Origin of the sequence: Shewanella fodinae (assembly GCF_014651955.1) — a bacterium.
In the GTDB taxonomy this organism is placed as follows: Bacteria; Pseudomonadota; Gammaproteobacteria; order Enterobacterales; family Shewanellaceae; genus Shewanella; species Shewanella fodinae.
Map to the genome: position 1 here is coordinate 1 of NZ_BMXW01000025.1, position 44768 is coordinate 44768.

Annotated in this window: 40 protein-coding genes and 1 pseudogene; 31 read left to right on the plus strand and 10 right to left on the minus strand. The window is 47.3% G+C overall.

Annotation, left to right across the window (positions count from 1 at the left end):
- Positions 1–90 precede the first annotated feature (90 nt).
- Positions 91–1248, minus strand: a complete 1158-nt coding sequence (locus tag IE064_RS16405; protein WP_189618790.1) for an anti-phage protein Upx-like protein — start codon at positions 1246–1248, stop codon at positions 91–93.
- Between the two features lie 333 nt (positions 1249–1581).
- Here IE064_RS16405 and IE064_RS18320 point away from each other — a divergent pair, with 333 nt between their 5' ends.
- From IE064_RS18320 to IE064_RS16415, 3 genes are read left to right on the plus strand one after another with little or no spacing between them, the layout of a single operon-like run.
- On the plus strand, positions 1582–1884 hold the full coding sequence (locus tag IE064_RS18320; protein WP_249254935.1) for a cyclic-phosphate processing receiver domain-containing protein: 303 nt from the start codon (positions 1582–1584) through the stop codon (positions 1882–1884).
- Positions 1881–2300, plus strand: a complete 420-nt coding sequence (locus IE064_RS16410) for a hypothetical protein (protein ID WP_189618791.1) — start codon at positions 1881–1883, stop codon at positions 2298–2300. Before IE064_RS18320 ends, IE064_RS16410 begins: the two co-directional genes overlap by 4 nt.
- A 2-nt stretch (positions 2301–2302) precedes the next feature.
- Complete coding sequence (locus IE064_RS16415; RefSeq protein ID WP_189618792.1) at positions 2303–2902, plus strand: metallophosphoesterase family protein; 600 nt, start codon at positions 2303–2305, stop codon at positions 2900–2902.
- Here the strand turns inward: IE064_RS16415 and IE064_RS16420 are convergent.
- Complete coding sequence (locus IE064_RS16420) at positions 2895–3248, minus strand: hypothetical protein (RefSeq protein WP_189618793.1); 354 nt, start codon at positions 3246–3248, stop codon at positions 2895–2897. The two genes, IE064_RS16415 and IE064_RS16420, sit on opposite strands and share 8 nt — an antisense overlap.
- A gap of 162 nt (positions 3249–3410) precedes the next feature.
- Here IE064_RS16420 and IE064_RS16425 point away from each other — a divergent pair, with 162 nt between their 5' ends.
- The 4 genes from IE064_RS16425 (at position 3411) to IE064_RS16440 (ending at position 8065) form a co-directional block, all read left to right on the plus strand.
- Entirely contained in the window at positions 3411–4451 is a 1041-nt protein-coding gene (locus IE064_RS16425) for a helix-turn-helix transcriptional regulator (RefSeq protein ID WP_189618794.1), read from the plus strand.
- Between the two features lie 64 nt (positions 4452–4515).
- The gene (locus IE064_RS16430; RefSeq protein ID WP_189618795.1) at positions 4516–5235 is read left to right on the plus strand and encodes a hypothetical protein; all 720 of its coding nucleotides are present in this window, start codon (positions 4516–4518) and stop codon (positions 5233–5235) included.
- A gap of 385 nt (positions 5236–5620) precedes the next feature.
- Positions 5621–6817 (plus strand): RDD family protein, encoded by a 1197-nt coding sequence (locus IE064_RS16435; RefSeq protein ID WP_229800115.1) that lies wholly within the window; start codon positions 5621–5623, stop codon positions 6815–6817.
- A 528-nt stretch (positions 6818–7345) separates the two neighbouring features.
- Positions 7346–8065 carry a BUD32 family EKC/KEOPS complex subunit gene (locus IE064_RS16440; protein WP_133040443.1) on the plus strand — a complete coding sequence of 240 codons (720 nt, stop codon included), beginning with the start codon at positions 7346–7348 and terminating at the stop codon, positions 8063–8065.
- 242 nt (positions 8066–8307) lie between these two features.
- On the opposite strand, the gene IE064_RS16445 is transcribed toward IE064_RS16440, so the two are convergent.
- The 5 genes from IE064_RS16445 to IE064_RS16465 form a co-directional block, all read right to left on the minus strand.
- Complete coding sequence (locus IE064_RS16445) at positions 8308–9204, minus strand: MBL fold metallo-hydrolase (RefSeq protein WP_189618796.1); 897 nt, start codon at positions 9202–9204, stop codon at positions 8308–8310.
- Between the two features lie 103 nt (positions 9205–9307).
- Positions 9308–12349, minus strand: coding sequence for an efflux RND transporter permease subunit (locus IE064_RS16450; RefSeq protein ID WP_189618797.1), 3042 nt, complete (start codon positions 12347–12349; stop codon positions 9308–9310).
- Positions 12346–15609: an efflux RND transporter permease subunit gene (locus IE064_RS16455; RefSeq protein ID WP_189618798.1), complete on the minus strand. Its 3264-nt coding sequence runs from the start codon at positions 15607–15609 to the stop codon at positions 12346–12348. The genes IE064_RS16450 and IE064_RS16455 overlap by 4 nt, the downstream gene beginning before the upstream one ends.
- Positions 15610–15627: 18 nt before the next feature.
- Entirely contained in the window at positions 15628–16689 is a 1062-nt protein-coding gene (locus IE064_RS16460; protein ID WP_189618799.1) for an efflux RND transporter periplasmic adaptor subunit, read from the minus strand.
- Between the two features lie 288 nt (positions 16690–16977).
- On the minus strand, positions 16978–18264 hold the full coding sequence (locus tag IE064_RS16465) for a citrate synthase (RefSeq protein WP_133040438.1): 1287 nt from the start codon (positions 18262–18264) through the stop codon (positions 16978–16980).
- A gap of 408 nt (positions 18265–18672) precedes the next feature.
- On the opposite strand from IE064_RS16465, the gene sdhC reads away from it, so the two are divergent.
- The 8 genes from sdhC (at position 18673) to sucD (ending at position 28266) form a co-directional block, all read left to right on the plus strand.
- Positions 18673–19068, plus strand: a complete 396-nt coding sequence (gene sdhC, locus IE064_RS16470; protein WP_133040437.1) for a succinate dehydrogenase cytochrome b556 subunit — start codon at positions 18673–18675, stop codon at positions 19066–19068.
- Positions 19062–19409 (plus strand): succinate dehydrogenase, hydrophobic membrane anchor protein, encoded by a 348-nt coding sequence (gene sdhD / locus IE064_RS16475; RefSeq protein ID WP_133040436.1) that lies wholly within the window; start codon positions 19062–19064, stop codon positions 19407–19409. Before sdhC ends, sdhD begins: the two co-directional genes overlap by 7 nt.
- Positions 19410–21179 (plus strand): succinate dehydrogenase flavoprotein subunit, encoded by a 1770-nt coding sequence (gene sdhA, locus IE064_RS16480; RefSeq protein ID WP_133040435.1) that lies wholly within the window; start codon positions 19410–19412, stop codon positions 21177–21179.
- Between the two features lie 12 nt (positions 21180–21191).
- Positions 21192–21899, plus strand: a complete 708-nt coding sequence (locus IE064_RS16485) for a succinate dehydrogenase iron-sulfur subunit (protein WP_133040434.1) — start codon at positions 21192–21194, stop codon at positions 21897–21899.
- 189 nt (positions 21900–22088) lie between these two features.
- On the plus strand, positions 22089–24911 hold the full coding sequence (gene sucA / locus IE064_RS16490) for a 2-oxoglutarate dehydrogenase E1 component (protein ID WP_189618800.1): 2823 nt from the start codon (positions 22089–22091) through the stop codon (positions 24909–24911).
- Positions 24912–24936: 25 nt separating this feature from the next.
- On the plus strand, positions 24937–26148 hold the full coding sequence (odhB, locus tag IE064_RS16495) for a 2-oxoglutarate dehydrogenase complex dihydrolipoyllysine-residue succinyltransferase (RefSeq protein WP_189618801.1): 1212 nt from the start codon (positions 24937–24939) through the stop codon (positions 26146–26148).
- A gap of 79 nt (positions 26149–26227) precedes the next feature.
- Entirely contained in the window at positions 26228–27394 is a 1167-nt protein-coding gene (sucC, locus tag IE064_RS16500; protein WP_133040431.1) for an ADP-forming succinate--CoA ligase subunit beta, read from the plus strand.
- Positions 27394–28266 (plus strand): succinate--CoA ligase subunit alpha, encoded by an 873-nt coding sequence (gene sucD, locus IE064_RS16505; protein ID WP_133040430.1) that lies wholly within the window; start codon positions 27394–27396, stop codon positions 28264–28266. Before sucC ends, sucD begins: the two co-directional genes overlap by 1 nt.
- Before the next feature lie 114 nt (positions 28267–28380).
- Here the strand turns inward: sucD and fur are convergent, their stop codons facing one another.
- Entirely contained in the window at positions 28381–28815 is a 435-nt protein-coding gene (gene fur / locus IE064_RS16510; protein ID WP_189618802.1) for a ferric iron uptake transcriptional regulator, read from the minus strand.
- Positions 28816–29062: 247 nt separating this feature from the next.
- On the opposite strand from fur, the gene cobB reads away from it, so the two are divergent.
- Positions 29063–29782, plus strand: coding sequence for a Sir2 family NAD+-dependent deacetylase (cobB, locus tag IE064_RS16515; protein WP_133040640.1), 720 nt, complete (start codon positions 29063–29065; stop codon positions 29780–29782).
- 168 nt (positions 29783–29950) lie between these two features.
- Here cobB and bioA read toward each other — a convergent pair whose 3' ends face one another.
- Complete coding sequence (gene bioA, locus IE064_RS16520) at positions 29951–31303, minus strand: adenosylmethionine--8-amino-7-oxononanoate transaminase (protein ID WP_189618803.1); 1353 nt, start codon at positions 31301–31303, stop codon at positions 29951–29953.
- 134 nt (positions 31304–31437) lie between these two features.
- On the opposite strand from bioA, the gene bioB reads away from it, so the two are divergent.
- The 4 genes from bioB to bioD are packed head-to-tail and all read left to right on the plus strand — an operon-like array spanning position 31438 to position 35082.
- Entirely contained in the window at positions 31438–32502 is a 1065-nt protein-coding gene (bioB, locus tag IE064_RS16525) for a biotin synthase BioB (protein ID WP_189618804.1), read from the plus strand.
- Between the two features lie 3 nt (positions 32503–32505).
- Positions 32506–33648 (plus strand): aminotransferase class I/II-fold pyridoxal phosphate-dependent enzyme, encoded by a 1143-nt coding sequence (locus IE064_RS16530; protein ID WP_189618805.1) that lies wholly within the window; start codon positions 32506–32508, stop codon positions 33646–33648.
- Positions 33638–34366 (plus strand): methyltransferase domain-containing protein, encoded by a 729-nt coding sequence (locus IE064_RS16535; protein WP_189618806.1) that lies wholly within the window; start codon positions 33638–33640, stop codon positions 34364–34366. The genes IE064_RS16530 and IE064_RS16535 overlap by 11 nt, the downstream gene beginning before the upstream one ends.
- Positions 34367–34398: 32 nt before the next feature.
- The gene (gene bioD, locus IE064_RS16540; protein ID WP_189618817.1) at positions 34399–35082 is read left to right on the plus strand and encodes a dethiobiotin synthase; all 684 of its coding nucleotides are present in this window, start codon (positions 34399–34401) and stop codon (positions 35080–35082) included.
- A gap of 68 nt (positions 35083–35150) precedes the next feature.
- Here the strand turns inward: bioD and pepE are convergent, their stop codons facing one another.
- Positions 35151–35870 (minus strand): dipeptidase PepE, encoded by a 720-nt coding sequence (gene pepE / locus IE064_RS16545; protein WP_189618807.1) that lies wholly within the window; start codon positions 35868–35870, stop codon positions 35151–35153.
- Positions 35871–36149: 279 nt separating this feature from the next.
- Between pepE and htpX the strand changes: the two genes are divergently transcribed.
- The 11 genes and pseudogenes from htpX (at position 36150) to IE064_RS16600 (ending at position 44674) form a co-directional block, all read left to right on the plus strand.
- Positions 36150–37016, plus strand: coding sequence for a protease HtpX (gene htpX, locus IE064_RS16550; protein ID WP_133040646.1), 867 nt, complete (start codon positions 36150–36152; stop codon positions 37014–37016).
- 316 nt (positions 37017–37332) lie between these two features.
- The gene (gene cctA / locus IE064_RS16555; protein ID WP_133040647.1) at positions 37333–37689 is read left to right on the plus strand and encodes a tetraheme c-type cytochrome CctA; all 357 of its coding nucleotides are present in this window, start codon (positions 37333–37335) and stop codon (positions 37687–37689) included.
- A gap of 475 nt (positions 37690–38164) precedes the next feature.
- Positions 38165–38707 (plus strand): flavin reductase family protein, encoded by a 543-nt coding sequence (locus tag IE064_RS16560; protein WP_189618808.1) that lies wholly within the window; start codon positions 38165–38167, stop codon positions 38705–38707.
- Positions 38708–39080: 373 nt separating this feature from the next.
- On the plus strand, positions 39081–39509 hold the full coding sequence (locus IE064_RS16565) for a MarR family winged helix-turn-helix transcriptional regulator (RefSeq protein WP_189618809.1): 429 nt from the start codon (positions 39081–39083) through the stop codon (positions 39507–39509).
- 4 nt (positions 39510–39513) lie between these two features.
- Positions 39514–40362, plus strand: a complete 849-nt coding sequence (locus IE064_RS16570; RefSeq protein ID WP_189618810.1) for an alpha/beta fold hydrolase — start codon at positions 39514–39516, stop codon at positions 40360–40362.
- Positions 40363–40460: 98 nt separating this feature from the next.
- Positions 40461–40613, plus strand: a pseudogene (locus tag IE064_RS16575) (SDR family oxidoreductase); the annotation flags it as partial.
- A 93-nt stretch (positions 40614–40706) separates the two neighbouring features.
- Positions 40707–41096, plus strand: coding sequence for a VOC family protein (locus IE064_RS16580; RefSeq protein WP_189618811.1), 390 nt, complete (start codon positions 40707–40709; stop codon positions 41094–41096).
- Between the two features lie 294 nt (positions 41097–41390).
- Positions 41391–41942, plus strand: coding sequence for a class IV adenylate cyclase (locus IE064_RS16585; protein WP_189618812.1), 552 nt, complete (start codon positions 41391–41393; stop codon positions 41940–41942).
- Positions 41943–42073: 131 nt separating this feature from the next.
- Entirely contained in the window at positions 42074–42847 is a 774-nt protein-coding gene (locus tag IE064_RS16590) for a class I SAM-dependent methyltransferase (protein ID WP_189618813.1), read from the plus strand.
- Between the two features lie 409 nt (positions 42848–43256).
- Positions 43257–43595 (plus strand): hypothetical protein, encoded by a 339-nt coding sequence (locus tag IE064_RS16595; RefSeq protein ID WP_189618814.1) that lies wholly within the window; start codon positions 43257–43259, stop codon positions 43593–43595.
- 128 nt (positions 43596–43723) lie between these two features.
- Positions 43724–44674, plus strand: a complete 951-nt coding sequence (locus IE064_RS16600; protein ID WP_189618815.1) for a Cdc6/Cdc18 family protein — start codon at positions 43724–43726, stop codon at positions 44672–44674.
- The last annotated feature ends 94 nt before the right edge of the window (positions 44675–44768 follow it).

Genomic DNA, 44768 nt, shown 5'->3' on the forward strand with positions numbered 1-44768 from the left:
CTCTGTTATATTCCGGCCAATTGGTGATTTGGTGCTTGGATTTGCCCACTGCTATCCATTCCTGTCTGCTATTTACAGGATCTGATCGCATCAGAGGCAGAAGGTTCCACATTTAGGCAACAACGCCTGTAAAGGAGTGCACCACCATGAGCATTGATTCCCTTCAATCAACCCTAACAATTGACCATTTTCAAGGTTATCTACCGAGCCATAAATTGGTTTAAAACGATCTTCTTTGAAGTAGCTACTTGTATTTAACCTTCTGACAGAAATTACCTCACCAGACGGGTTTAAAACTTTATGTATATCGTCCTCATTTTGAACTTCCCAACGAACATCTAACAGAGCATTCTGTGTGATCATCATAAATATTGATGATAATTTACAAACGTCTTCATCAAATGCTGAATGAGGGATAATGTTAAAATCGTTATCTTTAGCCCAGCTATATAGATTGAGTAAGCCGTTTACATTTTGAGTGTGGACTCCAACATCAAGTACTCTGTGTTTAGCTTCAATCAAACGCCAGAAAGTAAATGGATTCATACTAGTGATTCGATTGAATGTATCTAAATCAGGCGCAGGAACAGATTCTAAAAGCCAGTTGCGAGACTCCGATTCACCTTCAAGTGATATCATAACTGAACGTCCCCAACCGCAACCAACAAGAACGCTAAGGCCACTCTTAAACCCATCTATTTTTGACGAGTAGCCATACGCTTTCTTAATTCTTTCCGCAATAGCACTTTCTAAGTCAGAGTTCGAAGTCGATGCACCGTTAACAAGTCCATTTTGATAGTCGCAAAAGTCATCAAAAAACAGTAAGAAATGTACGTACCTATGCTTATCAATACCAACGAGAGCGTCTGCACCGACAATACTTCCGTTTGAGTCCCTAAATGGTGAAAACGGTACATTACTTATTTTGCCCAGTAGCCGCGAGTCTTCAGAAAAGAATCTAGCATATCTGACTTGCATGGCATGTTGTAACCGATCTAATAAACCAAACCTATTAGCTTGTTCGATCACAAACAGACGAATTGCGACACTTATTGCTGTTGGTAAAGCTAAGATGTAAGTGCCATTTTGTGCCCTGTAAATGGGCTTACGTTCTAATGAGGAGCTTCCAAAAGCTTCATTAGTAAGCGAAATGAGATCGGGGTTCTCAAAAATAAATGGCTTAAGGTCCTTCTCTGAAACTCCCAATTGAGTTAGGTCATCCAAGGAAAAACTGACTTGAATAGCCACTGATTTCCTAGACACCTTTTAGTTAGATAAACTAGCTAAACAATACCAATCCGTTAAATTTGAACAGGTTCACGAAGCGTGGCGATTCAGAAGACATTCAACGAACTAATTCAATCACATGGAGTGTCGGTTCCGTTGCATTCATTTGGGCTGAGTCGACAAAATACACTTTCTATGCGACAGCTAATGACATCTGACATGCTCAGGCCCTACTCCATCCTTCGCATAGAAAATATTGGCAATAATTCTGTCCTCACCTGATTTGAATGCGACATTAGTTGACGCATGAGTTTCTATACTCTGCTAATTAATGAGTAAAATTGCTGAGCAGAAATGAAAATATTCCTTGATGATGAACGGGTAGCGCCTGATGGATGGGTACAAGTTCGATGGCCAGATGAAGCCATCACATTTTTGTCGAAAGGACATGTTACTGAGATTAGCCTTGATCACGATTTGGGTGATGATGACAGGGGCACTGGTTACGACGTTCTTGTATGGATAGAACATGCCATTTTTAAGGAAAATTTTCGTCCTCCTCAGATCAGTGTGCATACAAGTAATCCACCGGCTCGGCTCAGAATGCTTGCCGCCGTTTCTCAAGTTTCCCTTCTATCTAGGATGAACTACAAGTGAGCTTGCCTGTAATTGGTCCTGTAGCGGCATTGCCAGATGACCCGCTTCAATTAACCGAGAATCTGACATCGTTCAATAGTTTGAAACTGATTTGTCAGTTTAAGCGAATATTGTCATCCCAGCTAGCTAGAACTGTGTCAGCAACAGCGAGTAATCCCGTCATTTCGCCTACTTATGAATTGCGAATGATTGCTGAGGCAGATAACTGGTTTGAGAATTTTGATGTTGAAATATTTCTGACTTTTGGACGTGAACGAGACGCTTGGCTTGAGTATCAGCAGCGTGTGAACATTCTCATTCAGTCTGGTCTTGCAGTGTTTGTAACGGCAGAGGTCTTTAGCCATATAGAGGGGACAATATGCCTGTATAACCCAGAGCTCACACCAACCAATATGCCATTTATTCAAGAGGACTGACGATGAAGGCGCTCCATGTTACCGATCTGCATTTTAACCAAGTGCAGATGAAATGGATTACAGCAAACTCATCTAAGGCAGACATTATCTGTGTTACGGGTGACTTTATTAATAGTCGCTATGACTGTCCAACGCCTATCAGCGACCAAGTAACTGCCATCTCAGACTGGCTAATAGGTCTAAGGCGACCAGTGTTCATCTGCTCTGGCAATCATGATGAATTAGGGAACGAGTTAGATTCTAGCTGGCTCAAGCAGATTGAAGGCGTATACGCAGATAGTTCAATAGTGACAATTCAAGGCGTAACGATTGGTTGTGCAGCTTACGGAACAACTGATTTCAATCGATTCGCTTGTTGTATGTTATTGCTACACCATGAGCCGCCAGCGGGTCTTAGCGTAGCAATTCAATCTAAACGCGATTTTGGGTCAAAACATCTTACCGCAGCAATAAAGGACGGAACATTATCGCCAACTTGGATACTTTGTGGGCACGTACATCAACCAGAGAAAAATGGCTTAAGATTCAGAGGGTGTGGGATATCTAATCCAGGTGCTAATTTGAAGAATGATGTCCCAAACCATCACTGGATCACTATTTAGTTTTTTTCGGCACTTTCTTTTCTTCCAATTCAGCTAGCATGGTTTCAACGATGTCACTCGATGCCCATTTAAAGGTTATGTTAGGCGGTTCAATTTGAAAGATGCCATGAGGTCTACCGACTGAGAGTGGCCAACGGTCGATTAAGTCTGTGATGACCCTGTCGATTGCAAATGTCGCTTCGTCTGATAATGCAACTTTCTCCCCAACTAAACGCCAGCTCTGAAAGCATGCCCTCGAGTATGGCGCCTCATCTTCTAGTGAACCAATAAAAATATAGCCTTTTCTGAACGCAAGGGATGGGTATGCATTAAGTAACTCATTGATAAATAAATATTCAAAGTCCATTGTTATCTCCTGATAGTTTCATTTTTATAATGCTATCTATGGCAGCGACAACTAGTGACGTTATGAGATGCGGCGAGGACGACATTACATGACGTAGGTCAGGATAAGGTGGCTAACGTTAGTTAATAATCTTGATATATTCCGTCGAGGTCATTGGATTTCATGCCACAAGCAAACGAAAAAAAAGAGCTACGCCGCAAAGGTGCCATTTTCAGAAACCTTTATATGTTAGATAGCCTGCCAGTGTTCCCTGCACGAGGTTTAACAACGTCTGAGATCCACAAACATCTTGACGACGAAGGGTTCGATATAACCCTTAGAACGGTTCAACGTGATCTCGAAATGTTGTATGACTGGGCAAATGCAAACCTCGACCATGAAGATGATGACCTAGGGGTTAGGCGTTGGTTTAGAAAATTTAAGTCGCAAAAACTGCTTGATATTCTCCCGACATCTGAGGCGTTTATGTTGGTTCTATCTGAGCAATTGCTGCGCAAAGTACTGCCTTCCACTCTTGGTGGAAAACTAGAATCGTGGGTGAGTCTGGCCAATGCATCGCTATCTTCCAAAACGCTTTATGCAAATTGGATGAAAAAGGTCAGAGTCGTTTCAGACAACTATCCGGTGATTTACGATGAGCGCCATATTGATGAGCGATATCGGAAAATTATCTACGAGTGTGTGCTTAACGAAAAAATGCTCTCAATAAGCTATCAGAAAGGCAAGGATTCGGAGCTTCGTTCTTACATGCTTAATCCTCTCGGGTTGATAATTCGAGAGCAAAGTCATTATCTGGTCGCGACCAAGCAAGAAACTCCCGAGGTGCCCCAGCTATTTCTTTTTCATAAGATTGCCTCTGCCCAAAAGGAATATTTGGATATCACTGCACCTAAGAGCTTTACGCTGGAAGAATATTGCGCGAAGAATCCTACCGGTTGGTTATTAAAAGATACCTTAGTCACTGTTGAGCTCAAGATAAAAGATCATGCGTTGGACGTTGTTCGACATAACCAATTAGCCGATGACCAGCAGCTAGCACAAATTGATGATACATGGTGGAGCGTCACGTTTAGGTGTTACCCAACCTACGATCTCATCGGTTGGATCCTTAAATTTGGGCAGGATGTGATATGCGAATCCCCCCAGAAAATTCGCGAGCAGGTTGTAAACAGACTAAGTTCCGCGCTTGATAACTACAAATAATAATATTTTGATTTTATTAACTTTATTCTTAATGGCAATATAATGTTGTAAGGAGTTAGTCATTTTGCCAAACGATACAGAAGTCGTTGCCCAGTTGGGAGCTGCATACTTAGACATACTGTCTAAGACTGATTTTTCGAAAATTTATACTTCACCCGACCTGTCTGGCATTTTCTTAGCTTGTCCGGATAAAAGCTACTTTGAAGCGAAGCGTAAAGTGTTATTTATCGGGCAAGAGCCAAAAACATGGAGAACGAATTGTGCGTTAAAACATGGTGGAGAGATCACGCAACAGCTTATTCAACAAGCAATGTCTGACACCTTACATCAAAGTAAAAAGCCAGCTGGGAAGCACAAGCTGCTTAATTTTTACCAAAAATGCTCCCTAGCGCTGTCTGAAGGGCAACCGGAACTTGGGCATAGTGCGGTTTATTCCAATCAGTTCTGCATGAGCTTCCAAAGAGGAAGTCCTGAACGTTGTCCAGCATTTAAAATGATCGAAGAGCTTTCTAACTCTCTGCTAGAAGCACAATTTACTATTCTAAAACCTGATGTCGCTATATTTACAACAGGTTCAAATCGTGACAAATACATTAAAAATGCATTGAATTATTCGACAGTTGAGGTAGTGGTACCTAGGAGACTCTGGCATTTTCAAGTAAATGAAACCCACTGTTTTCGTATTAATCATCCTAGTGCTCGGCAGTCACGTAAGCTAAAGCTTAGCGACTATCAAGATGGCGCAATTGAACGCGCAAAATTGTATGTCCCCATTCGTTATTGAATGGTACGGCCTGATATCTTTAGACACTCTGTAGGATTACTAAAATTTGGTCACTGGCTGGACGTTGACTTTGTTAGCTGAGTACATTCGAAACACATCTTGGGGCAGAATTAAATTAGAGCAATTTGTCAGATATGGTGACGCCAAGAAAGCAAAACTGACAGATTGGATTCAGGCCAATTCCACTTAGGTGTTTACCTTTATTTCTCTATTGCTCAGTTGGTTTCTTCCATTTCCACTGTGTTCTGAGAACTTCCGCTCTTGCCTTTATAAATACACAAAATTCTTTTACAAAAATATTATTTATTGTTAACGGCGCTGCGGTATGATTTTTCACCTATCGCCGATTGACGATGTAACTACCTATCGTATAAGGAATCTGTGCGTGGACGCTCAGGACAAACACTATCAATCTGCACTTGCTGCATGGCGTGCAGGTAAAGAAACCCGCGCCATTGTGACGCCATTTGCTTTTAAGCTCGCACCTGAACTAATCGGTATGCCGTTAGCTCGACCTTGGCGGCGGGGCGTGGCCATAATGCTAGATCTGGTGTTGGTATCCTTGCTAAGTAGTGTCTCAAGTATGTGGATTGCCTTGCTGGCCGCTATTGCTACATGGGTGTTGAGCAAGCGACATGAGCAAGTGGTGTCAGCTTGGGCTCGGCGCTGGTTGCGGATAGTGAGCAGTTTGGTGATATTTGTGGTCGTTCTCAAATTTATCGGGCCCTATCTCGATGTCGATAACCACGGTGACACCAATAGCACTATCGGTCAGTTGCAGCAAGTTTCCCACTCGGCCGCCATGGCTATCATCGCTGGTAAACTCGATAATTGTAGCGATAATTCTTGTGTTGAAGAGCTACTGCCGTCAATGAAAGAACAACTAGATGCTTTGTTGGCAGATAAGCCTGCAGAGCGGCAGGAGTTAGTCGCATCGCTCTTTAATGACCTCACGTTTCTTTCGCCTGCGGACAAACAGCAATATGTCGAGCAACTGATGGCAGGGGTTAAGCTTGTGCCTGCCGATGCTCCAGCCACCACTGAAGAAACTCCCGATTCAGATCCAACGAATGCGCAAGAGCCTAAGTCCAGCAATGCAATCATTACGTTCTCTGGTCGTGCGGTTGGTTCTAGCTCCACCGCAGGAGACGCAGAGTTGCAGAGCAAGAATGACAAGGCGACTACCTCAGAGAAGCACTCTCTCATTGATTGGGCTAAAGGTATTATTGCCGATCTGGGGTTAGGGTTAAGTTGGGGCGCGTTGTATTTCACTTTGTTTACTGCCTTGCTACGTGGTCAAACGCCCGCCAAAAAACTGTTGGGCATACGGGTGGTGCGGCTTAATGGTGAGCCGCTAACTTTGTGGGGGGCTTTCGGTCGCTACGGTGGCTATGGTGCTGGTGTGACTACCGGGTTGCTGGGTTTTTTGCAAATCTATTGGGACAGCAACCGTCAGTGTATTCAAGACAAAATTGGTGAAACTGTGGTGGTGATGAATGCGGAACTGACTCACCATGCCGCTGGTGCGGTGAACGAAAACGATGCTGTACAGCAGCCAGCGGCGACGCACTCGCCAAGCTAGAGGCGGTAGACATCAAAATAGTTCCGATGAGCAACCTCTGAATGCTGACAGAATCCTAGCGCTAACGTTAGGATTTTGAGTTAAGGGGGCAGGGGATTTGAAGGCTAACACTTTATACTCCTCCTCCATTACCACATATCCGTTATCAAGGTTCATGCTCCAGCAAAGACTATTCGGTGGGTAATGTTGACCTTGTCTGTGCCGGGTGGAACTCCCGTTCTACAAAAATAGCAGTTGTCTTTGCCTTGCCTGCAATTGTTTTAAATGATGGTGTTGGTTTACTGTTGGCGTGCTTAGTGTGCCGCATTTGATGCAAGGAGACCTTCATGTGGCATGTTTGAGATAAAGTGCATTTTGCTATTGTTTCAGCTTAGTTATCTCTAATGTTAATAATGAACTACAATACTGTTTCGAATTTGTATCATATTCTATTTATTAACAAAATCTCAGGATTATATCCTGGCATTTAATTGATTCGACCTTTTCCGAGAGAGATAATTAGCCCAGTTATCGGAATGGAGTCCTGTCATGGTTCAGAATTTCAATGACCGGGTGCAACAGGTGTTGCAGTCTCATCCCGGACAGCGGGTTTGCCGCTTTGACTATCAAGGGCAGTATTATTGGTTAAAGCAAGCAGAGGTGTTGCATGGCACCATGCGTATGCTAAAGCCCAATCCACAACTGGCGATTGAAAATGAAAAACAAACATTGCAGGCGTTGGAGCTAAAAGCTGCACCCGTACCGCGTGTTGTTAGCGAGGGGCCGGGCTATTTTGTGGTTGAAGATGCTGGAAGTACGCTTAAAGACTGGTTGAATACGCCAGGCGTAGATTGCGAAACCTTGCAACAGATCTTTGAAGACAGTGCTACCGCCTTGGCCCACTTGCACACTATGGGATTAGCCCATGGTCGGCCAGCGTTGCGAGATATTAGTTGGCAGCAAGGGCAGGTGACATTCATTGATTTTGAAGCGAACCAGCCCAAGAGGAGCATGCTGTTTCAGCATATTCGAGATCTGGTGGTATATATCCACAGTCTGTACCGCTATCTGGGGCCTTTGAATGAAAATATCGGTAGTATCATTGCCTGCTACCGCAACGCCGGTGGCGAACAGATCTGGCAGGAGACCAAGCGTTTCCTCGCCAGTTGGCAGTGGCTGTACTACCTGTTACGTCCGTTACGCGATCTTGGTGGCCGCGATGTAAGGCCAATTTACTGGTTATTATGGCATTTTCGTCACGCCTCATAATGGTTACTGCTAGATAAAAATGGCCGTGAAAACATGAACATTGCCCATTTTAGAGCGGCAGTTTTCGTCTGCTGTTCCCTTTAAAACATCTTGTTATTCGACCACTAAAAGCCAACTGAGTGTTGCTGGAAAAAACCTGCCGGTACGCACTGCTAACATTTATGGCGGTTTTGCCATAGGTACTGCGGTTTCTCGTCATTTTGCTGCAGGGCTCAACGAGAATATCACCGTTGTCTTGGCGTTTAATGGGCGGGGACTCCGTCATAGAGGGTACGGATCCAGCGTTCCTTCGGAATAAAACTCCAGCCCCAGTCCTGCCAGCGTTTCGGTAAAGGCGTCGCCAACATTTCAGCCAGTGTTTTATTGGCGGCTTTGCCGTCTTGCATCCAGTTGATACAGTCGTCCAGCATATGTTTAAAGCGCAGCAGATCAGCGCGGGAGGCCAGTGTGCCGTGGCCCGGAATGATTTTGGTGTCGTCTACAGTCAGTTCCAGCATTTTGGCGACCGCGTCACGATAACCCAACACTGAGCCACCATGTTCGAGATCAATAAACGGGAAGCGATCTTTAAAGAATAGATCGCCTGTATGTAGCACTTTGCCATCTTGCCAGAGGACGATAGCGTCTCCGTCGGTATGTGCCGGTCCCAGATGCAACAAGCGCATGTTCTGGCCGTTGAAATGAATGGCAAGCTCTTGATCAAAGGTCAATATCGGTAAGGCCTTTGCCGGAACTTGCTGTTCTACCAGCCGGGTTCGTACATTGGTTTGTGCAACGATAGCCGCACCATGTTCGGCAAAAAAAAGATTACCGCCAGTGTGATCAGCATGGAAATGGCTATTGATCACACAACTAGGTGCTCCTGCCCGTAGTGGCTGCAACGCCGCCATAATCTTGTCAGCCATCGGGGCGTATTGATCGTCAATCAGTAGTATGCCATCTTGACCAACACTCACGCCTACGTTGCCGCCAGCACCTTCAAGCATGTAGCGACCCGGAGTCAACTCGATGACTTTGATGGTGGCGTTGGCAAATGCGTCTTTTGAGTCGGCAGCAAAGGTGGCGGGCATTAGGAGAAGTGTTGCTAAAAACACATAGCCTAGGAATTGCACTACGCTTGTGGGCTGTCTGGATGTCATGGCCTTTTCCTTAAGTTGCCATATTGATAAAGAATACAGTACTGTTATCTGTTGGAAACGCCAATAAAAAAGCTGCCTCAGCAGCTTTTTCACTGACATAAAATCAAGTCCAAGGTAACAGTCTTCGACTCAGTTGCAATGAGTGTCCAAAGTACATCGCACTTGCATAACGCATGCGGTAAAACGCCTGATAACACAGTGGCACCAAGTACAAGCTGGTCAGGGTGGAAAAACTGAGCCCACCAATAATGGCTATCGCCATTGGTGCATAGGCTGGGCCACCGGCACCAATTTGTGTTTGACCTACCGCCAACGGCACCAGGCCAAGAATGGTGGTGCCAACGGTCATCAATACCGGCCGTAAACGGGTGATACACACATCAGATATCACTTGCGACAGTTGATCCAGCGCCGGGGTCATCTGATTGATTTGGTCAACTAACACGATGCCATTGTTAACGACAATCCCCATCAATACCAAGATACCGATCATTGCCATGATAGACATCGGGGTATGAGTTAACAGCAGTGCCCAGAAAACCCCGGTGATCGAGAACAAAATACTGGTGATGATGGCGCTGGGCAGCAATAGTGACTCAAATAGGGCTGCCATCACTATGTAGATCATCGCGACGGCTAACACCATATTTACCAGCATTACCGACTGTTCTTCATCCTGTTTTTCAAAGCCGCCGGTTAACGAAAAACGGTAACCATCAGGAAAATTCACATGTTGCATGACCAGTGCGATTTCTTTCTGTGCTTGCTCCATGCTGATGCCTTCGAGGTTCGCGCCTATCGACAGTGCTGTTTCGCGGTTGTAGTGACGAATAACGTCGAATCTCGGCACAATCTCGATAGCGGCAATACTACTGAGCGTAAACACTTTATCGCCTATTTTGGCAACTGGCAGTTGCTTCAGGGTTTCCAACGATTGCTGCCATTGTTTCTCATACAACAGCTCAATACGTAGCTCGCCACTGGGATCATGACGAAATGAGCGGAGTTGACTGCCACGCAAGGCGGTGCCGATGGTGCTGGCAATATCGTTCAGCTTTAATCCGATACGTGCGGCTAATTCGCGGTCAATGTGGATCACCACCTCCTGCTGTGAGCCGTTTAGTTCAGAACGAACGTCTTGCAATCCTTTGATATGTGATAGCAAAGGAATCACCTGCTGGCTGAGATGGATAAGTTCGCTGGTGGAACGTCCCGTCAGTGTTACACGCACCCCGGAAGTATCGTCACCCCAGCCAAACTGCGGTTTAGCAAAGGCATATTTGGGAAAACCCTCGCGGATCTGCTTTTTCAGCGCATTAATTTCTATGGGCAAATCAGGTTGCAACAAAATAACGGTACTGGCCTCATCGGTGGCGTAGTAGCTATATACCGCATCAATATGAAACTTCTCTTTATTGGCATACAGATAATGTTCCATCTGATTAACCATCGCTTCGGTCACCTGCAGGCTGTGGCGACCTTCCACCTGATAGTTAATGTACATGCGTTCGGTACTGTCACTGTCTTCATTGTCTTTTTGCACTAGTTGCAGCGGTATGGCAGTGGACAGCAAAATCAGTACAGCTATCAAGGTAGAAGTTTTGGGGTGTAACAATACCCAGTTAAGGCTGCGCTGATAATGCCGCTGCATTTTCGGAGGTGCAGCATCGACAATATCCTTTTTCAGCTTGATATGCGCCAGTAACAGCGGAATTAACGTCTTGGCAACCAATAGCGAAGCGGCCAGTGAGATACAGATGGCTACCGCGACATGTTCCAGCATCACAGTAAGTTGGACTTTGACACCGAAGATATTAGGCAAAAACACAATGGCGGTGGTGAGCGTTCCCGCCAGTACGGCCAGCGACACCTTATCGACTCCAGCAATGATTCCCTGTATGCCACCATGGTGGTGCTGCTGTTCCTGCAGCACACTTTCAGAGACCACCACCGCGTTATCGATCAGCATACCGATGGCTAACAGTAGTCCCATCATCGACAACACGTTCAGGCTGTAGCCAAGGAAGTACATGCCCGCTAGCGTCATCCCGATAGAGATGGGGACGGACGACACAACAATAAGTGTCATCGGCAGGTTGCGCAAAAACAGATACAGCACCACAAATGACAGCAACGCACCAATTAATCCAGACATCAATAATTCGTGCAGTGAGGATTCAACTTCTAACCCCTGATTATCCATAATGAACAGCTTGATGCCGCGGAATTGTTGATCCTGTTTAACCGCATCAATCACCTTGATGACTTTATTGGAGACATCCACCAGATTGGCACCGGACTCCTTAAAGATGTCCAGACCAACCGCGTATTTCTGATCCAGATGTCGGCCTTGGGTACGTTCTGGTAATGCGAAACGTATATCCGCTACATCTCCTAGATGCAGTCCTGGTGCAATGGTGAGCGCTGCAATTTCGTCGAGATTACGGAATTCACCTTTGGGCGATACCTGGTACAGCACACCATTGTCGCGTAAGTGACCGCCACTGATAATGAAGTTTTCGCGGAGCAACTGCTTACGCAGTTGTGGCAGTTCAAGACCACTGGCGGCTAGTCGCCGTGCATCTATCCGCACTTCAATCTGTTTCTGCTCAACACCGTAGAGGGTGACTTTGGATACGCCGTCCACTCGTTCCAGCGGCCTACGTAACTGTTTATCCAATAGATCGAATGCAGCCGAAAGTTCACGGTCACTGGAGATGCGAACCGTCAGGACCGGCATATCGGCGGTAGAAAATTGCTGGATCAACACCCGCTCTACGTCATCAGGTAGTAGATGTCGTACGGAGTCGATTTTCTCACGAGCTTCCAGACTGCGGGTAGCAACGTTCTCACCCCACTTCATTTTGATTTCGATCTCACTGCCGTCTTGACTGGATTTCGATTTCAGCTCATCAACGCCACCCATGGTGGCTAATGATTCTTCCAGCACGTTGGTGATATCGCGCTCAACTTCGGCCGGTGACGAACCTTTGTAGGGCACCTGTACATCAATTTCTGGAATATCAATACCGGGTAACATCTCCAAAGGGAGCAGGCGTGCGGCAGCCAAACCAAACAGCAGAATCGCTACAAAAAACATGCTGGTGGTAACCGGGCGCTTTAATGCCAATGCAGTCAGATTCATACTTGTGCTCCTGTGGCGTTGCTAGCTGGAGCGGCGGTTATCTCATAAGTCTTACGGTCAAACAGCGCATACAGTACGGGGATTACCACTAATGTCAGTAGGGTCGAGAGGCTCAGACCAAAGATCACGGTAATAGCCATAGGCGCACGTACTTCAGCACCATCGCCCAAGCCAATCGCCATCGGCAATAACCCGAGTGTGGTCGTCAGAGTCGTCATCAAAATTGGCCGTAGTCGCGAGGCTGCGGCTTCACGGATGGCGGCCAGTTTTTCAACCCCAGCTGCACGTTGTTGGTTGATGCGATCAACCAACACAATGGCGTTATTCACCACTATTCCCGCCAACATGATAAGACCGATAAATACGATCACCGACAGCTTGCTGCCGGTTAGCCACAGACCATAGATACTGCCACTGAGCGCCATTGGCACTGCCATCAGGATTAATAACGGATGCAGCAAAGACTCGAACTGGCTGGCCATAACGATATACACCAGAAATACCGCCAATAGTAGGGCGATTTTTAATGAGGTGAAGGAATTCTCCATCTCTTCATTCTGGCCGCCAATACGGGTTTGCACTGAAGCTGACATCGGCACTTGTGCCAGCAACTGACGGGCGCTGGCGACCGCTTGATTCAGATCGCCATAAGCCAGATTGGCCGAGACAATCGCGACTCGTTGCTGACTGACTCGGTTTATCGCAGAGGGACCGAGCGCCAGTTCTACATCGGCGACGGCACTTAACGGTAACGGATGGGCGCTGTCAGGATTGATCAGCATGGCCCCAATATCACTTATCTGCCGCCGCTCATCTGCGGCACTGCGTACCAGAATATCAATTTTGCGCTCGCGCAGCGTGTATTTACTGGCGACTGTGCCCCCTACACGTTGAGCAATCCGTTCGGCAATGGTTGGTGCGTCCATCCCTAAAGCCGCAATGCGGGCATGGTCGAAGCGAATACTGATCTCCGGTTGACCATCACGCAGCGTGCTGTTGATATCGGTAAAGCGTGGGTCAGTCTCTAGGGCTTTTACCAGCGCATCGGCACTCTGTTTCAGCGGGCCCAGCTCATAGCCACTGAGTTCAATTTCCAGTGGTGTTTTGAAGCTGAACAATTCTGGAAACTTAATATTGGCTTCCAATTCAGGAATAGTTCTAGCGCGAGCCCTGAGTTTGGCGGCCACTTCATTGAATGCGTGATGATCGGCCAGCACCACCTGTAGCCGCCCCCAGTTCTCACCGCCGCGGCTGGTGTCAGAGGTCATCAAGCCGCCGCTCCCCGCTTGGCTATAGGCATGTTTTACCGCTTTATCATCACTGATGACCGACGCCAGTTGCTGCAGCACTCTGTCTGTATGGCTGACATCTGTCCCCGGCGGCAGCAAGATTTCCACGTAGAATTCGCCTTGGTTCATCGGTGGAATGAGTTGCATCCCCAGGCGGTTGACCAGTAACCCCGCTGATGCGGTAAACAGCAGCGCAATCGCTATCGTTAACGCTTTGTGTTGCAGCGCAAGCTCTAGCAGCGGTTGATAAACTTTCGTCAACAACTGATAACCGGCATTGAATAGCGCTGACAGCGGCCGCATCAATAAACCTGCCAACCAGCTGAACAGCCTTACCAGTAAGAGAATAATTGTCATCAGAGCGCGTGGTAGCCAATTCAGTAACAGGGTGAAGGGCAGCGCAAACATTGTGGCGCTGTAATGGCGGATTTTGCCCCAGCGAGAGGTTGGCAGTGGCTTGGAAGTGCGTTTTACCAAAGGTGGTAACGTTTTGAAGCCTTCTCTGGATGCTAGCATCGGAATTGAGGTGAGCGCGACCAGTAGCGAGGCTAACAGGGCAAAGGTGACGGTAAGTGCCTGATCTTTGAACAGGGCACCGGCGATACCGTCGACAAAAATCAGCGGCACAAATACCGCCAGCGTGGTCAGCGTTGATGCGGTGATCGCGCCAGCAACTTCGCGGGTTCCGGTCACGGCGGCATCGAGCCGATTCATGCCTGTTGCTTTGCAGCGATCAATGTTTTCCAGTACCACAATGGCGTTATCTACCAACAGCCCCACCGCCAGCGCTATGCCTCCCAGTGACATGATGTTCAAACTGAGTCCGGCAAAATACATCATGTTAAAGGTGGCGATCACTGAAAACGGAATGGAGATGGAGATGATCAGCGTTGGGATAATGTCACGCAGGAACAGGTAGATCACCAGCATTGCTAATAGACTACCAATCAATGCGGATGAGGTGACTTCGCTGACTGCACTTTCGATGAACTCCGACTGGTCGTAAATCACTTCCGGTACCGGAGCGCCTGTTTTGGCGGCCTGAGCTTGCATCCGTTGCAGTTGCTGCCTTACTTTCTGGGCAACGGCAACCGTATTGGCATCGCCTTCTTTATAAAGCGCCAGTTCAATGGATTCTTTACCACCGATACGGGTGATGTCTGAACGTTCCTTAAAGCCGTCAGTTACCTGGGCAATATCCCCTAACCGCACTAAGGTTGTGCCATTTTTATAGACAATAATGTTGGCGAGTTCACTGAGGTTACGAAATTGGTTAACCGTTCTTACCAAGTATTCCTTGTCACCTTGGACCACTTTCCCGGCAGACAGATTGATATTTTCTTCGGCAATGCGCTGTTTGATGAGTTCGCTGCTTAGGTTTAACTGTGATAGCTTCTGTTGATTTAACAGGATATGGATTTCCTGTTCGAGACCACCTGACAAGCGCACAGACGCGACACCTGGCAGGGTTTCCAATTCTCGCTTCAATTCCTCTTCCGCGTACGAGCGCAACCGTTTCAGCTCTGCTTCACTGCCGTCTTTGGCGGGTAATGCAAGCCGCATGATCGGATCGAGGTTCGGGTTAAACCGTAACAGTACCGGTTTGTCTACATCCAATGGCAGTTCGATGGTGTCCAGCTTCTCACGGACTTCTAGGCCCGCCAGATCCATATTGGTACCCCATTCAAACTCCAACGCGACATCTGACGTGCCGGAGCGCGATACAGAACTGATTTTGCGCAAACCTTTAACGATTCCAACAGCTTCCTCAATCGGTTTGCTCACCAGTTGTTCGACTTCTACCGGGGCCGCGCCATCGTACTGTGTGCGAATCGTCAGGGTCGGATAACTCAAGTCCGGTAACAGTTTCACCGCCAGCCGCGAGAATCCCACCATACCAAACAAGATAATAGCTAGCATAAACATCCAGACGGTGACTGGATGTTTCACCGAAGTGTCAATCATCGACATTGCAGTAGTCCTTTATAATTATTTGGCAGCGGTAAGACTTAATGGTGACAACACTTCAACCAGCGATTGGTCTTTCAGATTATGCTGTCCACGTACGACGACCTGTTCCCCGGGTTTAATACCACTGACGACTTCGACTTTATCATCCTGACGATAGCCCAGTTTGACTTCCCGGCGCAGTGCTTTGCCATCTTGGATAACGTAAAGTGCTTGTATATCATCCTGATTAATAACGGCATTGTATGGAACGATCGGTACGTCATTATGGGTGTCGTACTTCAGTTGTACTCGGGTGAACATGCCAGCTTTCATAAGATTTTGTTGATTCGGAACTGATAGCGTGACCTTGAAGGTACCACTGGTACTATCAATAACCGGGCTAATGCGTAATACCGTCGCGGCAATGTGGTCAGTTTTATTACTATAAACTTGGGCTTCTTGTCCCAGTCTCAGGCTAGCTAACTGTTGTTCTGGCAAGTGCATGATGCCGTACAGCTCATCTTGCTGGACAATGTAAAATAACTTGTCAAACTCTTTGGCCATATTGCCTTCTTTGACAAAACGGCTAGCAATCACCCCATCAATCGGAGAACGGATTTCGCTCTCTGTGACCTGTAATGCCGCCAGATCTCGCTGTGCGATAGCGGATTGCAGACTGTATTCCAATTTGGACACACTGTCGGCGCTGATAAACTCTGGGTTTTTCATCTTTTTGTAGCGTTCCAGCTCTTGTGACAGAATTTTTACTTCTGCTTCAGAGTGTGCCAGTTGATAGCGCTGTTGGCGGGCATCAATCCGCGCCAGCACTTGGCCTTTAGTGACGCGGTCACCTTCTTCTACATAGATATGCTCAATAACACCGGCAATTCGGGTGGCGACATTGGCTTCTTCCGGTGCTTCTAGGGTAGCGGTGGTACTGTAATAGGACGATACCTGACCTTCAGTCACGGTGGAAATTTCTACAGGAATGGCAAACTGCTCTTCTTTTTTGGCTTGTTGTTCTTCACCACAGCCGCTGAGCATTAACCCAGCAAGTGTGGCAGCTGCGATACTGTTAATAATGGTGGATGTTACTTTCATTTGAAGATCCTTATCATTCAGACTACAACCATTAAAGCAAAACTGATGCCATTAAATTTTTAATAATAAAAACATATAGTTAAATTTTTTACTGGTCATTTGTTGCGCAGTTAACCGAATGATGTAGCGAAAGTATTTATTAATTGGTGAATTTTGCTAAATCTGGTAACAACGGCGATAAGCGCAATGAGCAAGTGCAAACTTAGACGATGGATGCAAGGGATTAGGTTGGAAATGCACATAAAAAAGGCGCCTATCGGCGCCTTTGAAGGGATCAATCAGAACTTATCAGCGTTTTTCCAACGGGATAAAATCGCGGGAATCGTGACCAGTATATAGTTGGCGTGGACGGCTGATCTTGTGACCAGGCTGATCCAACATTTCTTTCCAGTGAGACACCCAGCCAACGGTGCGGGCAAGGGCGAAGATCACGGTAAACATACTGGTTGGAATACCGATAGCCTTCATGATAATACCGGAGTAGAAGTCGACATTCGGGTACAGCTTCTTGGAGATAAAGTATTCATCTTCAAGCGCAATACGTTCTAACTCCATTGCCACATCCAGCAGCGGATCATCAATTTTCAGTTCACTCAGCACTTCATGACAAGTTTCACGCATCACTTTAGCGCGAGGGTCAAAGTTCTTATACACACGATGACCAAAGCCCATCAGACGGAATGGATCATTCTTGTCTTTGGCTTTTTCGATAAACTCAGGAATACGGTCAACGGAGCCAATCTCTTCTAACATCTTCAAGCATGCTTCATTAGCACCGCCGTGAGCCGGACCCCACAAGGAAGCAATCCCCGCCGCAACACAAGCAAATGGATTGGCACCAGAGGAGCCAGCAAGACGCACGGTAGAAGTCGAGGCATTTTGCTCGTGGTCGGCATGCAGAATAAAGATACGATCCATTGCTCGTTCAACGATGGGGTTCACTTGATACTCTTCACAGGGTACCCCAAACATCATTTGCAGGAAGTTTCCGGCATAACTGAGATTGTTACGTGGATACTGGAACGGTTGACCAACGGAATATTTGTAACACATAGCCGCAATGGTAGGCATTTTGGAAACTAACCGATATGCAGCAACTTCGCGGTGTCTCGCGTCGGTGACATCCAAAGAGTCCTGATAAAAAGAGGACAAGGCACCTGTTACCCCACATAACATGGCCATTGGGTGAGCGTCGCGACGGAATCCGCGGAAAAAGAACGCTAACTGTTCATGCACCATGGTGTGGTTGCGAACAGTTTTTGTGAATTCTTCATACTGAGTTTTGGACGGCAGTTCGCCGTACAGCAGCAGATAGCATAGATCCAGGTAACTGGATTCAACCGCTAACTGGTCAATTGGATAACCCCGGTGCAACAAAATGCCATTGTCACCATCTATGTAGGTAATCGCGGATTCACATGAGGCGGTGGCGAGAAATCCTGGGTCGAAAGTAAAGTAACCTTTGCTGCCCAGTTTACTGATATCGATCACATCGAAACCAGCTGTTCCCTGTTTTACTGGCAGTTCTATCGAGTCATTCCCTGGAAGTTCCAATTTGGCTATTAGTTCAGCCATACCCCAATCTCCTTAACTTCAATTATGTGAGTGCGGCGTATCAAACGGCCATTACTTTACAAGTAATCTAGATCACATTTCAATTTAAATAAGCGTTTAAATCCGTTAGACATTGGTATAGGTAAGACCAATTTCCCTGTTAACTCTACAGCTTACGGTAAAAACCGCCAAAAAAAATAAAATTTCCAGAATGTGATGTTTGTATTTGACTTTTACGACGAGTATACTTGCTGCGGTCCTTGGGGGCTATAAACAGGACATTTTTACCTCTCTTTGTATAATCCATAAATATGAATAGGGTCAATTAGTTACCTGTTTGTAATAAGCAGTCTATTTGTCAAAAATGAAATGTGACTTGCGTCACAAATCGATTTTCATCAAAATCGGTTCATATAACAAAAATGCTCAATGGAGCTGAGTGAGCAGAACGTGAAAAAGCAAAGACCTGTCCATCTTGATTTGCAGACCATTCGCTTCCCGGCGGCTGCAATCGCATCCATCCTCCACCGAATTACTGGTGTTATCATGTTGTTTGCTGTCGGTATCCTGTTGTGGTTGCTAAACGCCTCACTGCAGTCAGCCGAGAGCTTCAACCATTTACAATCGCTGCTGGATAGCTTTGTGATGAAGTTTATCCTCTGGGGCATCCTTACCGCGCTTGGTTATCATTTGTTAGGTGGTTTGCGCCATCTGGTGATGGATACTGGCCGTTGGGAAGAGTTAGCCTCTGGCAAAGCTTCTGCTAAAGCAGTATTTGTTCTTGCGATTGTCTTTTCAGTATTGGCGGGAGTATGGGTATGGTAACCAATGCCGCGAGTTTCGGACGCAGTGGTGTCCATGATTTCATTATGTTGCGCGCCAGCGCCGTAATACTGGCTTCTTATGCGGTATTTCTGGTGGTGTTTGCCGCTGTAAGTTCCCCCCTCACTTATGATGTATGGCATGGATTGTTTACTGCCTTGCCCATGAAAGTGTTTACGCTGCTGGCTTTGATTGCACTGCTGATCCACGCTTGGATTGGTGTCTGGCAGGTGCTCACTGACTATGTCAAGAATGTGTCACTGCGTGGCGTGTTGCAGTTTGTATTTGTGGTGACTGCCTTTGCTTACCTGGCAGCCGGCATACTGATTGTTTGGGGGGTATAAGTGGCTATTCCAGTTCGCGAATTCGATGCAGTAGTGATAGGTGCCGGTGGCGCTGGTATGCGTGCTGCACTACAGATTTCTAAAGAAGGCAAGAGCTGCGCGCTGTTGTCTAAAGTATTTCCGACTCGTTCTCATACCGTTTCCGCCCAAGGTGGGATAACAGTTGCACTGGGTAATGCCCATGAGGATAACTGGCAATACCATATGTATGACACCGTGAAAGGTTCTGACTTCATCGGTGATCAGGATGCCATTGAATACATGTGCCAGACTGGCCCAGAAGCCATTATCGAGCTGGAGCATATGGGACTGCCGTTTTCCCGCTTTGATAATGGAAAAATTTATCAGCGTCCGTTCGGTGGTCAATCCCGTAATTTCGGTGGTGAACAGGCGGCTCGTACTGCGGCAGCCGCTGACCGTACCGGTCATGCATTGTTGCACTGCCTCTATCAACAGAACGTAAAGAATAAGACCCAGGTATTTTCCGAATGGTATGCCTTGGATTTGGTAAAGAATGAAGATGGTGTGATTGTCGGTTGTACCGCACTGGAAATCGAAACTGGCGACATCGTTTATTTCAAGGCTAAAGCAACGGTATTGGCGACAGGTGGTGCTGGGCGTATTTTTGCGTCTACTACCAATGCGCATATCAATACTGGCGATGGTGTCGGCATGGCTTCCCGTGCTGGCGTGCAGTTGCAAGATATGGAAATGTGGCAGTTCCATCCTACAGGTATCGCCGGTGCTGGGGTGTTAGTAACTGAAGGCTGTCGTGGTGAAGGTGGTTATCTGTTAAATAAGGATGGCGAGCGTTTCATGGAACGTTATGCCCCTAACGCCAAAGACTTGGCTTCTCGCGATGTAGTTGCCCGTGCCATGATGACCGAAATCCGCGAAGGTCGCGGTTGCACTGATGGCGATATTGGTCCGCATCTTAAGCTGAAGCTGGATCACTTGGGTAAAGAAACGCTGGAAGCTCGTCTGCCCGGCGTTTGTGAATTGTCGCGTACCTTCGCCCATATCGATCCCGCTGATGGTCCAATCCCGGTTATCCCAACCTGCCACTATATGATGGGTGGTTTGCCGACTCGGGTAACGGGGCAGGTAATTCATCGTAATGCCGACGGTACTGAGCAGGATGTCAAAGGTCTTTTCGCAGTAGGTGAAATTGCTTGCGTATCGGTGCATGGTGCCAACCGCCTTGGTGGTAACTCGCTGTTAGATTTAGTGGTCTTTGGTCGTGCTGCGGGTCATCACCTTGGTGAAGTGCTGAAAGATGGTGAAACACCTAAAGCGGCAACAGAAGCTGAGATCGCCAAATCACTAGAACGTCTGAACCGTTGGGAAAGCAATAAAGACGGTGAAGACCCGTTCAAGATCCGTAAAGATCTGCAGATGTGTATGCAGATGCATTTCTCGGTATTCCGTACCGGTGAGGCTATGGCCGAAGGTCTGGAAGAGCTACAGCAGATCCGTCAGCGTCTGGCCAATGCCAAACTTTCTGACAACTCTAAGGAATTCAATACCCAGCGTATTGAATGTCTGGAACTGGATAATCTGATGGCAACAGCGATTGCCTCTGCTTATGCGGCTAACTTCCGTACGGAAAGCCGTGGCGCCCATAGTCGCGAAGATTATCCTGAACGTGATGATGCCAACTGGCTATGTCACAGCTTGTTTGACCCGGTGAGCGAAACCATGGATCGTCGCCCAGTTAATATGGCACCTAAGTTCCGCGAAGCGTTTCCACCAAAGAAACGTACCTACTAAGGAGTTGTACAGATGAAATTGGATATTGCAGTTTATCGTTACAATCCTGATGTAGACACTAAACCCTACATGCAGGATTACAGTCTGGAGATTGCAGACGGTTCAGATTTGATGGTACTGGATGTGCTGTTAAAGCTGAAAGAACAGGATCCATCGCTGGCGTTTCGTCGTTCCTGTCGTGAAGGGGTATGTGGCTCCGATGGCATGAATATGAACGGCAAGAACGGCCTTGCTTGTATTACACACGTATCTTCCTTTAACGGTAAAAAGCTGGAAATCAGACCATTGCCCGGTATGCCGGTAGTACGTGACTTAGTCGTAGACCTGACTCAGTTCTACAAGCAGTATGAAAAAATTAAACCGTACCTGATTAATGATGGTAAACAGCCGGTTCGTGAGCATTTGCAGTCTCCTGAAGAGCGCGCACATTTGGATGGCCTGTACGAGTGTATTATGTGTGCTTGCTGTTCTACCGCTTGCCCATCCTTTTGGTGGAACCCCGATAAATTTGTCGGCCCCAGTGGTTTGCTGCACGCATATCGCTTCCTGATAGACAGCCGCGATACTGCCACAGAAGAACGTCTGGCGGATCTTGATGATGCCTACAGCGTATTCCGTTGTCATGGCATCATGAACTGTGTCGATGTCTGTCCGAAAGGGCTAAATCCGACTAAAGCTATCGGACATATCAAGTCGATGTTGTTGAATCGGGCGGTATAAATGCAAGAAGACGGCCAATCATCCATACTGGTATAGGCTCGTCTAGAGTCACTTCTTCGGCATGAAGAGGTGGCTCTATTTTGTATGTGAAGGACAATGACTTGCCGCGTAATACGGAGATTTCTCTGGCGGTCTTTATCTGATGAAACATCAGGCAATGAACGTATACCAAGATTGAAAGGAATAGAAATGCACCAAGGCATCATGAAAGCTTGGCTCGAGTCTTCCCACCTGAACGGGGCTAACTCGACCTATGTAGAAGAGATGTATGAAGCCTATCAAGAAGACCCAGAGTCAGTCTCCGCGGACTGGCGCGAAGTCTTTGATAACCTCCCTCCTGTCAATGGTGCGTCATCCGATGTACCCGAAGCAGCCCACTCCAAGATCCGTGACTATTTCCGAGCCCTAGCTATGGAAGGACACCATAGAGGTGTCGGCCGAGTATCAGATCCTGAAGTAGATGCCAAACAGGTTAAGGTTCTGCAGCTCATTAACGCTTATCGGTTCCGCGGTCACCAAAATGCTAATCTGGATCCTTTGGGTCTTTGGAAACGCGACAAGGTGGCGGAATTAGATCCAGCATTCCATGGTTTGACTGCTGAAGATATGCAGCGTGAATTCAACACCGGTTCGTTTGATCACGGCGGCGAAACCATGAAGCTGGCCGACTTGCTGGCGGCACTTAAGGCCACTTACTGTGGTTCTATCGGTGCTGAATACATGCATATCACCGATACCGAAGAGAAACGCTGGATCCAGCATCGCCTGGAACCTACTCTGGGTAAAGCCAGTTACGATCAGCAAGTTAAGCACCGTATTCTTGAGGGACTTAATGCTGCCGAAGGTATGGAAAAATATCTTGGGGCAAAATTCCCAGGCGCCAAGCGCTTTTCGTTAGAAGGCGGTGACACGCTGGTGCCTATGCTGCGTGAGATTATCTATCGCGCTGGGGATGCTGGCACTAAAGAGATTGTTATCGGTATGGCCCACCGTGGCCGTCTGAATGTGCTAGTGAATGTGCTGGGCAAACGGCCTGCTGAACTGTTTGACGAATTTGCGGGCAAGCATCATGACAGTCTTGGTTCCGGTGACGTGAAATATCATCAGGGTTTTTCTTCAGATTTTGAAACTCCCGGTGGCAACGTACATTTGGCGCTGGCTTTCAACCCTTCGCATCTGGAAATTGTTAATCCAGTGGTGATGGGGTCTGTGCGCGCTCGTCAAGATCGCCGTGGTTGTACCGATGGTTTGCAGGTCATGCCGATTACCATTCATGGTGATTCTGCCATTACTGGCCAAGGGATTGTGCAGGAAACCCTCAATATGTCCCAGACTCGGGCATATAGGGTCGGCGGTTCCATCCGCATCGTGGTTAATAACCAAGTGGGCTTTACCACCTCTAATCATCAGGATGTGCGCTCTACCGAATATTCTACTGACATCGCCAAGATGGTGCAGGCGCCGATTTTCCACGTCAATGCTGATGATCCAGAAGCAGTGGCCTTCATTGCGCAGTTGGCAGTCGATTTCCGTAATACCTTTAAACGTGACATTTTGGTTGACTTGGTATGTTACCGTCGTCATGGTCACAACGAGGCAGATGAACCGAGTGCCACCCAGCCATTGATGTACAGCAAGATCAAAAAACACCCGACAACGCGCAAGATCTATGCTGATCAACTGATCAGCCAACAGAGTATCTCTGCCGAAGAAGTGACCGCTATGGTGAATGGCTACCGTGATGCGTTGGATAAAGGTGACTGTGTGGTGAAAGAGTGGCGTCCGATGACGCTACACACCGTTGACTGGACGCCTTATCTGAATCACGAGTGGGATGAAGACTATGATGCGGTAGTACCTTTAGCGCATCTTAAAGAGTTGGCGGCCAAGATCAGTTATGTCCCTGAAGGCTTTAAACTGCAGTCTCGGGTAGAAAAAATCTATACCGATCGTAAAACAATGGCTGAAGGCGAGAAGTTACTGGACTGGGGCGCTGCTGAAACCTTGGCATACGCAACGATTCTGGAGCTGCGTAAGCGGGTGCGCATCAGTGGTCAGGACTCTGGCCGAGGTACTTTCTTCCATCGCCATGCAGTTCTGCACAATCAGGATGACGGAACCACCTATTTGCCGCTGCGTAATGTGGCCGATAAACAAGGGCCGTTTGATATCAATGACTCTGTGTTATCTGAAGCCTCAGTACTGGCATTTGAGTATGGTTATGCCACAGCAGAGCCAGAAGGTTTAAGTATCTGGGAAGCGCAGTTTGGTGATTTTGCTAACTGTGCACAGGTTGTGATTGACCAGTTCCTGTCTTCTGGTGAACAAAAGTGGGGGCGTTTATGTGGCCTCACTATGTTGTTGCCACACGGCTACGAAGGGCAGGGCCCTGAACATTCCAGCGCCCGTCTGGAGCGCTTCTTGCAGCTTTGTGCTAACCACAATATGCAGGTCTGTGTGCCTTCTACCCCAGCGCAGGTTTACCACATGTTGCGACGTCAGGTTGTCAGACCTATGCGGCGGCCGCTAGTGGTGATGTCACCTAAGTCTCTGTTGCGTCATCCTTTGGCGGTTTCTTCTTTGGAAGAACTGGCAGAAGGAACGTTCCAGAATGTGATTGCTGAGATTGATAGTCTAGATCCCAAAAAGGTAAATCGTGTCGTGTTCTGTAGCGGTAAGGTTTATTACGAACTGCTGGAACGCCGCCGCAAAGAGAACATTGATAATATTGCCATCATTCGTATCGAACAGTTGTATCCGTTCCCGCACGAAGAACTGGCGAAAATACTGGCTGAATTCCAGCATGTGACAGATTTTGTTTGGTGTCAGGAAGAACCTCAGAACCAAGGCGCTTGGTATTGCAGCCAGCACCATTTCTGGGCGGCGATTCCTAAGGGCGCTCAGCTAAGTTACGCCGGCCGCGAGGCTTCTGCAGCACCGGCGTGTGGCTATCCTGAATTGCATACGCACCAGCAGGAATCTCTGATCATTAGCGCATTGAATCTGAAGTAATAAATTTTAAAAAGGAAAGCGTTCCATGAGTATCGAAATCAAGGTACCAGTTTTGCCAGAATCCGTAGCCGATGCGACTATTGCCACCTGGCATGTTAAGCCCGGTGAGGCGGTGACCCGTGATCAGAATCTGGTGGACATCGAAACCGATAAAGTCGTGTTAGAAGTGGTTGCACCGGAAGATGGTTCCATCAGTGAGTTCTTAGCACAAGAAGGGGATACCGTACTGGGCGAACAAGTTATCGCAACATTTGTCCCAGGCGCGGTCGTTGGCCAGGAAGTGACTAAAGAACAGGCTGAAGCCAGCGCACCTAAAACTGAAGGCAGTGCGCCTAAAGCAGAAGCAACTGCCGAAGAAAGTAACGATGCCCTGAGTCCATCAGTACGTCGTCTGGTGGCTGAACATAACGTTGACCCGAGCAAAATCAAAGGCACTGGCGTAGGTGGCCGCATCACTAAAGAAGATGTGGAAGCCCATGTGAAATCTGCTAAAGCCGCTCCAGCTGCGACACCTGCACCGGTACAACTTGCTGGCGATCGCAGTGAAAAACGTGTGCCAATGACCCGTCTGCGTAAGACCATCGCGACCCGTCTGCTGGAAGCGAAAAACTCTACCGCAATGTTGACGACCTTTAACGAAGTCAACATGAAGCCGATTATGGATATCCGTAAGAAATACCAGGAAGTTTTTGAGAAAAAACACGGTATCCGCCTGGGCTTTATGTCTTTTTATATCAAAGCGGTAACTGAAGCGCTGAAACGCTATCCAGAAGTGAATGCTTCTATCGATGGTGATGAACTCGTATATCACAACTATTTCGATGTCAGCATCGCAGTATCTACTCCTCGTGGTCTGGTAACACCTGTGCTACGTGATACCGATACTATGACCTTGGCTGATATGGAAAAAGCTATCCGCGATCTGGCTATCAAAGGCCGTGATGGCAAATTGACCGTGGACGACATGATGGGCGGTAACTTCACTATCACCAATGGTGGTGTGTTCGGCTCCTTGATGTCTACGCCTATCCTGAACCTGCCACAGAGTGCAATTCTGGGTATGCACGCCATTAAAGATCGGCCAATGGCTGTCAATGGTCAGGTGGAAATCCTGCCCATGATGTACCTGGCTCTTTCCTATGACCACCGTATCATTGATGGTCGTGAGTCAGTAGGTTTCCTAGTAACTGTCAAAGACTTACTGGAAGACCCAACCCGTCTGCTGCTTGACCTGTAAAGGGACTACCGGCAGTGATCTCGTAGCTGGCCCGTCCGCGGGCCAGTTGGACTGAAACGTTGTAAACGGATAAATCATCATGAATTTGCATGAGTATCAGGCAAAAGCCTTATTTGCTGAATATGGTTTGCCAGTGTCAGAGGGGGTCGCTTGCGATTCACCTCAGGAAGCAGTGGAAGCTGCTGGACGCATTGGTGGCGATAAATGGGTCGTAAAATGTCAGGTGCATGCCGGTGGCCGTGGTAAGGCTGGTGGTGTAAAGGTTACCGGAGATAAAGAAGAGATCCGCGCCTTTGCTGAAAAATGGCTGGGCAAGAATCTGGTTACTTATCAAACCGATGAAAAGGGCCAACCAGTAGCCAAGATCCTGGTAGAAACTTGCACTGACATCGCGAATGAATTGTATCTAGGCGCTGTAGTTGACCGTGCTTCCCGTCGCGTAGTGTTTATGGCATCTACCGAAGGTGGTGTGGAAATTGAAAAAGTGGCGGAAGAAACGCCAGAACTGATCCACAAAGCCGTAATCGATCCGATTACTGGCCCACAGCCTTTCCAGGGCCGTGACTTGGCATTCAAACTGGGGTTGAATGCTAATCAGGTGAAACAGTTCACCAAGATCTTTATGGGTCTGGCGACCATGTTCCTGGATTACGATTTTGCGTTGCTGGAAATCAACCCACTGGTGATCACTACCGAAGGCAACCTGCATTGCTTGGACGGTAAGATTGGTGTTGATAGCAATGCATTGTTCCGCCAGCCAAAAATCAAAGACATGCATGACCCATCACAGGATGATCCACGTGAAGCCCATGCCGCAAAATTTGAACTGAACTATGTTGCTCTCGACGGTAACGTTGGCTGCATGGTGAATGGGGCTGGTTTAGCAATGGGTACCATGGATATCGTTAACCTGCATGGTGGTAAGCCCGCTAACTTCCTCGACGTAGGTGGTGGTGCAACCAAAGAACGTGTATCTGAAGCGTTTAAGATCATTCTGTCAGACAGCAATGTGAAAGCGGTATTGGTTAACATCTTCGGTGGTATCGTGCGTTGTGACATGATTGCAGAAGGTATCATCGGCGCAGTAAAAGACGTCGGTGTTAACGTACCCGTTGTGGTGCGCCTGGAAGGTACCAATGCGGAATTGGGTGCCAAGGTGCTCGCTGAATCCGGTCTGGACATTATTGCTGCTAAGAGTCTGACCGACGCTGCTCAGCAAGTCGTTAAAGCTGTGGAGGGCAAATAATGTCAGTTTTAGTCAATAAAGATACCAAAGTGATCTGTCAGGGTTTCACTGGTGGTCAAGGCACTTTTCACTCTGAACAGGCATTGGCCTATGGTACACAGCTTGTTGGCGGTGTGTCTCCAGGTAAAGGTGGTACTACTCATCTAGGTCTGCCAGTATTTAATACTGTTAAAGATGCTGTGGCTGCGACAGGCGCTACTGCCACTGTAATTTATGTGCCAGCACCTTTCTGTAAAGATGCCATTCTTGAAGCTATCGACAGCGGCATTCAGCTGATTGTTTGTATTACCGAAGGTATTCCAACATTGGATATGCTGCAGGTAAAAGTGAAGCTGGAACAGACTGGTGTACGCATGATCGGCCCTAACTGCCCAGGGGTTATCACTCCCGGTGAATGTAAAATCGGTATCATGCCTGGTCATATCCATAAGCCAGGTAAAGTTGGCATCGTATCGCGTTCTGGCACCTTGACTTATGAAGCAGTTAAACAGACCACCGATGAAGGTTTCGGTCAGTCTACCTGCGTCGGTATTGGTGGTGACCCAATTCCGGGTACCAACTTCATCGATGTGCTGGAAATGTTCCAGAACGATCCACAGACTGAAGCCATTGTCATGATCGGTGAAATCGGCGGTACCGCCGAAGAAGAAGCCGCGGCTTACATTAAGGCTAATGTGACTAAGCCGGTTGTGTCATACATTGCCGGGGTGACTGCGCCTGCGGGTAAACGTATGGGCCATGCCGGTGCCATTATCGCTGGTGGTAAAGGTACTGCTGCGGATAAATTTGCGGCGTTGGAAGCTGCGGGTGTCACTACCGTGCGTTCACTGGCGGATATCGGCAAAGCGCTGCGTGAAAAGACTGGTTGGTAATCGCCGATCGGGGATGAAAAAGGCGCTTATTAGCGCCTTTTTTCGTGGATGTGATTCGAAGGCACAAAAAAGCCGACAATTTGTCGGCTTTTAAGGCAGAGATTCACGCGTAGATTACTCTTCGTCCCCGTGATCACATTTGCCATCAAGACTGGTACCGTAAAGGTATAAACTATGGTTGGTCAGTTTGATATTGTGTTTGCTGGCAATCTCTCTCTGACGTCGCTCAATCACGTCATCGGTAAATTCCATCACTTTGCCGCAAGTTAGGCACACCAGATGATCGTGGTGTTCTTGAGTCGATAGCTCAAATACTGCCTTACCGCTTTCGAAGTGATGACGCGTCACAATGCCCGCATCGTCAAACTGGTTCAGTACCCGATAGACCGTGGCTAAACCAATCTCTTCGCCCATATCCAGCAGCTTCTTATACAGATCCTCAGCACTGATGTGCTGGTTTTCTGGTCCCTGCATCAGTTCCAGGATTTTTACCCGCGGCAGGGTGACTTTCAATCCAGCTTTTTTTAGTGCTTGATTTCCATCTGTCATGGTTTATCTCTTCTTACGGAACCCTGGATAGACCAGTCGGTTCGGAATTGGATATTGGGTTTCATTATATGGGTGTTATTCAAAAACTTAAACCTTTGTTGGTGTTTTTGCCAGCATCTGTTACCCATTTAACTATCCTTGTAGTAAAAATGGTTCATAACAGTATTTTTGGTGTGGTTATACCAAGGCACAATTGTCCCACCAACGGGCAGCAGGCAAGATGAAACAAAAACAACAGGGGTAGTGGATGTACCATCATATTGTTGTACTGACAGGTGCTGGCATTTCAGCCGAGTCTGGGCTGAAAACCTTCCGGGATCAGGACGGTTTATGGGAAGAACATCGGATTGAGGATGTGGCAACGCCTGAGGGCTATCAACGAGATCCGCACTTGGTGGAACAGTTTTATAACCACCGATGGCAGCAGTTGCAGGATGCAGCGGTACAACCTAATGCTGCCCATGTGGCATTAGCGCGATTGGAACAAGAGTTCTCCGGTGAATTATTCTTGGTAACCCAAAATGTTGATAATCTGCATGAACGCGCCGGAAGTCGCCGTATGTTGCATATGCACGGAGAACTGGGCAAAGGGCGATGTCCCCGGTCGGGGCAGATTTTTACGTTGCATGAACCTTTTGGTCAGGAAAATTGCTGCACTTGCTGCATTCCCGCACAGCGCTTGCGTCCTCATATTGTGTGGTTTGGCGAAATTCCCATAGGTATGGACCGTATCCACGATGAATTGGAACGTTGTGATTTATTTATTGCCATCGGTACGTCTGGTACTGTCTATCCCGCAGCCGGTTTTGTCGATATTGCCAGCCATCACGGAGCACTAACTGTCGAAGTGAATATTGCAGAAAAGGATCCGCATAGTTTATTTCATTTACATTATCAGGGCATGGCAAGCGAAACCGTGCCTCAGCTCGTTGACAAAATTTTAAAAGGGCGTCTCTTTAGTCAATGAAGGTTATTTCATTGTCTGGGCAGAAATTATTTTCCACCTATTATTTTCAGTCCTAAACCACTCACTTCCAGCACTTAGGGCATTGTTGAGCCAGTCATTGCGCCAATCTTTAGGGTGGCTGCGCCTTTCAATACGTAGGTGATTGGAATTACAGTCCCTTGTACCCAATTAATTTTTTGCGGTTTGAGCTATCAGGCCGCTTTTCCAACCGTGACTTGTTGGAGTGCTAGACATGGCCATTTTGGGCAGCAGTGCAGCAACTTCCAGCATGGCGTGGGTGAGTTTGCTCAACTCCGCCGCTGTAATGATGTAGGGTGGCATAATGTAGATAAAGCGGCTGAAAGGGCGCACCCAAACGCCGCGTTTGACAAACTCATTTTGCAATACGCTTGTGTTCACCGCGTTGTGTAACTCCAATACCCCCACGGCTCCTAGCACTCTTACCTCTTTAACGGCGGGCAACTGTGCCGCATTTGCCAGTTCATGCTTCAGTTGTTGTTCGATAGCGCTGACCTGCAGTCGCCATTCATTGTTTGCAATTAGCGCTAAACTGGCGCTTGCCGCACTACACGCCAAAGGATTTGCCATAAATGTCGGCCCATGCATGAAGGCTCCTGCTGGTGAATCACTAATGCCCGCAGCGACTTCATCGCTGCATATGGTGGCTGCCAGGCTAATGTAACCACCTGTGAGCGCTTTACCCACACACATGATGTCAGGATTGATCCCAGCATGATCACAGGCAAATAAGGCCCCCGTGCGACCAAAGCCAGTCGCTATCTCATCGGCAATCAATAACACCTGGTATCGGTCACAGAGTTCCCGCGCAGCTTTAAGATACCCGGCACTATAAAACCACATGGCACCAGCGCCCTGCATTATTGGTTCTAGGATAAGTGCTGCAATATGGTGATGATGCTGTTCCAGCAACTGTTGCAAGCCATCAATATCAGCGGCTGATACGGGGTCACCAAAACGGCTCATCGGGGCTGGGGCAAAAAGTTGCGGCGTGACGTTATCACCAAACATGGTGTGCATGCCTTCGTCTGGATCGCACACACTCATCGCCGCAAATGTATCACCGTGATAGCCGTGGCGGATTGTGAGTATTTTCTGTTTTTGCGGAGCCTTGCGGCCTTGCCAGTATTGCAGTGCCATTTTCAGTGCAACTTCCACGGCGATTGAGCCGGAGTCCGCCAGAAAGACCTTGGTCAGTGAGGACGGCAATAAAGTCAACAATTGTCGCCCCAGCTCTATCGCGGCTTCATGGGTGATACCGCCGAACATCACATGAGTTAACTGTTGCAATTGCTGCTGCATGGCATTCACGATAGCCGGGTGTTGATAGCCATGGATGCAGGCCCACCAAGAACTGGTGCCATCAATCAGCGTCTGACCATTATCTCGGGTGAGGGTGGCGCCGCTGGCTGAGGTTATCCCAAATACCGATGCGGGATGACGCATGGAACTGTAAGGATGCCACAGGTGTTGCCGATCAAAAGGATAATCAATTTTGTTCATAAAATAATCATTTGTAAACTTGCAATATATATCTATGTTGACTGATGCTGATGCAAGGGTATGCTAGCCAAATCAAAAAACGCCTTCAAGTCGTTTTATTTGAAGCTCGGAAGTATTCAACAGGAACCGTGTTAATGTCGCAGCAGCAATTACGCCATGACTGGCAGCGTGAAGAGATAGAGGCGCTATTTGCCTTGCCAATGAATGATCTACTGTTTAAGGCTCACACGTTACATCGGCAACATTTTAATCCGAATGAGATCCAAGTGAGTCGTTTGTTGTCGATCAAAACGGGGGCTTGCCCAGAAGATTGTAAATACTGTCCGCAGAGTGCTCGCTATGATACCGGACTTGAGCAGGAACGGTTGCTGGAATTGGAAAAAGTGCTGACCGAGGCGCGTAGCGCCAAAGCCGCCGGTGCTACTCGTTTCTGCATGGGGGCCGCATGGCGTAACCCCAAACAGCGTGATATGCCTTATCTGACAAAAATAGTTAAAGAAGTCAAAGCATTGGGGTTAGAAACCTGTATGACGTTGGGCATGCTCAACCCACAACAGGCGCGAGAGTTAGCTGACGCCGGGCTAGATTATTACAACCACAATCTCGATACCTCCCCGGAGTTTTACGGCGACATTATCACTACACGTACCTATCAGGATCGACTGGATACCTTGGCACATGTACGCGCCGCCGGGATGAAGGTTTGCTCCGGCGGTATTGTCGGCATGGGGGAGACTGTGACTGACCGTGCGGGGTTGTTACAGCAGTTGGCGAATATGCCCAAACATCCAGATTCGGTACCCATTAATATGCTGGTAAAAGTGGCTGGGACGCCGTTGGCTCAGCAGCAAGATCTTGATCCGTTGGAATTTGTCAGAACCATTGCCGTTGCAAGGATCATCATGCCGTTATCACGGGTTAGGCTCTCTGCTGGCCGTGAAAAAATGACCGATGAACTGCAAGCCATGTGCTTCTTTGCTGGAGCAAACTCAATTTTTTATGGTTGTAAGTTACTGACTACGACTAATCCCGAGGAGAACGACGACATGGCCTTGTTCCGCCGTCTTGGGATAAATCCTGAGCAAGGGCAGGTGGCATTAATGGAAGAAGAAGGGGCAGATCTTTCTGCTGCGGCCAAACATGCGCAGGCAGTGGCAGACAAAGCAAACGCCCGCTTCTACGATGCAGGAGCCTTGTAACCCTTGGCAAATGCTGGCGAATTATTACAACGTATTGCGTCCCAGCGGCAACAATTGCAGGCGCGAGGGTTATGGCGGCAGCGGCAATTGACAGAGCCCGTGCCGGGTTGTTCCCGTCTGGTGCAACGTAATGGTCAGCAGCTTATTGATTTTGCGGGAAATGACTATCTTGGACTGGCAAGGCATCCGCAAGTCATCGCGGCACAGCAACGGGCATTGCAACACTATGGCTGTGGTAGTACCGCGTCACCGTTGGTCAGTGGTTACAGTGATGCCCATGCCCAGTTGGAACAGCAGCTTTGCGCGCTATCGGGGCATGAAGCAGCCTTATTGTTGCCAAGTGGTTATGCAGGCAACAGTGCGTTACTAAAAACCCTGTTTAGCGCCAGCGATACCGTTATTGCAGACAAACTGATCCATGCCTCAATGATTGATGCGCTGAGGGATCGTCAGGTAACCCTGAAACGCTTTGCCCACAACGATCTGTCACGGGCGGAACTGTTGCTCGCTAACGCACCGGGGAGTGCCTTAGTCACTGAATCGGTTTTCAGTATGGATGGTGATAGCGCACCGCTGGTTGAGTTAGCCGCATTGTGCCAACGGTTTGATAGTCCGTTAATCGTCGATGACGCGCACGGTTTTTTATTGAGCGATTCGCTGGCGGTAACACCTTTTGCTCGGATCGTCACTTTTGGCAAGGCCTTAGGCGGCCAAGGCGCGGCAATTCTTGGCTCACGGCAACTGATTGATTATCTGGTGGCTTCTGCGCGCGAATATATCTATTCCACTGCATTAGCCCCAGCCGCTTGCGCGGGTGTCAGTCAGGCATTGCAACTGGCAGCTAGCGGACAGTTGCAGCAGCAGTTGGCGAATAACATTCATTATTTTCGTCAGGAATGTGAAGTGCTAGGGGTTACATTGATGCCGTCACATAGCGCAATTCAACCTTTAATACTGGGCGATAGCAACCGCGTGCTACAGGTGGCCACCAATTTAGCGCAACAAGGATTTCTGGTAGGAGCCATCCGGCCACCTACCGTGCCACAGGGTCAAGGGCGGCTAAGGCTGACGCTTAGCGCTGTTCACCAGCCGCATCAGCTAGCGGCACTGGCAATGGCGTTGGCGGAATGTTGTCATGGCGCCTGAATTAGACCAGATTGCGGAGCGATTTTCTCGGGCTGCCACCTGCTACCAGCAACACAACACAGTGCAGCGGTGCAGTGCCAGTCTGCTGTTACAGGGATTTACGCTTCGGGGCGGTGATTGGTTGGATCTGGGATGTGGGCCGGGAACATCTTTTACTGACGTTCACCCCCAGACGGTGACGGCAGTGGATATTGCCCCGGCGATGTTGCAACAACTGCGTGGTCAATTTCCAAATTATCAGCCAATTTGTGCTGATGCGCATAATTTACCTTTTAAAAACAAAAAGTTTGATGCGATATACTCAAATTTGGCCCTACAATGGTGTGCAGACTTAGGGGCAGTGGTAAGCGAAATTAAGCGCGTCTCTCGGCCTGGTGCTGAGATCCGTCTGGCAATGGTGGCTGACAGTCTGCCGCAACTGCAACAGTTGGGATTATCCAGCCGATGTTTTGCCAGTTGTGCACATATCCGGCAACAGTTTGCTCGTGTTTCCTGGCAGTATCTGCACATAGAGCAACAGACGCTTCGCAGTTACTTTAGCGATTTACGCTCGCTGTTGTATTCATTGAAAGGTGTCGGGGCTTCGATGGCTGCTAGTCACGCCGGACTGCGGGGACAAGGCTACTGGCAATTATTGCAGCAACATGCGGAATCGTTGCGAACCCAAGCCGGTTTACCGTTGGATTACAAGATAGTGCTGATCACTGCTCGCAGCTGAATCTGGGCAGTTTTTTCAGGAAGAGAGTCATGATTTTCTTTGTCACAGGTACAGACACTGACAGTGGTAAAACTCAGGTGGCGGCAGCATTGCTATACAAAGCAAGAACCCGCTACGGTCTGAAAACCGTCGGCGTAAAACCCATTGCTTCTGGCTGTAAAAGAACTGCATACGGGCTGCGTAATGCCGATGCGCTGATGCTGATGGAGCAATCCAGCCTCAAGCTGGATTATGAAAAAGTAAATCCCTTTGCCTTTGAACCGGCGATTGCTCCTCATGTGGCAGCTACCGATGCTGGGATTGAGTTAAGTCCAGAGGGCGTGTTAGCGAGGCTGGATTTGACGCAATACTCCATGGCAGATTTTTGTCTGGTTGAAGGGGCTGGAGGTTGGCGTCTGCCATTGGGCAATAATCGGTATTTATCTGAAACCGTGGTAGCACTGGCAATGCCAGTCATTATTGTGGTGGGGATGAAGCTCGGTTGTCTGAATCATGCGGTCATGACCGAAGAGCTTATCTATGCAGACGGCTTACAGGTTGCCGGTTGGGTGGCTAACCGTGCGCAGCCCGATATGGCACGTTTTGAAGAAAATCTGGCGAGTCTGAAACAGATGATGCAGTCGCCATTTCTGGGCACCATCCCCTATATCCCTGGGGCCGATGTTGCTGAAATGGCAGAGCATCTCGATTTAGCGCCGCTGCTGCAATCACCTTAACGCTTAATTTACTTGTGCATATTGCCAGCCAAAGTTGCTGCCAACATCGACTGGCAACTCACTGTTAACTATGAGATTCGCTGCAGCAAGTGGGACAAATCACTGCCTATGGGCACCGGAATTTCCTGCTCTACGCCACTGAACAGATAAGCTTCCTTGTCGCCAAGTAGCGCCAGTTTGTCCGCTTCAAGCCGCAGCGCAGTACCTTCTTGGATCCCCAGCACTGGCGTGAGTGGATCGACACAAGTGAATTCCAAGATACGCTGTGCCCGTGACTCGCCGTTATGGCCGGGGATTGTCAGGTTGCTGTAATGCGGATTGATTTGAAACGGTACTAATCCCAATGCAGTAAACGAGGGTGGCTCAATAATTGGCATATCATTGGTGGTGCGAATACTCTGTCCGGCGATATTCGACCCTGCACTCCAGCCAATGTATGGCTTGCCTGCTGCCGTTTGTTCGCGGATAAGATGAAGTAAATCATAGCGATATAACTCATGCAGCAGATGGAAGGTATTGCCGCCTCCCACCAGAATGCCATCAGCATCACGAATGGCTTGTTTAGGATCGCCATGTTGGTGAATTGAAGCGATATCCAGCTTGAGCGGTGCTAACCCGTTCACGACGGCTTCCAGATAAGTATCATAGGTCATACTGACGGCGGCATAGGGAATAAAAATCCATTTCCGTGCGGCAGTGGTAAGTGGCTCGATAAACGGAAGTGCATGTGCCAAATAGGGCGTATTGCCTGCGCGGGAACTGCTTAATAGTAAAGCATTAACGGCCATGTGATTGTCCTGACTGGATAATTGGTCTGTCCATAGTAACAAAAAGCTTCGTCGGGCAACAATGGCACCAATGTCATCACTTCAGTACCCCCTCATATTCTATTAAGTTTGTTTTAATCGGTGCTTTCTAGACTGCAGCCATTCTGCCGCGATGCTGGACGAACATTGATAAAAGTAAACGTAAATTAATCTGCGTGTCTCTTGAAAAGTGTTTATGTGGACATATTATGTCTATATCGAATGATTATGAAGTAGCGGATGTCATGCACAGGAGCTGATATGAAGCGTGTAATTCTGTTGATAGCAACGAACCTGGCCATTCTTGCAGTGGCTTCCATCGTGATGTCTTTGTTGGGTGTTAACAGCCGTTCAATGGAAGGGTTGTTAGTATTCGCAGCAATTTTTGGTTTTGGTGGCGCCTTTATCAGTTTGGCGATTTCCAAATGGGTGGCAAAGCGTTCCATGGGCTGTGAGGTGATCACTAACCCCAGAGACAATACCGAACGCTGGTTGCTCGAAACCGTTGCTAGGCAGGCACAACAACTAGGGCTGAAGATGCCAGAAGTGGCGATCTATCAATCGCCTGAGATGAATGCCTTTGCCACCGGTCCAAGTAAAGACAACTCGTTAGTCGCCGTGAGCACTGGGTTGCTGTACGGTATGAATGCCGATGAAGTGGAAGCGGTTCTTGGCCATGAAATGAACCATGTTGCCAACGGTGATATGGTGACCCTGACATTAATTCAGGGAGTGGTGAATACCTTCGTTATCTTTGCGGCGCGAGTGGTAGCTGGCATTGTCAGCAATGTGGTTGCCAATAATGACGAAGAAGGTGAAGGGCTTGGTGCCTTTGCCTATATGGGTGTGGTGTTCGTGATGGAAATGCTGTTCGGGATCTTAGCGTCCTTGATTGTGGCGTATTTTTCTCGGGTACGTGAATTCCGCGCTGATGCTGGTTCTGCCAAATTAGTGGGTAGTGGCAAAATGATTGCTGCGTTGCAGCGTCTCAGTCAAGGGCCGGCAGTGGGTGATATGCCTGCCACTATGTCTGCCTTCGGTATCAACGGTAAACGTTCTATGGCAGAGCTGTTTATGAGCCATCCACCGTTAGAAAAACGCATTGAAGCATTGCGTAAAATCGCGTAATTGCCCTGTTTACGGTAAAATGGAGGTGTTTTTTAGCCTCCATCTTACCGATTTACGTCGTCCGGCTTTAATGTATTAGTAACTGTTTTATCAAGTAAAAATTTTGTAAAAGTCCATTTCAGTTCGCAGTTAACTTGATTTAGCGCACATTTTGTTTATTCCGATATTGTTAAAGTACCCCAGACTTAAATTTAGTTTGCTTAGTACCTAAAGCTTGGCTAAGTTAATTTGAAGTCGTGCTATTTACTGGCGGCTGGATGGGGGTCAACCCTGACATAAGAATTCCCAGTAGCTGTCAAAACCGGAGGATATAATTGTGAGCAATAAACTGTTAAGTGCATTGTTTGGTGCGGGTCTGGCTGCTCTGGCGATGTCATCTGCTTCTTTCGCGGCAGATCAGAAAATTTCTGATTTCCACGTAGATATGGGTGGTGGTTGCGAAACTTGTCACAAAGATGGTTCACCATCTGCTGACGGTGAGTATGAGTTCAAGCAGTGCCAGAGCTGCCACGGCGGTCTGGCTGATATGGACGCAGTTCATAAGCCACACGATGGCAAACTGAAGTGTGCCGACTGCCACGCAGTGCATGATATGAACGTGGGTCAGCACCCAACTTGTGACAGCTGTCACGATGACGGTCGCACTCCAGAAAAAATCCTGGGTAAAAAATAAGTAATATTGATTACTTTCTCAGGCAAAAATGCCGGCGTTATGCCGGCATTTTTTATGTTTTAGCTCTTCTTATCAATATCAATAATTCAGTCTTATAGTCACTGTGACGGGGAAAATAGTTTTACAGTGACTGTTTGATATGTCCGCACAAGCTTGCCGCCTTATGATCGGTGTTCCATGCACCACGCCGCTGCATGCGATTCATGTTTTTAGCAAAGGTAATCCTTATCTCACAAATTTAACGTCAGCGCGCATTAGGATAAATTAGTCACTTTTCAACATCGGCTTCCCCAAAATGCTTGGTGATGTGGCGAATCCACTTATTGTTTATCAAGTTAAAGTGGTGGTTGTGTTGGCTAGGTTGATGTTTGCACCGACCTTAAGTGCAGCAGCGATGCGGGTGCATTAACTGTTAGTACCTTATGGTTGGCAAACTCAGTTTGAGCGTTAGACAAGCAAGAACAAGGAGGAGTACATGCGTCAGTTACCACTGAGTAAGGCGTTTACGCTGATAGAACCCGGGCCCGTTGTACTCGTTACAACTCATGGCGCCCAGCAAGACAACATCATGACGATCTCTTGGACTATGGTGCTGGATTTTACACCGGTATTGGCGATCACCACAGGAGAGTGGAATTACTCGTTCGCAGCACTGCGGGACAACAAAGCCTGCGTTATTGCTATTCCCACAGTTGATATGCTTGACAAAGTGGTGGGTATTGGGATGTGCTCTGGTGCAGACACCGACAAATTCGTCAAATTCAACCTCACAGCTGTTCCTGGGCGAATGGTCAACGCGCCTTTGATTAAGGAATGCCTCGCGAATATCGAGTGCAACGTTGTCGACACTGTTAAGGCACATAATATTGTGGTGCTTGAAGCGGTTGCCGCATACATTGAGCCTGCCCATAAAGAAAAACGCATGATTCACGCTGTGGGTGATGGGACATTCATTGTCGATGGCGCACGGATAGACCGGCGGAAAATGATGGCCGCCAAAATCCCATTCGGGGTCTAGCGCTGATAGATTGGCCCTTAAGTGACTAGGCGCCAAATCAAGTTGGCCTGTGTTCACCGTGTCGTTTAGGAAGGTCGCTCCTTCGAATATCAAAATCTACGGGGCAGAAAGCCTAAATTCGGTATAGGACATGATGAGTGTTCAACGCTAGTCCCCATCTCTAGTAAACCGCTTTTTTGTTATCTTCTCGGCAACGCCAAGAGTGCCAATATGTTGTTTGTTATTGCGATCAAAAGGCATTTGGGCGCTAACCAGTGGTGGTCATCGGTGAATGGCATTCTTATCCAATCCAGTTAAAAATTTGATGAATACTTGATCTCGCAAATATCTCGATATATATTTGCGCAATCAAACATTGTGCAAGGATATTTTTATGCCAAAAAACGTAGAAGCTGGATTAGTCATAAGTCTTATCAGTCTGCAAAGCACCATCCAGAAGCGAGTCGGTCGCGCACTTTCAGTCCATGGTATTGGTGTCAGTGAATACCTCGTGCTTAATCAACTATATATGGCACCAACGCAGACAATACGGCGTAGCGATCTTGCCGAGCTGGTCGGCTTGACTCCGTCGGGTATCACGCGCCTGATCAATCCTATGGAAAAAATAGGTCTGGTCAAAAAGGAAGAAAACCTCCGCGATGCCAGAGTCAGTCTAGTGACACTCTCGACTGCTGGAAAACAAGTGTATGAAGATGCTCAGGTTTCATTCGCGCAGGCTTCAGTTTCGTTATTTGAATCATTGGGTGTTGAGCAGTTAGAGACATTTACTGAGTTGTTGAAAACTGTCTCTAGGGGATTTTAAGAACATGCTTAAGCAAGACGTTAGGCAAGCCCTGATCGACATTATGGGCATTCCAATTATTCAAACAAGGACAATGGCAGGTGCTGTCAATACGGCCTATTTATCGGCCGGAGCTGGTTCTTCAGTTATCTGTTTACACGGCGGTGGGGCTGGTGCGGTTACTTGGTATCCTGTCATTGGCCCTCTGGCACAACATTTTCGTGTTATCGCGCCGGATATTGTGGGTTATGGCGAATCAGATAAGCCTGATGCTAGCTATGATAAAGCCTACTTCGCTAGCTGGCTAAAGCAGTTTTTAGATGCAATTGGTGTCGTTAGGACACATATTATCGGGCTATCTCAAGGTGGGGCTATTGCGCTGCAATTTACCCTCGACTATCCAGAAATGGTAGACAAACTTGTCCTCGTTAATTCCGGTGGTCTGGGGGCAAAACCTCCCTTTATGTCTATTGCTGGCATGGTGTGGCTGAACACCTTTCCATCGTCTTTCGCGAATCGTTTTTATTCCCGCTATATCCTGTTTAAGCCTAAAAATCGCGACCCTAATCATGGACGTTATTCCATCGAGGTGCTGAAGAGTCACGGGGGAAAGAAGGCTTTTTTACAAGGTCGGGGGGCTGCGGTTTCGGCCTTTTCGGAAGCGGCGCTATGCAGCATAAAAAACCAGACACTTGTGCTTTGGGGCGAAAATGATCGGCTATTCCCAATTGAAGTTGCTGCCAAGGCTGTCGCAGTAATGCCGGCTGCTAAACTGCTGAGAATTAAAGATGCCGGGCATTTATCTATGATGGATCAACCTGCAGTTTTTAATCGAGCTGTTTTAAACTTTTTGCAGGGTAAAATGGAGCATTGATTAAAATTTTTTAAATTTAATCAATACCTTGATAAAAGCGTCTTTATCCGTAACTGTCGTCAATATATCCTCAAGATTAGGGAGCATCGGTATCCTCTGAGATTCCTCTCGGCACCATGGGTGAGCCAATAGACGTTGCCTATGCAGCGTTATATCTGGCATCTGACGAATCAAAATACGTCACCGGTATTGAAATCAATATCGATGATGAAATACTGGCGGGTAGCGCACCACCAAGTAGTGATGCTTAAAAAGCAAATCTGGCCTGCGCACTTTTAACGGACGTAGCAAACTGAGCCGCTTATTGGCGCGTTAGCAGCAACCAAAATTGACAGGAGGTCTCGATGATTGATCATGTGTCTATCCCCGTTAGGGATTTGGAATTATCTTCTACATTCTATGAATCGATCTTGGCGAAAATAGGATACTCAAAGCTTGTAGTAAAAGATGGGACTGTGGGATTTGGCAAAAAGTATGCAGACTTTTGGCTAAATCATCGCCCCAATCTTTCGTCATACGCCATAAGTGATGGGTTCCATGTGTGTCTGCGGGCATTATCGATTCAGCAAGTTGAGGATTTTTTCAATACGGCTGTTGCTTTGGGCGCCAAGTCAGATGGCGCACCTGGATATAGGGCGGAATATAGCAATAGTTATTTTGCTGCATTTGTTATCGATCCCGATGGTAACAAAATTGAGGTTGTCACATTCGTAGATAAGCAGGGCGGCAGCTAACATAGCACTTCCTGTGTGTCTGTCTTGTTGCAAGGGACTGGATAGTTGTTCCTAATTGCGCTTCACCCGAGGAATAGTGGCTATTCCGATAAGTCGACCCACCGCGTCAGGGATGACGCGGTGGAGCCCCATGGATGGGGTTATGCGTGTCGACGTTGGGAATGGCCTGTATGATCTGGTATTAAGTACACTTAGTTAGCGTTATGTGGGGATCCCTTAGTGTTGGGCATGGCGCATCCGTTTAAATGGTGGCCCAACAATCATTAGCATTTTCTTTTTTTGTCAAAGTAACTTATGAACACTCATCATTTTCAAGGTAAATACGAGGTCGAACTGAAGTATCGGCTTAACTCAAAAGCAGAATTTATCAAAGTATTAAATTCCATCCCTCATGAAACCATGCTGGAAGATAACGTCGAATGTGACCGCTACTTCGATTCTGCGGACAATGCGTTACAGTCGCAGCATAAAAGCCTGTGTATTCGCACTATGGAGCCTTCAGGTATCAAGTTGTGGATAGTCAAAGGGCCTGAGCCTGACCGATGTGAAGCCACCAACATCAGCGATGCTTCAAAGGCCTGTAGCATGCTGGAAACCATGGGATATAACGTGGTGCTCAACGCTCAGAAAACCCGAAGCATCTTCTTTGTTGGGCCATTTCATATTACGGTAGACTCTCTGGAGGGGCTCGGTGATTTTGCCGAGTTTGCCATTATGACTGACGACGAATCTATGCTAGCAACGTACAAAGTTGAATTAGAAGCGTTGGCTAGCAAGTTTGGGCTAACTCCCCTTGCGTTGGAGACAAAATCCTATCGACAAATGTTGCTGCAAAAAGGGGCATAGCAATCAACTTAAATCGGCAAAACACCCATGATTTTGGGGGCCTTTGGGGGAGGGACGGTTTTGTGCGATTGCGCGAGCGGTTTTGTCTTTGGGTGAGGTCTTAGACAACAAAATTAAGCATTGGACGTAAAATGGATTATTTGAGTATAAATAAAGAAGCGTGGGATAAAAGAACTAAAATACACGTTAAATCAGATTTTTATGATGTAGCCTCCTTTAAAAAAGGTAAATGTTCGTTGAACCCCATCGAACTGAAACAAGTGGGTGATGTACGGGGAAAATCGTTACTACATCTGCAATGTCACTTTGGTCAAGATACCTTGTCTTGGGCGCGGTTGGGGGCAGAAGTGACAGGTGTCGATTTGTCTGCAGATGCAATCGCGCAAGCGAATTTGTTAAAGCATTCGTTGGGCTTAACTGCCGAATTTATAGAAAGCGATGTTGTTCAGTTTGGCCGTGAAAATAAGCGAGAATTTGATATCGTATTTACGTCATACGGTGTTTTGTGCTGGTTATCCAATTTGATGGATTGGGCACAAACAATCGCCAACTCATTGAAATCTGGTGGAGAGTTTCATTTAGTTGAGTTTCATCCCGTTTACGAGTTGCTCTCTGGCTACTCCTATTTCCCTAGTAATGAGCCTGAGATTGAAAATGAGGGCACTTATACAGAAAACTGCGATGGTACTGAGTCAACAGTGGTGACTTGGTCACATTCAGTGAGTGATGTCATCAGCGCTTTAATCAGCGTGGGATTAACCGTGGAGTCTTTCTGCGAGTATCCTTTTAGCCCTTATGAGTGTTTTGATGGGTTGGAATTAGTACCGGATTTGGGCTACCAACTGCTGCACAAGGGGCAGCAGGTTCCACTGTTGTATTCAGTTAAAGCGCGAAAAAGTGTTTAACAAAGTGATGCCCCAAAATGAGTTAACTCGTTGTCTGTGGCGCAGTCAAACGCAGACTTTCTCGCCTACAAATTTTCATCCATATATCTCAAATGTTGCAATGTCTAGGGATTCCTAAAAACTGGACAGGCAATACAGTCATATTGAAATCATGACGATTTTCATCCCAACTTCGTGCGCGTTTTCACATTTTAACATGAGAAAATTCCATTAAAATCATTCAATTATAAAACCTATGGGTTAGATAATAGGTTTGGGAAACGCGCATGCGCATTTTTCCAGATGGTGAATTTTGTAAAATGCTGATAAGTTCATTACATACAGATAGTTAACTGTGCGCGTTTTCACTGGTCCAATGAGATAAACGCGTATGCGCACGAATAAACTGTTATGCAAATATAGGCACGCCATGAACCTGCGATATTTATTAGGCTTTTGTCTTATCCTTGTCGGTTGTGACGGCGACGGCATTAAAGATAAAGACCCCGATGAAAGAATGGTGCGAGAAGCAATGTGTGTTGTAGCTTCAGAGCGATTCCAGCTGTACGACGAGGCCAAACGTCATCGGGCACATGGTATTGAGGCGGGGAGAGTCCGCTTTAATAGAGATGGGACACCGAACGATTTCACCGAGCAGATTCACAAAGTTAGACCCCTGATGAATAATTTCTCCAAAGATTACAACGCCGAGTACTTGAAGACTCGGTGTGATAAGAGAATTACGGTTGGTGATTTTAATAGTGCATAACAGTACGCGCCAATTCGCACACTTCGTGTGCCGGACGTTCGCAAGCTCACGCCGTTGCGCTCTGCGTTAACAAGTCAGGTAAATTCATCAATAAGAATTTTTATAATTAAATTTGAGGTTACGTCTTTATGGATATGGGGAAATTTTCTCGTGTTGCTGAATCACTTCGACAGTATCGCCGCGCTGAATTAAAAGATTTTTCATCAGAGTTAGGTAGTAAACCTCTCGATGAATTATATGTAGATGCATTACAAGGGGACGCTGTTTTACAATCAGTTTTATCGAGTAATACAACATTTTTGCTTGGCCGCAAAGGTACAGGTAAAAGCACTGTTTTTGCAAAGGCTCAGTCCATTTTTCGGGAAAAACGAGATATTGTCTCTATATATGTTGATGTAAAGTCTATTTGTGATGTGCTGAATACTAGTGATAGCTATGACATCGATATTGAATCACATGGTATTTCCAAAACTGCATATCGAGCTCATATTCTCAGGAAAGCTATGCTTGGAAGCATAATATCAGAACTGCTTTCTGAGATAGATGAAAGTTGCGAAAGTCTTTCTATATGGGATAGATGGAAAGGAATAAAAAGACAGTATGATGAACTAAAGAGCAATTTAGCTAATTTACGACAACGAGTTAAGAATGCTGAACTTGAAAGTCATGAAATTCCAGTTTTACAAAAAATATCACGCCAGATCAGAGTTAAACGACAAGAAGAGCAATCGTTAACAAAAAGTAATAATATAAAAGCTGGCGCTAAATTAGGTGTTGATAAAGTGTCTATTGGTGTGGATGGTTCAGCTTCATGTTCCGATTTTGATAAGACTCTGGATGACTTAGATACATATAATGAATATTCAGATGTGATTCTAAAATCTTTCCCATTCGCTGAGATCATAGAAGAAATACAATCACTTAACAAAGAAGCTGGATTGGTTAGAACCGTTGTATTTTTTGACGACTTTTCTGAATTAAGCTTTATTGATCAACGATTATTTGTTGATGTCATTTTGTCACCATTGAATAATTCGAGTAATGAACAGGGCGGGATCGTACTTTTTAGCCCGTGTTGAGTTGTAGCTCTATGCTGTGATCTAATGGCTGCCCATTTCGCAATTAGCAGCCCTGATGGACTTACTCGAACACTTGACGGTTGTTGAAGAAACC

Coding starts and splice junctions, on each gene's coding strand:
- IE064_RS18320 (WP_249254935.1), top strand. CDS start 1,582: ATGAAAATATTCCTTGATGATGAACGGGTAGCGCCTGATGGATGGGTA.
- IE064_RS16415 (WP_189618792.1), top strand. CDS start 2,303: ATGAAGGCGCTCCATGTTACCGATCTGCATTTTAACCAAGTGCAGATG.
- IE064_RS16420 (WP_189618793.1), bottom strand. CDS start 3,248: ATGGACTTTGAATATTTATTTATCAATGAGTTACTTAATGCATACCCA.
- IE064_RS16425 (WP_189618794.1), top strand. CDS start 3,411: ATGCCACAAGCAAACGAAAAAAAAGAGCTACGCCGCAAAGGTGCCATT.
- IE064_RS16440 (WP_133040443.1), top strand. CDS start 7,346: ATGGTTCAGAATTTCAATGACCGGGTGCAACAGGTGTTGCAGTCTCAT.
- IE064_RS16445 (WP_189618796.1), bottom strand. CDS start 9,204: ATGACATCCAGACAGCCCACAAGCGTAGTGCAATTCCTAGGCTATGTG.
- IE064_RS16450 (WP_189618797.1), bottom strand. CDS start 12,349: ATGAATCTGACTGCATTGGCATTAAAGCGCCCGGTTACCACCAGCATG.
- IE064_RS16455 (WP_189618798.1), bottom strand. CDS start 15,609: ATGTCGATGATTGACACTTCGGTGAAACATCCAGTCACCGTCTGGATG.
- IE064_RS16460 (WP_189618799.1), bottom strand. CDS start 16,689: ATGAAAGTAACATCCACCATTATTAACAGTATCGCAGCTGCCACACTT.
- IE064_RS16465 (WP_133040438.1), bottom strand. CDS start 18,264: ATGGCTGAACTAATAGCCAAATTGGAACTTCCAGGGAATGACTCGATA.
- sdhC (WP_133040437.1), top strand. CDS start 18,673: ATGGAGCTGAGTGAGCAGAACGTGAAAAAGCAAAGACCTGTCCATCTT.
- sdhD (WP_133040436.1), top strand. CDS start 19,062: ATGGTAACCAATGCCGCGAGTTTCGGACGCAGTGGTGTCCATGATTTC.
- IE064_RS16485 (WP_133040434.1), top strand. CDS start 21,192: ATGAAATTGGATATTGCAGTTTATCGTTACAATCCTGATGTAGACACT.
- sucA (WP_189618800.1), top strand. CDS start 22,089: ATGCACCAAGGCATCATGAAAGCTTGGCTCGAGTCTTCCCACCTGAAC.
- odhB (WP_189618801.1), top strand. CDS start 24,937: ATGAGTATCGAAATCAAGGTACCAGTTTTGCCAGAATCCGTAGCCGAT.
- sucC (WP_133040431.1), top strand. CDS start 26,228: ATGAATTTGCATGAGTATCAGGCAAAAGCCTTATTTGCTGAATATGGT.
- sucD (WP_133040430.1), top strand. CDS start 27,394: ATGTCAGTTTTAGTCAATAAAGATACCAAAGTGATCTGTCAGGGTTTC.
- fur (WP_189618802.1), bottom strand. CDS start 28,815: ATGACAGATGGAAATCAAGCACTAAAAAAAGCTGGATTGAAAGTCACC.
- cobB (WP_133040640.1), top strand. CDS start 29,063: ATGTACCATCATATTGTTGTACTGACAGGTGCTGGCATTTCAGCCGAG.
- bioA (WP_189618803.1), bottom strand. CDS start 31,303: ATGAACAAAATTGATTATCCTTTTGATCGGCAACACCTGTGGCATCCT.
- bioB (WP_189618804.1), top strand. CDS start 31,438: ATGTCGCAGCAGCAATTACGCCATGACTGGCAGCGTGAAGAGATAGAG.
- IE064_RS16535 (WP_189618806.1), top strand. CDS start 33,638: ATGGCGCCTGAATTAGACCAGATTGCGGAGCGATTTTCTCGGGCTGCC.
- pepE (WP_189618807.1), bottom strand. CDS start 35,870: ATGGCCGTTAATGCTTTACTATTAAGCAGTTCCCGCGCAGGCAATACG.
- htpX (WP_133040646.1), top strand. CDS start 36,150: ATGAAGCGTGTAATTCTGTTGATAGCAACGAACCTGGCCATTCTTGCA.
- IE064_RS16560 (WP_189618808.1), top strand. CDS start 38,165: ATGCGTCAGTTACCACTGAGTAAGGCGTTTACGCTGATAGAACCCGGG.
- IE064_RS16565 (WP_189618809.1), top strand. CDS start 39,081: ATGCCAAAAAACGTAGAAGCTGGATTAGTCATAAGTCTTATCAGTCTG.
- IE064_RS16570 (WP_189618810.1), top strand. CDS start 39,514: ATGCTTAAGCAAGACGTTAGGCAAGCCCTGATCGACATTATGGGCATT.
- IE064_RS16580 (WP_189618811.1), top strand. CDS start 40,707: ATGATTGATCATGTGTCTATCCCCGTTAGGGATTTGGAATTATCTTCT.
- IE064_RS16585 (WP_189618812.1), top strand. CDS start 41,391: ATGAACACTCATCATTTTCAAGGTAAATACGAGGTCGAACTGAAGTAT.
- IE064_RS16590 (WP_189618813.1), top strand. CDS start 42,074: ATGGATTATTTGAGTATAAATAAAGAAGCGTGGGATAAAAGAACTAAA.
- IE064_RS16595 (WP_189618814.1), top strand. CDS start 43,257: ATGAACCTGCGATATTTATTAGGCTTTTGTCTTATCCTTGTCGGTTGT.
- IE064_RS16600 (WP_189618815.1), top strand. CDS start 43,724: ATGGATATGGGGAAATTTTCTCGTGTTGCTGAATCACTTCGACAGTAT.